The sequence below is a fragment of the Ruegeria sp. AL1 genome, assembly GCF_056540905.1.
Window position 1 is genome coordinate 57,672 of record NZ_JBQFXP010000014.1, and the last position, 57,671, is coordinate 115,342.

Genomic DNA, 57,671 nt, shown 5'->3' on the forward strand with positions numbered 1-57,671 from the left:
TCCATCTTTCCGATCTGCAAATTCCGAAACAGCCTAGTTGGCATACCACTTACATGTCCACCAGCCGGTGATTTCCTTCAGGTGTCATCAATTCGGACATTTCAACCTCTGGGGAATACTCGTTGCCCAATTCGTGCTTATCGGAAACACTACAAATACAGCACGATCGCAAAGGGCCACGAAACTCATGTCCGATCTCGCCGAATGGCTGACACGAAATAGGCTCCTTAAACTGGAACCGGTTTTGGTTGAAAATGAGATCGATCTTGATGTCCTTTTTGACCTGACGGATGAGGATTTGCGTGAGATCGGCCTCTCAATGGGTGCGCGTAAACGGCTCCGTACAGCTATTGAGGCCAATGAACCCGATCAAGCCAAGTCCGACAAACCAAGTGTGCCCGAGATCAAACGCGAAGCCGAGCGTCGCCATCTGACGACGTTGTTCGTCGATCTTGCCGGCTCGACGGCACTCTCGGCACGGCTGGATCCTGAAGACATGGGCGAGATGATCAAGCGCTATCAAAATACCGTGGCGGGCATCGTCACTCGCTATGAAGGAAATGTGGCGAAATACATGGGTGACGGCGTCCTGTGCTATTTTGGCTGGCCTGTGGCGCATGAAGACGACGCCGAACGTGCTGTGCGATCAGCGTTGGAAATTGCGACGTCGATCAGCGAAATGCAATCGCCAGATGGGCAGACCCTGTCTGTGCGGGCCGGAGTGGCGACGGGCATGGTGGTTGTTGGTGACCTCATCGGTGAAGGGGCGTCACGGGAAGAAACCGTTGTTGGAGATACGCCAAACCTTGCCGCGCGTCTTCAGGCATTGGCAGAACCGGGACAGGTTCTGGTTCCGGAAGCGACGAAGCTGCTGATCAAAGACACGTTCGAACTGGAAGAGTTGGGTCGCTTTAACATTAAGGGTTTGGATACGCCGGTGCCAGCGTGGAGGGTCGGAAGCGAGCGCAGTCTAGAGAGCCGGTTCGAGACTGAGGACCTCAATCCTGTCCTACCTATGGTAGGTCGCAGTCACGAACTGGGACTAATCATGGAGCGCTGGCAACGCGCAATTTCCGGAGAAGGTCAAGTCGCAGTGCTGATCGGTGAAGCGGGCATCGGCAAGTCCAGACTGACACGTGCCGTTATTGACGCAACCGCGGCGCAGGATCACTTCCGGATGAATTATCACTGCTCGCCCTACCATACGGATTCGAGTTTCTACCCGGTCATCCAGCAACTGTTACACGCCATGAAAGACCTGGAAACCGACACGACAGACCAAAGGACCGCGAAGCTTCGCCAGCAACTTCGCGCCGCTGATCCAGCGATCATTGCTGAGCTTCTTCAGATTGAACCGAGACCAACTGCCGAAAAACCCGATCTGACACCACAGCAGCTTCGGGTCAGGATCATGGAAGAAACATCGGCAGAATTGCAGGCGCTTTCACGAGAAAAACCGGTTCTTCTTGTCGTGGAAGACGCACATTGGTGCGATGCCTCGACACTCGCGATGCTCGAGGCGTGTCTGGATCGGATTGCGACCGAACGGGTCATGATCCTGATTACAGGAAGGCCGACATTCCAGCACGCGTTTGGAGGTCATCCAATCGTATCCAAGCTTACGTTGAACCGGTTGGGATCAGAGCAGATCCAAGCCATTCTCACCAAGATATCGGGCGGGAAATCGCTTCCCGACGAATTGATCAAGGAAATCGTCCACCGAACCGACGGCGTGCCACTGTTTGTAGAGGAGTTGACAAAAACCATATTGGAATCGGGCGACCTGATTGAAACCGAAGACTGCTTTCAGCTGGCCGGCCCCATTGATCGGGTGACCATCCCGGCGACCTTGCATGACTCCCTCATGGCCCGAATTGACCGCCTTCAACCAGTGAAGGAAATTGCGCAGATGGCCGCTTGCATCGGGAGAAGTTTCGACTGTGTGTCATTGGCAAAGATCGCTCGGGTTGATGATTTGACGCTCAACGATGCACTGGAACAGCTTGAGCGCAGCGAGCTGGTGTTTCGACGGGGGATACCTCCGGACGCAACATATGTCTTTAAGCACGCCTTGGTTCGGGATGTCGCCTACGAAAGCCTGCTGAAACGTCGACGGCTCGAAATCCACCACAGACTGACTGAACTGTTCGAGGCCGACCCGACCGCGCCTCCGGAGTTGGTTGCATATCATGCGACTGAGGCCGGGTTGATGGAAAAGGCCGTTACCTTGTGGGGCGAGGCCGCCAGAAAAGCTCAGGCCCGACCGGCTTATGTTGAAGCAAGCAATCATCTGAGAAATGCCCTTTCGCTGGTTGCGGATTTGCTGGACAAACCGGTATGGCGCGAACGAGAGTTGGCGCTTCTGGTACAACTCGCCCAAGTGCATATCGCCAAGGACGGCTATGCATCAGCGGAAGCCAGCGAGTCATTCTCACGAGCGTTGGAACGGATTGAGGCGACCACGGATCCCGAACTCAAGGTCGCAATCTACTATGGGACCTGGATCGCACCTTACATCGGCAACGATCTGAACAAAGCGTTCAATCTGGTTTCAAGACTTGTCGATGACATGGCGAATGAACCTGACCCGATTCCAAAGCTGATCTCGCGCCGGATGCGGGCCGCGACCCTGATCGCCAAAGGCTTCTCTGCCGAAGCTCTTCAGGATCTTGAAACCGCATACGAGCTTTATCAGTCGGCCGAGATCGTGGATTTTTCGACCAAGTTCGCACAGGATCCGGGTGTTCAAATCTGGTGTTACATGCTCCTTGCGCAATGGATGTGCGGCGACGCAGATACGGCGCAACAGACCTGCGACAAGGCCCTTGCCCGCGCTCGCGAGCTCAAACATGCGAACACCATTTGTTATGCGGGTCTGCACGCAGTCACTCTGTCGATCTGGAATGGCGACATAGAAAGCGCGACCGAGATCAATGAGGAAATGCGTCAGGTATCGGATGAACACGACATGGAATTATGGAAGGACTTTGTTTCTATTCATGACGCTGTCCTGGCTTGTATGACGGATATGCCTGGCGCGGCCCATCAGTTGGACAAGGCCCTGGAAGAGTACCGCGCAAAAGGGTGCTGGCTCTGGGTAACGCTCTATTTGGCCGAACAGGCGAAAGCCCTGCTCAGGGCCGGTGATCCTGACGCAGCCCACCAAGCAGTGGATCGTGCGTTGCGAGAACAGGATATCACAGGAGAACATTGGGCTGAGGCTGAGTTGCTCCGTATCAAAGGAAAAATCAGAGCAGCACGGGGCGATTCCGAGTCAGCGATTGCCGCTTTTGACCAGGCTATCGCAGTTGCGCGGGCACAAAAGGCCCAAATGTTGACCGAGCGCACGTTTCGTTCAAAACACGCTCTCTGCGACGCAAGCACTTGAGCGCGCGGATACCTGGCGTGCATCTTGATGCAGAACTCTCCTTTTAAATGGTTGAACTTCGCAGCAAACCAATAGTTCCGAGAGATACGACGCCCCAATAAATCGGATAATCTCCCACCTACAGACCCGTCGCTTCGAACTCTCGTTGCGATCACTCAATTCGAGCAAAATCGAACTTTCAGTCCCCGGATCAACGAGTTATTGGCAATTTCCACAGGTCTTTGACCACATACTGAATGGCTTCCGGATGCCTTTGCAACGTCTTTGCGGGTTTCAAAGCGCGTACAGGGAGCGAATTGGACCTATCGAGCTTTGAGGCCGCTCCTGTCGCTCTCTTTGGCAGCCATTCTTTCGCAGGCAAGGGTCTTTTCCAACCGAAAGGTGAATGCCCGCGTCGTGGATTTTAGAACCCATTGATGTGTTCGAATATGGCAACCCTCAGAGCCTCGCTCGCGCCACCTCCGACACGACAAGAGGCTGGTCGGGGGCCTGTGTTACCGACGGATCATATGGCTTGCGGGCAAAAACTTCGTGGACCATGGGCGCGAAGAAAGACAAGGGCAACGTGTCATAATCGGGGTCGAAACTGGCCTGGTCCCACCGTTCGCAAAACTCGGCGCAATCGTCGAAGTATTTATGACCACGATGACGCTCGCGTTTGTTCTGGTCGAAACCCTCCAGGTGATGACCGTAATAGAGCATCTGGAAGTCGCCATGTGTTTCCACACACCAGCGGCATTGCTCTCGAACGAACGGCTTCAGGATGGTGGCTGCATATTCATCGTGGTTATAGGGCGCGAAGATGTCGCCAATGTCGTGCAACAGTGCGGACACAACCCAGTCGATATCTGCGCCGTCGCGCCACGCTCGGGTCGCGGATTGCACCGAATGGCCAAGCCGCGTGATCTGGTAGCCCGAAAGGCTTTCATCGAGATGTTCCAACGCATGCAAAAGCCGATCCGCGGTACCTTTCGTATATTCAATTTCATGCGTGTTCAGGAATTCATATTCTTCCTTAGTGCCGTCTTTCATCTGAGTGAAATTCACACGCTCCATCTCGGGCCTTCCCTTTTTCACTGAGTCATCTTCACGTTAGCAACACAGGTGTCCTGACGCCAATAGGGCGATCGGATCAGTGCCGGTCAAGAACCCGGTATTGCAACTTCGTACACATTTGAGTGGCATAGTTTGCCTTTAAAGGAGTTGCGCGAGACCAAAACGGGTCTGCGTATATCATCGCAACTCAGCCTCGGTATTGCCTCCATCGACTGTCACCACATGACCCGTCGTCCGTTCCATGCGTGCCAGATTGACAAAACCGTCAGCGACATGGCGCGCCTCGACCTCGCGACCCAGAAGGTTGCCGCCCATATAGGTATCCGTGCTGACCCCACGCGCAGCGGCACGTTCCTTGATAAAGTCGTCAGTCAACAGGCCGGACCGGATACGGTCGGCGTTCATGCCATTAACTCGGATGCCTGAGCCCGCAAGCTCTAGCGTCAATTGCCGCATCAGGAACATGGTCGCCGCCTTGGGCGTCCCGTAGGCCCCAAAATTCTTGCCCGGGTTCACCGCCTGTTTCGAGATATTGAACAGAATCTGCCCGCCACGCCCCTGCGCTTGCATCAATCGAGCGGCAGCAGAGGCAAAACTCTTGTGAGCGAAAAAATTTAACTCGAACGCCTGCCGAAAGGCAGCGTCGTCCAAATCCAGCAACGCACCGCTGGTGGCCGCGCCCGCGTTCGAGATCAGTATGTCCAGCCCGCCAAACGCAAGGATAGCCGCGTTCATCGCCCGATCAGCCGCACCCTCAGAGGTGATGTCATCGGCATGTGTTGCATGCCACCGGCCCAAACTGTCCTGCGCCTTGTTCAGCGCGTCTTGATTCATGTCTACCAGCAGCACGTTTGCACCCCCGGCTGCAAAGGCTTGTGCCGTGGCCAGGCCGATGGCGCCTGCGCCGCCGGTGACCATGACAACCTTGCCCTGAAACGACGGCGGTGAACCTTTTCCAAGTTTTGCCTGTTCCAGCGACCAGTATTCGCAGTCGAACATGTCCTTTTCGCTGATCGGGTAAAAGCCGCCCGCGTCCTCACCAACCGCGCGCACGCGGATGTTCTGTTCGGCCAGATCGGCGGCGGCGGCGGCCGCTTTGGCGTTGCCGCCCATGCCAACAATTCCAATCCCTTCGATCCAGGCGTGTTTCGGGTCGGGCCTCAGCAACGTTTTAGGCTCTTTGGCATGCGGGGCCTGACGTTGGAAATACGCTCGGTAATCATCAGCGAAAGCTTCAACCTTGGCCTTTATGGACGCGCGGCTGACCATATCCGAGCGACGCAGCACAAGCGGACGGCCCTTGGTGCGGATAACGTGATCGGGCGATGCCATCCCGCGTGTTGCCAACGCATCCAAATCTGACCGCGCCATGAAGGCATGGGTGTGATCACCATTGCGCAGATCGAAAACAGGCATCGCGCCGTCACGATCCGCGTTCACCTCGGCAATCACGCCACGCAGGACAGGCAATACCCCAAGCCCTTCTGCAGCACGGCGACCTCCGATCGGAGTGGGTTGGGTCAGGCCCAGATAAGCGGCAACCTCGTTCGTGTGGCTGACAATCTTGTCGTAGCTTTCCCGGGCTGTGTCACCAAACGCGAAATGACCGTGCTGCAGCAGCAACAGGCCTTCGACATCCGGATTTGCATCGTAGACATCCGCCGCCGCCTTAGCAAGATCGAACCCGGGCATGATGTAAGGCACAATCCCAAGACGTTCACCGAAGATTTCGCGGCAAACCTTGGCGGCGTTGGGCAAATCAGCCAGGATCAGAAAGGGTGTGGCATGGGTATGATCCACGTATTTGTGCGGCAGGAACGCATGTAGCAGCGTTTCAACCGACGGGTTCGGCGATGCCGAACTCAGCAGGTTCGAGCGCTGGTAATCGACCATATCCTCGTCGGACAACGTGTCGAGGACCCGTGCCTTCAACAAGGGATCGAGCCAAACACCCGGCAGCCCCGGTGCCTCAATCGTATCCAGATCCCATCCCGAGCCCTTGACATGCAAGACCCGTTGCATTTGCCCAAAGAGATCAGAGCGTTCCAGTTTGACCGAGGTATTGCCGCCGCCATGCATCAACAGATCGGGGTTTTGGCCAATGAGGCGCGACGTATAAACCCGCTCGGCCAATTCCTGATCAGCCGGGTCGTCACCCGCCGCCGCACGCCATTCTGCGGCCTTTGCTGCGTCATACCGGTTTTCGATCATGCCAAAATATCCTTGTTCTGCCCGACGTCGGTCGGGATACATGCAAAACGACAAAAGAGCGCTCGTTTGCTTGGATTTCAGCACGTTTACACATGCAGCAAAGCCCTCGGGTTTGAAACGATTGTTAGTGCATGTTTTCACATTGATCCATCAACAAGATCATCTGGGGTGCGTCGGGGCAGAGAGAGATTGCATTGATCCATCTCCGCCCCGTGCAAGACGAGCTATTCAGCCGCGATTGCTTGCAGGTCAGCTGTTTCGTCGCCGAACCGCTCCCAATTCAGGTTGCCCCGATAACGCCAGGCCAGTTTGCCCTGATCGTCCATGGCAATCAGATGAAGCCAGCCGTTGTCGAACAGATCACGTACATCCGGATGTCGTCTCAATATATCGGACATGGCCTGCCGCGGGGCTTCGATGATCACCGACAGACGCAAGGGATCGTGCTGGAAGGAGATGCCGTCATGCACGGATTGCCATGGCAAGCCGGGACGCGGCGCACCGTTGTTGCCTTCCAGAACACCGATGCCACCAACAACATTGTGCAACAGTTTGTTGCCCCCGCCGAACAACGACGGCGCAACGGTCGAGCCATAATATTGAAGGCTGATCCAACTCGCGACGACCACGGGGGCAGTCATGATCAGTTCCAGAGTGCCAAACCCATCATCCTGCCGCCAGTCATAGCTGTGCAGAAACGCCCGCCCCGAAAGGTCGGATCCTTCCGTTCGGTTGCGTGGTGCGGCGACGAACGCGCGGCACCCGGCCAAGCCCCATTCGGGACGGGTTTCGGCCCAATCCTTTGCACGCCGGTAGACTTTTGACTCTTGGGACGCGCGCGGCAAGCGCTTTATACGTTCCGATCGGGCGAGCTTTCCGGCAGCGGCCAACCACACTTTCAACTGCGCAAGCCCCTCCTCACGGATGTGCCCGGACACATCCCGATCGAAAACCGTCACCTCGTCCGTTGTTGTGTGATGCAAAGCCGGAACGAAAACTGTGTCCGAGGGGATGTCGATTCCTTCAATGCGCAACTCCCGCCGGATTTCATCGTCGTTCAACAGACCAGCCAGAAGCCGGGCGTTTACGTCACCCGCGTAGCCGCCACACGCACCACATTGCAGCGCGCTTTCATGGGGGTTGTTGGTCACATCGGCCCCGTGACCAGCCAGCAATACGATCCGCGCGAAGTTGTCCGTAAGAGACATGGCCCTCAGCACCGACTGAGCCGTTTCAGTGCGCGTTTTCAGATCAACCGAACCCGTCAGGCTTGGTGCGGGGTCAGCCGACGCCTTGCTTTTCACACCCAGTGCATCCCGCACAAGTTTCGCGGCGTACAAAGGACCAGTCGCCTCGACAAAGGCAAAGGAAGACACAGCTGCCAACTTGAATCTGCCCCAGGCGCGCTTGGCCCGGGCCCCGTAACGTCGGCTTAGGTCCACCTCCTCGGGCTCATCGGCCCGAGATGTCACACCCGCCTGCAAGAGGACCGGTCCGCGCCGCTCCACAACATCCGAACCTGCCGCATTATGTGCGCTCGCCAAGCCAAAAAACCCGGCAAAGCCAAGGGTCTGTATGCCCGCATCCTGAGCTTCCAATGCGCGCCGAAACACTTCGGACCGCACATCGATGCAAAACACAGCTTGAATATCGGCTTGGCCCTGCGGAACGCGAGACTTCCCCTTATGCAGTTTGCCCCCCAATATCCGCTGTTGCGAGCGTTCCGCCGCACCTTGTAACACCGCATCAATGACATGCCGCATAGACGCTGTAACCGGGGATTGATGTTCGACAATCACCTCAGCCCAGCGATCCACGATTTGATTTTTGTAGGCCTCGAACAGCGCCTCATCAAACACCATGCGAATGGCCAAAAGTTCGGTCACCGTGCTGTCTTGTACGCCGTCTAACTCCGCCTGCCACAGAAGATAGCGCCCATACTGCGCCCAGCCTCCCAACGTCACCAACCAGCGGTGGAAAGCCGTTGTCGCAGCACCCGGATCAATGCCCAGGCGCTCCGAGGCCCGCCCCAATGCGCGCCAATGGGACCGGTTGGTTTCGCTCACAAAGGCACAGAAACCACTCAGGCCATGTATCTCGGGCGTCAGGTCGCGCGATGCAAACTCACGCCACGATCGGAATGCGCCGCCTGTGCCAGCTTGCTGCCACAGCGCCTGCCCCTGATCGAAATGGCTGGCGGCCCACGCGCCAATACGGTCTTCGATCAGACCGGGCCAGTCTATACCTGAAACATCCGCCGCAAGTTCCGCTACTGTAGGCAAAGCATCAGGCCAAGGTGTTTCACCCTCCAATGCAGCCAAAACATCTGACAAGTCAGGTCGGCCAAACGGCCCCTCCACCGCTGACAAAGCACCCATAAGATCGGATTGCGAGATTTTACCCGATTCAATTCTGGGCTTCCAATATGCACGCGGCGGAGTGATCCGAACGCCTCCGGTTCGGGCCAAGCGCGCGGCGGTGACTGCCAGTGGCTCGCCGGTCTGACCCAGAAACGGGTTCACAGCAACATTGGCGGATAGCGGAAAAAGCGGAGGAATGGCCTTTGCGGCAGAGTTGGCCTCGGCAACAAGTTCCAGCAGCGGCGCGGGGTAGGATTCGAGTTTTGCATACATGGGATATGGTCCTTTCAGACAGTCGACCGCCTGGACCAACCGTCCAGAAACCTGTCGAAAATGGCATTGGCATACAGGCCGCTTGTCAGGTGAACCCGAAGGCCGACCGCCGCCGGGTGAGACGCCCACAGCGGGAACGTCGCCTGCGCCAGGGCAACACACCCAAAACTGATAAGCGCCAGAACGATAAGCGCCCATTCAAGCGGACCCTGCGCCGGTGTGGGTGGCAACGCCCCGACCGTGAGCGTCTGGGCCACGACCTGAAGGGCGAAATAGCTGACTGACGTCGCCAGCGCATAAACCACTGTGCGTCGCATCAAAGCGCGTGGAGCGGCGTCGGCAAATCCCTGCGCCAGTAAATAAGCGACACCAAAGATCAGGATCACTCCTAAAGCAATCGCCTGTACCGATTTCCCATCAAAGCCGACAAGGGCTCCGACAAGGCCGTAGATTCCGATCGAAACAGCAAACGCCAGCAAAACGTTGCGAGCGCTTGGCACCGCGATTGGGCCGGGCCGCCGGATTGCCGCAACGTTGCGCACAGCTTCACCCGCACTCAGAAACGCGTGCGCCTTGTAAAGCGAGTGTGCCACGATATGCAGAAGGGCCAGCGGGAACAGGGCCAACCCGCATTGCATGACCATAAAGCCCATCTGCGCAATTGTGGACCACGCCAGAGACGTTTTCACGGCCGGCTGAGTAAGCATCACCAGACCTCCGAAGAGCGCCGTGAACCCTCCAAGCATAACAAGAAACGCCAGAACGCCCGGCGCAAGCAGCATCACATCCGCAAACCGGATCAACAGAAACCCGCCCGCATTGATTACGCCCGCATGCAGCAGGGCAGATACGGGCGTTGGGGCCTCCATCACTTCGGTCAGCCACCCATGCAGCGGGAATTGCGCCGATGCCAGCACAGCCGAAACTGCGATCAGAAACGCCGCAATCATGGTCGGCCAGTTTGCGGTGGCCGAGGCAAAGACAGTTTCGATATCCGTCGTTCCGTAGACTGCAATCAGCAGAACCAGCGCGCCCGCAAGAGCACCCTCGCTCAGCCGCGCGACAACGGCTTTCTTTCGTGCAGCGCGGAGGGCAGTGGCACGTTCGGGATAATACAGAAGCAACCGGTTCAGGGATATGCTGGCAAACGTCCAGGCTACAAAAAGCTGAATGAGGTTGCCCGAGATGGTGAGCAGCAAAACAGCGGCCAAAGTTGCCGACATCCATCCGGTGAACATGCCCTGACCAGCTTCGCCATCCATATAGGTTCGGGAAAAGCGTAGCACGATCCAACCGATAAAGCTGACAAGGGTCAGCATCACCGCGCTCACGGCATCCAGCCGTACCGAAAAGCCAATGCCGAAAAACCCGATCAGGGAAGATGTACCCGGTCCGTGGACGATCAGAACGATGGTCGACACTACGGCAACCACAAGAGCGGAAAGCGCCGCCGCTTCCGTCCACATCAGCACTTTGCCGGGGCGGATCCCGGGATATCGCGCGGCCAGACACGCCGCCAAAACAAGCATCAGTGGACCAAGAAGAGGTAGGAACAAGTAAATCACGGTTGATATCCTTCAGTTTCACGGCATCTGCGTAACCGGGCAGATATGGCGAAAATCGAAGTAATAAAAATTCATTGTTCTTACTCTTTCCTTCTATTAATTAGAACGATATGCCGTTGAACTATCACCACCTCAGATATTTCTGGGCCGTTGCGCATGATGGAAACCTGACGCGCACGGCGCAGCGTCTGAACCTGTCGCAATCCGCGCTGTCGGTTCAGATCAAGCAACTGGAAGAGCGCTTGGGCCATGCTCTGTTTGACCGACGCGGGCGGCAACTTCATCTGACCGAAGCCGGGCGCATTGCACTGGATCATGCCGACGCGATTTTCTCGACCGGTCAGGAGCTTGTTGCAACGCTGTCCGGCACTGTGCAAAACCGAAAGGCACTTCGCGTGGGCGCGCTGGCGACACTGTCCCGCAACTTTCAGATCGGATTTCTGAGGCCGATATTGTCTCGTCGGGACGTCGAAGTGATCCTGCGATCCGGCAGTCCGACCGAACTGCTCGAGGGGCTTGAGGCGCTGAACCTCGACGTGGTTTTAATGAACCGTCCCCCTCCTGACGATAGCCTGACACCCTACGAGACGCATCGCATTGCGGAACAGGACGTCAGCATTGTGGGAACGCCCGCCCGTTTGCAGCAAGACCAGCCCTTGCAAGACCTTCTTGCCGGGCAACCTTTCATTCTGCCGACGACGGACAGCAGCGTGCGCACGGCATTCGATGCGCTGGCCAGCCGGTTTTCAATCAGCCCCCAGGTCGCGGCCGAAGTGGACGATATGGCCATGATGCGGCTTCTGGCACGCGAAGGCATCGGGCTTGCGCTGGTGGCTCCGATCGTTGTCACCGATGAGTTGACTTCCGGCCGCCTCAAGGAAGCCAATGCGCATCCTCGCATCAAGGAAACCTTCTATGCAATCACTCTGCGACGCCGGTTTCCCAACCCGCTTGTCCAAGAGATCATTGAACACAATTCTGGGTCTGCTTTCCTGTCTTGAGCTTAATGTCCCGTTGTTCTGGTCCGAAGCGCCGCCGTCGCGCGCCATTTTGCGCGATTCACTGTTGGTATTCTGCACCAAAGCAACTCATATTCAGGTGAAGAAACCTAAACCGTAGCCACACAGCAGAACCACCTCAATGTCGAGACGCCATTACAACCTGCCGCCGCTGACAACCCTCTCTGCTTTTGAAGCCGCCGCGCGGCATCTGAGCTTCAAGAATGCTGCGTCCGAGTTATCGGTTACACCGGGGGCCGTCAGTCACCAGATAAAAGCGCTTGAGGGCGATCTGGGCACGCCGCTTTTTCAGCGCAAGCACCGGGGCGTTGATCTGACCGACGAAGGGAAAGCACTGTATGACTCACTGTGGTCATCGTTTGATCGCATCTCAAAAACTCTGACCACCATCCGCGAACGCGCGTCGGCAGCGAAGGTCACAGTCGGGTCCACTACAGCAGTAGCCGCTCTGTGGCTTTCTCCGACGATCATCCGGTTCTGGCGTGAAAGACCCGATCTGAGCGTCAATCAGGTTTCTCAGGATCGACCCTTTCACGACAGGCGGGATATTGATTTCTTCATTCGCTATGGGCGGGATCGGGATTCTTCGCTGAATCACACGCCCTTGTATCGGGATCATCTGATCCCGGTAGCCAGCCCTGAACTGGCTAAAAAACTGATCGGCACCGAGCTGCAAGATTTGGCGAGACAAAGACTTATCCATATGGACAGTGAAGATCACACTTGGACAAACTGGGCAAACTGGTTCCACCAACTTGGGTATGCGGGCGACCTGCCCGTCGAAAGCAGGGTCAACAGCTATTCCGTCGCACTGCAGTTGGCACGGCAGGGTGTGGGCATAGTACTTGGCTGGCAAAGGCTTATCCGGCCCATGCTGGCGTCGGGGAAACTGGTGGCGATCGGGTCACATCATTTGATCGCACCTAATCAGTTTTATCTGGTTGGGCGACCAGACAATGAATTGTCCGACAGCGCCCGGGCTTTGAAACAGTGGATTATCGCAGAAGTCACCAACAAGTCGGTTTAGTTCAGATCATCTGTTGATGAAGTTTTCTGATATTGAACCGGCCTGGTCCGGGTCGCTACCCTGCTTATGCATAGAAACCCATCCTTCAAGTCCATTTCAGGAGCACCTGATGAACCAGCAAACCCTGCTTTCGTCCGTCCTGTCTGACGTGAACGTGGCCAACGGCCTGCCGAACGCACATTACATCGATCCAGACATCTTTGCCGAGGAAAAACGTTCGGTAATTTACGCAAACTGGTCGGGGATCGGGTTCGGCAAGGATGTTCCTGAGGTCGGCGATGCCAAGCCCGTCGATTTTCTGGGACAGCCGTTACTGATTGTCCGCGACCACGACGGATCCATCCGGGTTTTTCAAAATACGTGCCGTCATCGCGGGATGATCCTGGTGGACAAACCTCAAAAAATCCGGGGCGCGATCCGGTGCCCGTATCACAGCTGGTGCTACGCCCTGAACGGAGACCTGCGCGCAACACCGCATGTCGGCGGCCCGGGGCAGAACACCCACGCAGATGTCGACATGAGCACACTGGGGCTGCTGCAAATCCGTTCATATGTTTGGCGCGATGTGATCTTTGTGAATGTCGATGGCACCGCACCTGAGTTCGAGGACGCCCACAGCGAATTGCTGGAACGCTGGGCAGAGCATGAAAAGCCCGTTTTTCATGGCGGCGAAGGGTCTTCGCTTCGGCTTGAAGTTAAATGCAACTGGAAACTGGCAGTGGAAAACTATTGCGAAAGCTACCACCTGCCCTGGGTTCATCCGGGCCTGAACAGCTATTCCCGATTGGAAGATCACTACAATATCGAAAACCGCGGCCATTACTCCGGTCAAGGCACATTGGTATATCGCCAGCTGACCGATCAGGGCGGCAACCGACTTCCCGACTTTGATAGTCTCAGCGACAAATGGGACGAAGGGGCCGAGTATATTGCCATCTACCCGAACGTGTTGCTGGGGGTACAACGCGACCACTGCTTTGCCATCGTGCTAGAAGCCGTCGATCACGAAAACACAATTGAACATATCGAGCTGTATTACGCCAAAAGCGAGCGCGAGACCCCCGAGCTTGACGGTTTGCGCGCATTAAATGCGCAACAGTGGAAGATCGTGTTCGAAGAAGACGTCTTTGTTGTCGAAGGCATGCAAAAAGGCCGCCATGGTGAGCTATTTGATGGCGGTCGCTTTTCGCCGGTGATGGATGGGCCGACACATAACTTCCACCATTGGGTTGCCAGCCAGGTTGAAAAGGGTCGGTCTGGCTGAGCGAGCATGATTTGGATGGAACGCCAAGAGTTGGACCGCGCGCTGCTGGATGCGCATGCCAGAAAAGATCACCCGGCTCTGGTGCGTCTCTACACAATCGCCGCCAATGGCCGAGAACAGGCTGAGGACATTGACGCTGCGTGTTTTTACCTGACCCAGGCGTTTGTCTATGCGTTGGAATCCGGTGCACCCGAGGCGGATGAACTGAATCAACGGCTGGCGGATCGCGGGCGCGCACAGAGATTGAGTTTCTGATCCGATGCGCGCCCGGAACAATCCGGGCAGATGATATCCGGCGTGGTCAAAACAACGAGTTTTGTGACGCGTTCTGAACATTTTTGATCCCCGGCGTGCCTAAAGTGAAAGGGGTCGAGGGTCTGATGAAAGACCGAAAATCGGGGACAAAAGATGCGCACAGAAGCACAGGCTGTAGTGATCGGCGGCGGGGTGATCGGGTGTTCGATCCTGTATCACCTGACCAAACTAGGATGGTCAGATGTCGTTCTGCTGGAGCGGGACGAGTTGACAAGCGGTTCGACCTGGCACGCGGCGGCGAATATCCACGGTTTGCACGACAGCACCAATATCAGCCGCATCCAGCACTATACGATGAACCTGTATAACGCGCTGGAGGAGGAAACCGGCCAAAGCTGCGGTGTGTTCCAACCGGGTTCGCTGTATCTGGCGCAGACCGAAGAGCGAGAGCATCAGCTGAAGCTGCAGGCCGCCAAGGCAAAGCTTTATGGCATGAACTTCTATGAGATCAGCATCGAAGAGGCGCAAAAGCTGAACCCGCTGGTCAATTATGAGGGCATCCGCTGCGTGATGTTCGAACCCGATGGCGGCAATGTGGACCCCTCGGGCGTGACCAACGCCTATGCGGTGGGTGCGCGCCAGCGCGGGGCCGAGATCCACCGCTTTACCTCCGTGATCGCGACCGAGCAGCAGGAAGACGGCACCTGGATCGTGCGCACGCCCAAGGGCGACATCAAAACCCCTTGGGTGGTGAATGCCGCCGGGTTGTGGGGTCGTGAGGTCGCGAAACTGGCCGGGATCGAACTGCCTCTGCAACCGACCGAGCACCAGTATTTTGTCACCGAGGCCATGTCGGATGTTCAGGCGCACGGCACGCGTTTGCCCTCGGTCTCGGACCGCGACGGTGAGTACTACCTGCGTCAGGAAGGCAACGGCCTGCTGGTCGGCGCCTATGAGAAGGACATGAAGTTCTGGGCTGAAGAAGGCACGCCGCTGGACTTCGCCCATGACCTGTTCCCAGATGATCTGGAACGGATCGAAGAGAACATGATGAACGCCATCGAACGTCTGCCCGCCGTGGGTAACGCGGGGATCAAGCGCGTCATCAACGGCCCGATGATCTGGTCGCCCGACGCCAACGTGCTGATGGGTCCGGTGCCCGAGGTTGATGGCTATTTCTGCTGCAACGGCATCATCCCCGGCTTCTCACAATCGGGCGGCATGGGCCTGATGGCGGCGCAGTGGATCATCGAAGGCGAAACCGAATATGACATGTTCGCCTGGGACTTGGCGCGCTTCGACACCTGGGCCACGAAAGAGTTCACCAAAGCCAAGGTGCAGGACCAATACGCCCACCGCTTTGCGATCCACTTCCCGAACGAGGAACGCAGCGCAGGCCGCCCGGCCCGTGTGCGCCCGATCTATGAGACACAGAAAGCCATGGGCGCGGTGTTCGGCCTGAACGCCGGCTGGGAACACCCCCTGTGGTTCGCGGATGAGCCGGGCACCGTGGATACCAACGGCTTTACCCGCCAGAACTGGTGGGGGTCTGTGGGCGAGGAATGCAAGATGCTGCGCGACCGGGCGGGCATCATCGATATCTCGAATTTTGCCAAATACATCTGCAAAGGCCCCGGCGCTGCGGATTGGCTGAACGCGGTCTTCGCCAACACCATGCCCAAGGCGGTGGGCCGGTCCTGCCTGACGCCGCTGATCTCGAAACGGGGCGGTATTGCCGGGGACTTCACCGTCACCCGCGTGGCCGAGGATGAGTTCTGGATCATCGGTTCCGGCATGGCCGAGCGCTATCACAAGCGCTTCTTCAAGCAGGTCCCGCTGCCCGACGGCACCACCTTTGAGAGCCATACCGAGGCGATGTGCGGCTTCAACGTCGCCGGTCCCAAATCGCGCGAAATCCTGCAGCGCCTGACCAACACGTCATTGGCGACCGAGGATTTCCCCTTCATGCGGTCGGCCAGGATCGAACTGGCGGGGGTCGAAGTGCTGGCCCTGCGCGTCTCGTTCACCGGCGATCTGGGATGGGAGCTGCACTGCAAGACCGAAGATCAGGCGCGCCTGTATGAGGCGTTGCTGGAAGCGAGCAAAGAATTCGACGCAGGCCCTGTGGGCAGCCGCGCACTGATGTCGCTGCGGGTGGAAAAGGGCTATGGCTCGTGGAGCCGCGAATACAGCCCTGAATATTGGCCACAGGAGGTCGGGCTGGACCGTCTGTGCAAGTTCGAGAAAGATTTCCTCAACAAAGAGGTCGCGCTGAAGGTGCTGGACAAACCGGCCCGCGAACAGCTGGTCCTGCTGCATCTGGACGAGGGTGACGTCACCGCGTCGAACGCCGACGCCACCGGCGGCGAGCCGATCTTCAAAGACGGCGAAGGCATCGGCCGCGTCACCTCGGGCACCTATGGCTACACGGTCGGCATGTCACTGGCGCTGGGATACGCCAAAAACGCCCAGCGCGGCGACAGGGTCGAGGTCATGGTCCTCGGCCAGCCCCACAAGGCCACCATCCTGCACGAACCACCCTTTGACCCAGAAGGCACCAGACTACGGCGATGACGCATACAGCACTCTGACCTACCAAACTTGGTCGGGCCTGCAACTGGCACGTCGATTTCAAACTCGCAGAGCACCGGTCCGGCGTCCACCGCTGTTCACTCGTCGCCTTTGTAATATCCAATCACATCGTTTTCTGTGGTCGCCCCAAGGCCATTCAACAAACGGTTGGAGTAATTGAAATATGCGCAGACCTGGTTGACCTCCAGAATCTCACCGTCGTCGCAGCCTGCCAGTTTTAGCGCTTCGAAATCCGATTTCACCATTTTGCCCACATCCGTCGTCAGTTTGGCAGCGTAGCGCAACAAAGCCAGTTCTTTACCTGCAAATTCATCCTCGGGGCGATGCGCTTTCAGGGCGACAAATATCCTGTCACTGCGGGGTTGGTCTTTAAGCAGATTACGCACGTTCATAAAATGGTGCGTCAGCGAATACGTGCAGTCGTTCAGGATTGATGTATAGCTCGCCACCACCTCCAGAAACCAGAACGGTAACCGGTTGTCGTCCGAATGCAGGACCGAGCGGTACAGAACCACATGCCCGTTCATCGTTTCGGGACGCAGCGAATGCACCCGCATCACTGTATCCACCGTTCCATGCGGTGTTCTGGCGTTATCCAGAAGCTCTTTCAGACGGCCGTCCGCCTGCTCGTCAGAGATCATTTCGATCCAGGCGCTCATGCCCAATCCTCCTGTCAGATGTCGAGCCAGCATATGAACAAAGCCGCCGAAAGTGTCAGCAGAAATTTCTGCATCAGGTCGTTTTTAGACAGTAACGGAAATGTGAAACTGGTGTAGTGTTCGTCTGATTCTGCTATTTAGGGGACCAGTGTTATGCGCAACTCGGATCTGCGTGCCGGCGCGGAGAATCTGCTGATCCGATGTGGCGGGCTGACAGCAGGTGACCGGTTGCTGGTGCTATGCGAAGCGCCAGAAAACACATATTACGACGCCGAAATCGCGCAGGCAGTACTGGACTGCGCACAGGCACTGGGGATTCGAGCCACTTTACAGACCATCCCCTTTGACCCGATGGGGCCACACCTGTCCGGACAGACCATTGCCGCAATGAAAGCTGCCGACCGAACGTTGTTTCTGTCGCGGACGGGGGATCAAATTCGGTTCGATGCGGATCTGGCGGATGTGCATCCGATCATGTCTTATGCGCTGGACAAGGATGCGTTAGCTTCGGGCTTTGGACGGGCGAATTACTTTGGTTTTGTTGCGCTGAAGAACGCGGTAAATGCGTTGCTGACCAAGGCCTCGCATATTCTCGTAACCTGCCCCTTAGGCACTGATTTTAGCGGTCCCGGCGCAGCGTTTCCCCAAAGTGGCGCCTCTGATGTCTTTGTCGCCCGCTTCCCCATGTCAGTCTTCGCCCCTGTTCCAGCGCAAGGATTTTCAGGCACCGTGATGCAAGATGGGTTTCTGGTCGGAACCGGCTCGAAATTCTACGAACCCTATGGCTGCGATCTGCGTGAACCGCTTGCCGTACAGTTTGAAAACAGCCGCCTTCTGGGTTTTTCCGGCCACCCGATGGACGTGCATTGCGCACAGATGCACTACGAGAAAGTCGGTCAAATGTTCGACCTCGACCCGCTGACCATGCATTCCTGGCACGCAGGCATTCATCCAGGCTGTGCCTACTCCGCACCCGCTTTCCAGAATTTCGAGAGATGGAGCGGGTCCGCCTTCGGCAATCCGCGTCTGCTGCATTTCCACACCTGTGGGCACTACGCTCCGGGTGAGATTTCACTGAATGTGCTGGACCCGACCATTCGCGTCGATGGCGTTGCCGTTTGGGAAAACGGCGCCCTGCATCCTGATCGCATTCCCGGTGGCGCGCAGATTCTTGAGGATTATCCTTGCGTCAAAGCCCTGTTCGATGCCCCGGAACAGGCCGTAGGTCAGGGCATCAACGGCAGGCTCAGCGCGTCCTGATCATCCCGTTTCTTCAGCGATTCTGCGCGAAACCCGCGAGCGGAAACGCATCGCGCCTGCGTCCAGCGCAAGGTTGATATAGCCACTCTTGCGCCTCGCCATCCCGGTCTGGACGTGCTCCAAGACCTCTTTATCCTCGTTGAACGCCATCACTGCACCTTCGAACATGCGCTGGGACATCGCCGTATCGTCCGCGTGCATGTTTCGATGCTGGAACCAGAAATAGCGCGAGGTTTCGGCATCGACCGGCGTGATGAAGTTGTATGAGATATTGATGAAGGCGTTGGGCGAGACGGGCCGATCCGCGCCGCCTTCCCCCGCCGGGGTATAGACCGACATATTGATTGCGGTCGACGGCAGTCGGCACTCGTAATGCTGCTTGCGATCGCAACCGGGGCCAAAGGGCAAGATTGGCGCATAATAAGGCGGTGCGGGCTCATTCGCGATCCAGCGGGAAACGATGACACCATCCCCGGTTTCCTCAAGATCCAGCGGGCGATTGTCCGTTCCGGCCCCGGCGAACGAAGTCAGATGCACCCAGGCCACATGGCTGGGGTCCAGCAGATTATCGATGATGTAGAGGTAGTGACACGCCATCTCCATCGCGCCCTTCTGGGTCTTGCCCCAGTCCGGGTTGTCGAAATTGGGAATGTCGATGATGTCTTCTATGCTGGCCTGTTCCGGATCGCCCATCCACAGCCACAAAAACCCCCAACGGTCCTCGGCGGGATAGGCATGGACAGCGGCGCGGCGCGGCGGATTGTCCAACTGTGTCGGCGCGCTGACGCATTCGCCCCCGCAACCAAAGGTCAGCCCATGATAGCCGCAGACCACATGATCACCCTCAATGGTTCCGCGTGACAGAGGCAGTTTTCGGTGCGGGCAGGCATCCTCCAGCGCGATGGCAGCGCCCTTGGTGTCGCGATAGATCACGATCTCTTCGTCCAGCATCCGCACAGCGCTCAGTTCGCGGCCAAAATCCTCGGACCGGCCCGCGACGTACCAGCTATTTCGGATGAACCCTTCGGCTCCGGCCAGATCAGGACGCATGGGGTTTACTCCGAAAACACATCATAGGCCTTCAACGCCTTGGCGCTATAGGCATAAGACGGCCCGCCGCCCATATAGGTCGCCATAGCCAAAGCTTCGCACATCTCGTTGCGTGTGGCCCCCAACCGGACCAGAGACTTGACGTGAAACCCGATGCAACTGTCGCAGCGGGTCGCAATAGCGATCCCGAGCGCCATGAATTCCTTGGTCTTTTCGCTCAGCGCGCCATCGGTCTTGGCGGCCTTGCCCATGATGCCAAAGCCACGCACGGTTTCGGGCACTTCTTTCGAGAAGCTGCCGATATTGGCCTCGGTTTCGGCCATGAAGGTTTTCCAATCCATAATGCCTCCTTATCCGCGCTCGTCCGCGCCCATGCGGCGCTCCAGCCAGCGCACGCCTGCGCTGATGATCAGGACCAGTATCAGGTATTCGAAGATCAAAAGCGTGTAGATTTCCAATGGGCGGTATTCGGTCACCACCAACTCGTTTGCCCGGCGGGTCAGTTCCTGCATCCCGATGACGCTGGCAAAGGCACTCATCTTGACGATGTAGATGAACTGGTTGGCCAAGGGGGGCAAAATGCGCCGGATCGCCTGCGGCAGGATTACATAGCGCATGGTCTGGAAATAGTTCAGCCCGATGGTCTGAGCCGCCTCGCGCTGACCACGGGCGATGGATTGAATGCCTGCGCGGTAGATCTCGGCAGTAAACGCGCTGTCCGAGATGGCCAGCGTGATGATCGCGCCCCAGAACGGATCAATGGGCACGTTCATCCCCATCGACTGGAACACGATGGGCAGGCCGTAAAACACCCAGAATAGCATCGGCAGCAGGGGAATGGCGCGGATGAATTCGACATAGACCCGATTGACCAGCCGCCAGCCGCGTTTTTCGGACAACCCCGGCAGCGCCACCAGCAGGCCGATGACAATCGACATCACCGCCGCGATCAGGGAAATCTGGATGGTCGCGCCCATGCCTGAGATCAGGAACTTGACGTTCGTCCAGCCCGAGGCAGTGGTCGGATTGATCACATACCAGCCCCAGGTCGACGAAGACGAACACCCGGCCAGCAAAAGAAGTGGCGATATCAGAAGAAGTTTTTTCATCGGCCCCACCTAGTGCTGCAGAATTTGAGACAGGAATTTGCGGCACCGCTCAGATTGCGGATCGGTGAAGAAATGCTCGGGGTGGCCTTCTTCGACGATCTCGCCTGCATCCATAAAGATCATCTTATCGGCCACCTTGCGGGCAAATCCCATCTCGTGGGTGACGACAACCATGGTCATGCCGTCTTGCGCCAGCTCGACCATCACATCCAGAACCTCGGAAATCATCTCGGGATCCAACGCAGAGGTGGGTTCGTCAAAAAGCAAAACCCGGGGTTCCATGCACAACGACCGGGCGATGGCGACGCGCTGCTGCTGACCGCCCGACAGCTGGATGGGCCGCTTGTCCGCCTGATCAGGGATATGTACGCGTTCCAGATAGTGCCGCGCCTTCTCCTCGGCCTCTTTCCGGCTGAGGCCACGCGCCTTGATCGGGCCCAACGTCAGGTTTTCAAGAACCGTCAGGTGCGGGAACAGATTGAACTGCTGGAACACCATCCCGACCTCGGAGCTGATCGCCGCCACGGATTTGGGATCACTCGTCAGCTCGACCCCATCCACCCGGATCGTGCCCTTCTGATGTTTCTCAAGCTGGTTGATACAGCGCACCACGGTCGACTTCCCGGACCCCGAAGGCCCGCAGATCACGACCTTTTCGCCGCTGTTCACTGTCAGGTTGATGTCTTTGAGAACGTGAAACGTGTCGAACCACTTGTTCACACCGACAAGCTCGATCGCGGCGTCTTGCATCTGCTGGCCTGCCTTTGTTTTCTGGTCAATTATTTGCTTGAGGTTATCTTTGTCTTTACGCTTAGATCAAGAAACAATGTAGCGGCAATCGCTTAACGCCACCAACGGGAGAAATACATGAAACGGTTTTTCAAAACTGCCGCCGCCGCGGCACTTGGATTAGTGCTCGGGACCGCCGCGCAGGCGCAGTCAGCCCTGAACGAGGTTCTGGATTCTGGGGTGCTGAAAGTGGGCACAACCGGTGACTGGAACCCGATGTCGCTGCGCGATCCGGCGACCAACAGCTATAAGGGCTATGATATCGACATCATGAACGCGCTGGCCGCTGATCTGGGGGTCGAGGTCGAATATGTGCCCACCGACTGGAAAACGCTGGTCAATGGTGTGGTGGCGGGCAAATACCATTTGACTGGGTCAGCCTCGATCTCGCCGCCGCGCATGAAAGTTGCGGGTTTCTCGGACAGCTACATCGCGGTCGAGCTGTTTCCCTATACAACCAAGGACAAGGCCGACAAGTTCGACGGCTACGAGTCGATCAACCAGCCGGGCGTGACGGTTGCAACCACGCTGGGCACCACGTTTGAAAAACGCGTGCGCGAATGGTTCCCGAATGCCGAAATCAAAGTGGTCGAGGCCCCGGCCCGCGGGTTTCAGGAAGTTATCGCCGGCCGCGCGGACGTGTTTATCACCTCGAACATCGAGGGATCGACACTGGAAGAGAAATTCCCCATTGAGCGCGTGAAAAATGCGGGCCCCCGCTCGCCCTCGCCCATCGCAATGCTGTTGCCCCAAAACGATCAGGTCTGGATCAACTACGTGAACAATTGGATCGAGGTGAAAAAGGCGCAAGGGTTCTTCGAAGAGAACCGCGCAAAATGGGGCCTCTGATCTGACCTGACGCCCGGTGCACTGCCGGGCGTCACCTGATCCGCAACATGAGCCTGGATCATAGACAGGGTATGCGGCTGGCGCCCGTATCAGCGAAGGGGCCGCCGATATGCTACCGGTTGGTTCAACGGAACAGCACGCCCTGTGGTTCGGATCGGTGCCCATACGATCTGCGCCCCCATGCGGGCGACCGCCACGGATCACCGGGCAAACATCGCGGCGTTTCCAGATAGGCATGCGGAATCTCATCCCGCATCGTCATCGATCGGGGCGTGGCCCGTCCGCTAACGGTGGAGGCGGAAGGGATTGCTGCCGAGTTCCTGTCTTTTTAGCGAGCGTGGCCTTCTACACAGAATTGTGTCATTGACCCGCCCGCTGCTAACACACACTTAACACTTGCGTGAATTTTCAGTGCATTAACAAAGAAGTCTTTGCCCTTCGGGTTCTCTCATATCAATACTGCGTCATCTGTTATTTTTTCGGAGCATTCATGCGATTTAGCGTAGGCGTCGCTGTCTCGATTCTGGTTGCCCTTTCCATCGGTGTATCGACGTTCCTTGTCCATTCGCTGTGGTGGACGACAGCGCGCGACAACAGCCGTATGCTTGCGGCCGAGATCAACACACAGATCGCCAATACCGTCCGCATCGAGGTCGGAGCCACGCTCAGGTCAGCCGAGGCCGCGTGGGCAGCGGTGCGAACTATCTTTGTCCAGAACGTGATCGCGACTCGTCAGGCCGACAAGCGCGAGTTTGTCTTTCTGTCGCAATTGCAGGCGCAACCCAATATCTCGTGGATTTTCTTTGGCTGGCCCGACGGCAATTTCTTCGGGTCGCACCGTCTGGGCGATGGTGGTCTTGAGATGATCGAGATCGACAAGAACATTCGCGACGGCATGTTGCGCACTGATCGCTATATTTTCATTCCCGGCGACATTCAGTTCGAAGAACGGAATTTCACGGAAACAACCTACGACCCGCGCGATCATGCTTGGTTTGGGAATTTCATGGGTCTGAACTCTCAGGGATGGATCGAAGCCCGGGATTTGCCGGACAGCGACAAGACCGTCTATGCTTTCGCTGGTCCGGTAGATGTCAATCGGACGCGTCAGGGCGTTTTGGCCGTTGCAATCGAAACGGATCGCTTGTCCCGATTCCTGGCCACCCTGCATCCCGGGGAATTTGGTGCCGCCTATATTCTGGACGCGGATGGCAAAGTAATTGCCGTGCCAGACGCCGAGGCGGACGAGATCACCCCGGCACGCATGGGCGAAGGTGAGCTGTATGAAGTTGCCATGATCTCGGGCGAACAATTGTTGGGCGACCCGGACAACAACGCGCCCGGAAGCCAGACAACCCGGGTCGTGATCGATGGTGTCCCCTATGCGGTGGCTCTGACGCCCTTGGGGTTCTATGGCTGGCGCGTTGCCACGGTCATTCCCGAAGCCGCATTTTTGTCAGGGATCGACAGAACCCTGATCAACCTGCTTTACATTCTGATCGGCGTGGTTGTTTTTGCCACCGGACTGGCAATCTGGCTGGTCCGCAAAGTGGTTGCCAACCCGTTGGCGCGCATCGCCGAGGACCTCAGTAAGATCGAGCGCTTTGATGTCGAGCGCATCTCGCGCAGGCCCTCTCGGTTATCCGAACTTGCAAACCTGTCCGCCGCCACCGCCAGCATGGCCGCCGGCCTGTCGGCTTTCCGAAAATACGTACCCACCGATCTGGTTCGGATGCTGGTTGCAGAAGGTATCAAGACGCAGCCGGGTGGCGATATGAAACAGATTTCGGTGCTGTTTTGCGATGTCACCGGGTTTACCGGACTGTCTGAAAAGCTGGGCCCCAGCATCGTCAAGCTTATGGAACCGTTCTTCAGCGCGGCCTCGGCAGCGATTGCACAGCATAACGGTACCATCGACAAATTCATGGGGGATGCTGTGATGGCATTCTGGGGCGCCCCACGGCAAGATACCGACCACGCCATCAATGCCTGCCGCGCGGCGCTTGATCTGGTCGAAGCCGTCGAACAGGCCGGGATCAAGGACGATGCCGGAAACCCGTTACATGTCAGGATCGGTTTGAACAGCGGCGAGGCTCTCGTCGGCAACATCGGATCCGAACAACGTCTGAACTATACCGCCATCGGGGATGTCGTGAATGTGGCCAGCCGTCTTGAGGGGGCAAACAAGGATTATGGCACGCTTATCCTGATCGGCCCAGAGACCCGCCGGGAAGCCGGCGATGCCATTGTCGCCCGCGAGCTGGATACCCTGACGGTCTTTGGTCGCACCAAAGAGCTTGTGGTATATGAGCTGATCGCCATGGCGGATCAGTTTGATGGCTCGCACGCTTGGATAAAAATGTATGAGGACGGGCTTGCCGCTTACCGGGCAGGCCGGTTTGAACAAGCCCTTTCGGCATTTGACGCCGCAGATCAGGCCCGTGGCGGAGATCCGGCCTCGACGGCGATGAAAGCCCGCGCTGCGGGGTTGCTGGCTAGCCCACCACCACAGGACTGGCGCGCGGTAACCAGCACCGAGAAAAAGTGACAGACAAGCTGCAGTCCCCGCACCTATCCTGACCCGCAGTCTCCTCTCGACCGCTGTGAACGCTGTTTACACGAGCTCAGTGTCGAGCATACGATCTGATAGGAATTCCCTTTTCTTATTAACCAAAGGCTTGAAGCCATGTCAGACACATTGGACCTGCACAAGTTTGAGAACCTAAGCCCGTTCCAGATCAAGGATGAACTCATCAAGCTGGCTCAGGTCGAAGCGCGCCAGATGGCGTGGCCTTACCTCAATGCGGGGCGCGGAAACCCCAACTGGATCGCCGCCAAGGCGCGCGAGGCATTTTTCCTTCTGGGCCAGTTTGCGATGACCGAAGCACAACGGCACCGCAATGAACCTCATGTCGGTTTGGCCGGTATGCCGATGGGTCCCGGTTGCTACGACCGGCTCAAGGCGTATTGCGCCAGATCTGACGACAAAGAAGGCCCGCCGGGTGCGGATACGCTGGCCGCAGCTGTGGATTTTGCAATCGACAAGTTTGGCTTTACCCCCGACGCGTTTGTATTGGAGCTGACCGACGGCATCGTCGGGGATCACTATCCGATGCCCGACCGGTGCATGAAACACAATGAAGCCATTGTTCATGAATACGTCATGTGGGCAATGTGCGCCGGGCATCGGCCGGACGCCAAGTTTGACATTTACGCGGTCGAGGGCGGCACTGCCGCGATGTGCTATATCTTCAAGGCTCTCAAGAACCAGCGGCTGCTGAACGCAGGCGATACCATCGCCCTGGGCACACCTATATTCACCCCCTATCTGGAAATGCCCGTGCTTGAGGATTACGGGCTGAACGTTGTGGATGTATCCTCGGCAGAAGAGGACCATTTTCAGCTAACCGATGACGACCTTGAACAGTTGGCCGATCCAAAGGTCAAAGCCCTGTTTCTGGTCAATCCAGGCAACCCCTCTTCGGTTGCAATCAGCCCAGAGGTCATGGCCAAGCTGGTCGACTTCGTAAAAACACGCCGGCCCGACCTGATCATTCTTACCGACGACGTCTACGGCACGTTTATTCCCAATTTTCAGTCCGTTATGGGGCATCTGCCCGAGAACACGATCGGAGTGTATTCGTATTCCAAATATTTTGGCTGCACAGGCTGGCGTTTGGGCGCAATTCTAGTGGCCGAGAACAACATCTTTGACAAAATGATCAGCGAGGCCCCGGACAACATCAAAGCCACCGTGAATGCGCGCTATGAAACGCTGACCCCAGACCCCTCGACCTTCAAATTCATCGACCGGATTGTTGCCGACAGCCGCGATGTTGCCCTGAACCACACAGCTGGTTTGTCCCTGCCCCAACAGGTGATGATGACGCTTTTCTCACTGGTGGAGCTGATGGACGAAGACAAAGGGTATCAGGCGTTTTGCTGGGGCATCCTTAAACACCGCTTTGACGAGCTGGTTGAAGGGCTGGGCGTCGATGTGCCCGACAATCCGCTGTTCGACCGCTACTATGGTATCATCGATTTCGAGTTCTGGATGCGCAAATACGTGGGCGAAGAAGTAGTCGCCTGGATCAAGGAAAATGTGCACCCGCTGGATATCTCGTTCAAGCTGGCGCAGGACCACGGCATTGTTTTGTTAAACGGGTCAGGCTTTGATGCGCCCAACTGGTCGGCACGGGTGTCCTTTGCCAATCTGGACGACAGCGCATACCGGCAGATCGGGAAGGCCGTGCGGGCCGTGGCGGTCGGGTATGTGCAGGCATATCGCGCGTCCAAAGGATTGCCACTGCACGGGTAAATGGGCGATCGCGCAAAAGCCGGGATGCTTGCGTTTACCGTACATCCCGGGTGGTTACATCAGTTGGCGACCCGGCAGGTTATTCGATCTGGCCGGCATCAGGGCACAAAGGCCACCACCAGTGGCCCCCAAAGCGTCAGGAAGATATTCGCGACCGCATATGTCATGGTGAATGCAGGCGTCGGGGTGGCGTTGCCCGCCTTTTCAAGCAGTGTCGCAAATCCCGGGTTACCGGACCGGGACCCTGTGACAACCGCACAGGCTTCCACCGGGTTCTTGATACGCAGGACAAAATAATTGATGGGAAACTGCACGATCATCGGCATCAGCGTGACGAGAATTCCCAAAAGCAACAGGGTAATTCCATATTCCTGAATAGCCTGCAGCGCAGGTTGGCCAGCATTCAGACCGACAACTCCCACAAACACGGCCAGACCAAAGCTTTGCAAAAAGTTGGCTGCGCCCCGGTTGATCCCGCCAATCTTGGGGCGACGGATTCTCAGGTATCCGATGATCAAACCTGTCACCAGACACCCCAACCCCGAGCCAAGCGACACTTTGGTGCCCGCAATGACAAAGCTGATCTCGCCAATCAGATAGCCGACCGCAACCCCGATCCCCAGCGCGATGAAATTGGTAACCGATGCGGAAGGTGGCACATATCCTGCCAGTTTCGCGACACGGTTCAGATCGTCCTTGTGGCCAACAATGCTGATTTCGTCGCCTGCATGTATCTCGGTATTGTGCAGCACCGGCACATCGTGCCCCATGCGTGTGATTTTGGTGATGTGTACGCCACGCCTTTGATCCGCAGTCAGGCTCTTGTGCAGTTCGGCCAGTGTTTTTCCGGCGAGTTTGCGGTTGGTGATCACCACATTGCGCCGTTCTTCAACAATTGTCAGTTCGGGCGGGTATTCGCCAATTTCACCGCTTGCAGTGCGGGCGAACTGGGTCAGAGTGGCGACCAGGCCAGATACAACCACCACATCACTGGTACTTACAACCGTATCCGGCAAAGGCTCAACCGGCGCACCGTCATGTAGCAGCCGCTCGACAATCAAATCGCCATCATACCGGCCTTCGATGTCTTTCACCGACAATCCGGCAATCTCTGAACCGTCACCCACCTGATACGCCCGCGCCTCGAACCGGTTCATGGGAAGGAATTCGCCTTCCTCAAGTTTCGGCCCACCACCGCTTAGTTTCTGGGCCAGCTTGATCGCCTCCTGACGCAGATCACAGCGCAGGATAATGGGGATAATGCTAACCGCCAGAATGGGCCCGATCGAGCCAAAGATATAGGTCACCGAATAACCCACAGCGATATTGGTCTTGAGCTTTTCGGCCTCTTCTTGGGCAAGCCCCAAAAGATCGATTGCGTTCCCGGCGGTGCCGATAATTGCCGATTGCGTCAAGCCCCCGGCAGCCAGACCAGCCGCCAGTCCTTTGTCCAGACCCGCCAGCCGGGCCACGACTATGACGAAGAACAAACCCCATAACGTCATCAGAAACGCGGCCAGAAGCTTGGTCAGGGCCGTCCGGTTCAGCGCCGCAAAGAATTGCGGACCGCCATTGTAACCAACCATAAAAATAAACAACGAAAAGAAAACGTTCTGGACATCCGTACTTAAATTGATCCCACCGATCTGTCCCACGCACACTGCGACCAGAAGGGTTCCGGCGATGCCTCCAAGCTCGAACTTTCCGACCCTGAATTTGCCCACGCCGTATCCCAGGCCAAGACATAGAAACAGCGCCATGATTGGAAAGGTGCGGAGCTGTTCAGTTATCACTTCCATCGCAAATTCCCCTGAATGCGAAACGGCAGGTACAGGACCAACCCTTGCATCTCAACTGTCTGAAATACCCTGAATTTCAAAATCGCCATTGTCGTGCACGATCAGGTAAGCACCGAGTTTGAGCTCTGTCAAACTGTGATGCATTGCTATGTTTGAATGATATCGGCCGCGCCGTTCGGATACCCATCGCATCGACCAGACCGCAATGCTAATCTCATGATCAAGCCTCGAGCAAGCGATGCACCTTTATCGTTGACACCAGCGCGTTCAGGGACGTGTCCAACGATTGGTCGGATGTATCCAGCATCAGACCTGCCCGCGCGTACAAGACCTCGCGACTGGCCAGAATGGACGTCAATTGCTCCATTGCATCCGCATTTCCCGCCATCGGGCGTTCATCGCCTTGCGCACGGACCCGGTCCATGTGTTCCTGCGGCGAGGCCTTGAGCCAGATGGTGTGGAAATTCGACAGCAGCTTGTTGAAAGTCTCAGGCTCGGACACAATGCCACCCGCCACCGCAAGGATCATCCGATCATAGTTTTCGATGACGCGGTCCAAAGAACCGGCCTCAAGCTTGCGGTATCCTTCCTGTCCGTAAAGCGCCAATATCTCGTCTATTGGCATTCCTCCATGCAGCGCGATTTCCTTGTTCAACTCGAGGAACGGAACATCCAGTTGTTCTGCCGCCAGTTTCCCCAATGTCGATTTTCCAGCGCCGCGCAGCCCGATCAGGCAGATCCGTTCGGCCCGGCCGGGCTGATCTGTATCGGCGGACAGCGTTCGCAGAACTTGCTCACGCGTTTCATTATCCGCCACCGAAAACAATTCGGCTACGCGCAGACTGGTGGAGTTCCAGGGATCTTCCGCCCCGACAAACCACTCGATTTTGTGGTCCAGCGCATGAGCGACACGCTGCAGCAAACCGATCGAGATATTTCCGGTTCCTGCTTCAAGCTGCGCCAGGTATCTGAGCGATACACCCGAATTCTCGGAAAGCACCCGCCTGGAAATCCCCTTGCGCTCTCGCGCGCTGCGAACACGTTCTCCAACCTGCGCCATAAGAGCCGCAATGCTGCGTTCGATCTCTGAGTCCGAGTCTATCCGGGTCGAGACGCCGCTGAAGGTTGTGATTTCCGCCATATTCTGCAGTTCCGAATGTGTATAATAATGCACATTACGTTCGCCACCGCGAAAAGGAAATCAGTTATCTCCCGATCTGCTCAACCTGTTGAAGAAACGGGGCAAGCAGGTCGCGAATGTCCTGCGGTGGATTGCGTTTGCTGAAACTGTCTGCGGTGGTGAAAACGCTGACAGTGCGGGCTGAAAAACAAAGCTGATTGTCCTGCACGCCATCGACGCGAAATTCGATGGACGTTTCGCCCAGCCGGCTGGGCCAGACATGGCAAATCAGCCTGTGCCTTGGCGTAACGGGTGCTTTGAAGTCCATCTCGAGCCGGACGAAGGGCGTTCCAACATTCCGGTCCAGTTCCAATTGGTACCATCCCTGTCCCAGATGTTTCTCCCACCAGGCGTTTATGGCGTCCAATGTGAACCATGGCAGACGACCTGTATAGGCGATGCGCGCCGGATCACAGTCGCCCCAGGTTACCCGGATATCATGGCGGAATACAGCCGCGGGCCGATCCGACATATCAGTAGGTTTCAACGTGGTAACGCCCGTCTTCGCGCATTTTGTCCCGCAAACCGGGCCAGTTATGGCCCATGTCTTCAGCAATTTCGGTCAATGCGTTTTCCACTCCGGTTTCCATGTCGCGCAGCCCGCAGATGTAGACGTGGCATTTATCATCGCGCAACATATCCGCAACGGCCCCCCGTTCTTTCAGCATCCGATCCTGAACATATTCCTTGTCCTGACCGTCTTGCCTGCTGAACACAAGATGTTGCTCAAGCAAACTGGACGGAACTTTCTGAAGCGGTCCGAAATATGGCAAGCTGTCGGGCGTTCTGGCTCCAAAGAACATTGTCATACCGCCATGAACGATACCCACCTTGCGTTGGCGTCGCATGGTGAAGGCGCGCATCGGCGCAGATCCGGTACCTGTGCAAATCATCAGAATCCGTGCATCCGGATCATCGGGCAACAGGAAGGTCGCGCCAAAGGGACCGGTCACATTCACAATGTCACCCTTTTTCAGGTCGCAAATATAGTTGGAACACACGCCCTTATCTTCGCGTTTCACCGTCAATGACACATTGTTAAACCCGGGGCGTTCCCCATCGCGGGGGCTGGAGACAGAATAAAGACGCGGCAAATGCGGCGCACCTTCGGCATTCTGTCCGGGCGGCAGAATACCGATGGATTGACCTTCCAGAACAGGCATCGGGTGCCCCTGAAAATCCAGAATAATGTGGCGAACGTCGCTGTCCGAGCCCTCAGCCGTCAAGCGATAATTGCCCTGAACAACAGCTTGCACGGGCTTACCCAGATTATACAGGTTTACCGTTGGTTTTGACGCCGTGGCCGGAGCCCTGGACTTGCCACCTGCCCCTTTGTGCGCCTCGGCCAGAAGGGCGGCCATGGCCTCATCCAGCGCTTCCATCCCTGTTTCGGCCTCGCCACCGTCCAGTTCGACTTGTTCGGGCAGCTCCTCCCACGAATACTGGTCTTCTAGGCTGTAGGGCTCGCTCACTACGCGCCATTCATCGATGGAACCGGTCGGGCATACCGGAATGCAATCCATACAAAAATTGCATAGATCAGCATTGACCACCACGTTGTTGTCATCATGTTCAATAGCCTGAAGAGGGCAGGTCATCTCGCACGTGTAGCACCGGATGCAAATCTCGGGATCGATCAGGTGCTGTTTGACAGGTTTATTCATCGCGTGCGTTGCCGGATGACGATGGAGGGGACGGTCACGCATTCGAAGATCGCGCTGCACATCCCGTCACAATCCGAACACCCAAGGCAGCAAGACAGATCAATCGAGTTCCCCCGCAGGGTCCCTGGCCCCAATCTGAACAGTGTGGATTTTTCCTCTGACATCCATATCTCCTTCGCGTTGACACAGCCAGAATGGAACATTGCCCTTCTGGCCCGATATCAGGCCATGTGAAGTTTCACATACTCAAAATGGCCCGGCTTGTTGTCGATGCCGACTTTCGGAGGCGCAATCCAACCCGCGTATTTGCCCGGTTCATAACAGGGCACCATAAGGGATTGGATATAAGCGCCATCTTCCTTGGATGGCAGCCAGTTATCGACATTGGCCGCCCAATCCGCTTCCGAGATGATATCGCCATCCGGGTTTGCCTTGATTGCCGCAAAAACACCGATCTGGCGATGGAACGCCTCGTGCGGCAGCTTCAGCCGGAAATCAATGCCCGCTTTTTCAATGATCTTATTCCAGCGTCCAACCCCGCCCGAGGCATCCTGAACGTAATCGTCCCGAAGACGCATGTTGATTGCGGTCAGCGCCGGAACGTCCTGACTGACGATCGCGCCATCCACGATGCTTTTCACCACATACGTGTCTTGCTGCAACTGATGGTCATCATCGATCCGGCTTTCCATGTACCGCCCCTTGATGCCCGCGTTGAACGCGTTGGCAGCGTTGGTCGATACCTCCTGCCCGAACAAATCCAGCGACAAAGTGTAGTGCAGATTCAGCTTTTTCTGAATTGTAGGCAGATCAATGACGCCTAGGTCGCGCACTTTGCCGACATCATAAGGATCGGTCAGACCGGCGTCATTCATGGCTTCGCAGGTGCGCTGAACGATCCGGCTGACACCGGTTTCACCGACGAACATGTGATGCGCTTCTTCGGTCAGCATGAACCGGCACGTCCGGCTGAGCGGATCAAAGCCCGACTGCGCGAGGCTTTCCAATTGCATCTTCCCGTCGCGGTCGGTGAAATAGGTGAACATGAAGAAAGACAGCCAATCCGGGGTCTCTTCGTTGAACGCCCCCAGCATACGCGGCGCTTCTTCCGATCCTGAGGAACGGATCAGCAGGTCATCCGCTTCTTCGCGCCCATCTTTACCGAAGTATTTCTGAAGCAGATAGACCATAGCCCAAAGATGGCGGCCCTCTTCGACATTTACCTGAAACAGGTTGCGCATGTCGTATAGAGATGGTGCCGTCAGGCCCAGAAAACGTTGTTGCTCTACCGAGCCCGGCTCGGTATCGCCCTGAATGACGATCAGACGTTTGAGCATATTGCGATATTCGCCCGGCACCTCTTGCCACGCTTTTTCGCCTTTGTGTTCCCCCATCGGAATGGTGCGGTCTTCAACCTGCGGGGCCAGCAGAACGCCCCAGCGGTATTCCGGCATTTTTACATAGTCGAATTTTGCCCACCCTTTTGGGTCCACACTCACTGCGGTGCGCAGATAGATCATGGATTCCTGAAAATCCCGCGGGATCAGCTTGTTCCACCAGTCGATATAGCCGGGATGCCATTTCTCCAACGCCTTCAAAACCTTACGGTCCTGGCTAAGGCCAACATTGTTGGGGATCTGGGTGTCGTAACTCACGTTCATCACGTCGACCATGTCGTACTCCTGCTGAAAGATCGGGGGGACGCGTTACACGCGCTCCATGTTGTATTCGCCGCGCATACCAGTGCCATAGCGTTGCAGCGCACCATCGGCGCCAACTGCGTTCGGGCGGTTGAAAATCCAGTTCTGCCACGCCGTCAGGCGGCCGAATATCCGGGTTTCCATCGTCTCGGGCCCAGCAAACCGCAGATTTGCCTCCATCCCGGTCATTGCATCCGGGCTGAACGAGGCGCGTTCTTCTTCAAAGATTCGAATTTCATCTTCCCAATCGATGTCGTCGAGGATCATCGTGACAAGACCCAGTTCTTCGGCCTGTTCTGCTTCAAGAGCATTGCCCTTTTGCTCTTGCGCCCGGGTGGTTGCTGCGGGGTTCCCTAAAAAGCGCGTTTGCAATCGCGTCAGATCGTTGGCCATGGGAAAGGTCCCGAAATTGGCATCGGTCAATGTGATCGTGGCAATCGGACGATTGTCGCCCTCGAACTCGTCTTCCATCATGTAGGTCCGATCCACGGCCCACAGCAACTCGGCCAGGACACCGGTAAAGCACGACCCATGTTCGACAAGCGCGGACATCGATCGAGAGGTCACATCGATCCGCTTCAGAATCCGCTTCCAATACTGCAACACTTCGTTGGCGAGCCAATGGCTGCCCCTGTTGGTCAACAACAGGGTTTCATGCGCCTGAAACGCCTCTGGGTCCCCTTGGGTGCGGAAAACAACAAGCCCCAGCTCCATCTCATTCAGCCGCAAATGCAAAATGGCATCGTCCAGTTCACGCGCCAGACGCAGCATATAGGCCTGATCGCCCTGCCCCGTAAATTCGTCCATATCAACCGGCGCAGGCATGTCTGGACCGTTGAGTGTCACAATAGCCTTGCGGGCGCTTCGGTCTACGGCCATCTCGACCAGACTGTACGTGACCGAGCCGTCTTCGGCGATCGATTTGTCCAAGGGTCCCAGCTGGATTCCTTTGACATTTTCGGCCTTGGATATTTCGGACGCGAACTCCTGCGCCCGTTCCTGAACCGTCGCATCAAATTTCGAATTCGGCACCACCTCATCCACCAGACGCCAGTCCAGCGCGCGCTTGCCCTTGACCCCTTCTTCGGTCGAACAGAACACATCCGCCAGATCGCGGCGCACCATGCGTTTGTCGGTGACTCGGGTCAGACCACCTGTGCCCGGCAAAACTGCAAGCAAGGGCACCTCGGGAAGCGCAACGGATGACGTGCTGTCATCCGTCAGCATGATGTGATTGCACGCCAGTGCCAATTCATAGCCGCCGCCCGCACAAGCCCCTTTGACAGCGGCGATATATTTCTGACCGCTGTCCTTCTCGGCGGCCTCATAGGTGTTGCGCGTCTCATTCGTAAACTTGCAGAAGTTCACCTTATGGCTGTGAGCCGCACCGCCCAGCATTCGGATATTGGCCCCTGCGCAGAACACCCGTTCTTTACCGGACTGCATGACCACGACCTTGACCTCGGGGTGTTCGAAACGCATCCGCTGGACAACATCCGCAAGCTCAATATCAACACCCAGATCGTAGGAGTTCAGCTTCAGTTGATAGCCATCGAACAAACCGGCGTTTTCATCGACATCCATAATGAGGTTCGCAATCGGGCCATCATATTCAACCCGCCAGTGGCGATATTTCGATGGGTCAGTCTGAAAGTCGATGACCTTGGTCATAAGACGCTCCTATTGTCTGATTTGCAAAATAGTGCGGGGTTGGTGTCGAGTAAAGGAATTTGTGCATGATAATTCATCTATTTCCCTGCTTCAGTGGCAAATAAGATCAGTATCCCCCTCTTTAATGCACTTTATTGCATCTTTCGAGCAAATTCCCAGCACAGCTGACCCCCCTCTCTCATAAGCCTCCCGAAACAGCTTTTCTGATTGATCCCGCAACCGCTCTGCCGCCCTGTCCCGGCCCATTTTGCGCTTCAATTCTGCATTGGCCAGTTGAATGACCGCTTGAACCATCAACCGCTCCGGCGCGTTCGGCGGGCAGGCCATCCACACGGCTTCCAGGACCTCGTGCGCCTCCCAAAAATACCCGTCTTTCAGAAGCGCCAAACCAAAGATCCAGGCGCGCGTCTCGTGCAGGCAATCCGGGGAAACGTCGTCGAGACCCGTTTTGAAACGCTCAAACAATCCCTCGGCATGACGAGGCGTCTGGCCCGGGACGTAGGCATAGGACGGCCGCCAATCCAGCGTCATGCCTCAATCGGCACAGCATGTTCAAGCCGCTCAAGTCGCATGGTAAACTCGGCAATTGCGGCCAGGGTTGCGTCTGGCTGATCAACCTGAGGCGCGTGACCACAATCGTCCAGAACGGTGACCTCAACAGGCGCGTAGCTTCGGGATTCCAACTCGTCTATCTGGGCCAAAGTGCCATACTGGTCCTGACCACCCTGTATCGCAAGTGAGGGGATACGCAGGTAGTCAATGACATCGGCAACGTTCCACTTGCGGAAATCCGGGTTCAACCAGGCATCGCACCAGCCCGAAAACGCAGACTCGGGGTCATTGTGGTATTTAGACAGCCGATTCCTCAAATCACCACTCACAAAAGCATTTTGAGCGGCAGCGATGGACTTCAAACCGCTGTCTTCAGCAAAGAAATGCGGCGCCATAAGGATCAGCCCGCGCACACGGGGGTCCGACACCGAACCAGCATAGATCGCGGCGATTGTCGCGCCATCGGAATGCCCCAACAGGACACATCTGTGAATTCCTGCTTTGTCCAGAACCTGCGGTAGCACATCCCGGGCCTCAACCGTCATATAATCCAGCGGGCGGGGTAAGTCGGCCGGGTCGGATTTTCCATAGCCTGCCCGCGAATAGGCCATAACGCCGAAACCCGTCGCCGCAACCAATTTGGCGGGAAAGTCGCGCCACAAGGCCATGCATCCCAAGCCTTCATGCAAAAGCACAATTGTCGGCGCGTCCTCGGGCGCAGGTCCCCAAGTGCCGTATTCCAAACCAGTGCCGTCAACCTCGATCCACGCGGATCCGCCATCTACCCAGGTCATGTGGTTTCCCTCAGTTTGAAACGCTGAATTTTTCCGGTTGCGGTCTTGGGAAGATCTTCCACGACATCAACCCAGCGTGGGTATTTCCACTTGCCGATCTTCTGCTTGACGAATTCCTTGAGGTCCGAGATCGCCTCTTCGTTCTGACCTTCTTTCAGAACAACAAATGCCTTTGGCTTATCAAGACCCTGATCATCTGCATGAGCAACAATCGCGGCTTCGAGAATGGCAGGATGCTCGATCAACGCCTGTTCGACTTCAAACGGGCTGACCCAGATACCGGATACTTTGAACATGTCATCGGTGCGCCCACAGTAGATATACCGACCTTCAGCGGTGCGTTCATACTTGTCTCCGGTGCGCGTCCAGTGTCCTTCAAATGTATCGCGGGATTTGTCACGGCGGTTCCAGTAGCTTTCGGCTGCCGAGGGTCCCCTCACCAGCAGCTCTCCAACCTCTCCGTCGGCGACATCCGCGCCCGAGTCATCTACCAGCCGGACTTCGTAACCCGGTACAGCCATTCCCGACGTCCCGTACAGAATGTCATCAGGGCGGTTTGAAAGGAAGATGTGCAGCATCTCGGTCGAGCCCACGCCATCCACGATCATGGACCCCATGTGGCTTTCCCATGTCTCTCCAACTTCGCGCGGCAGGGCCTCTCCGGCCGAGGTGCAAAGACGCAGGTTAGAACGTGGCTTTACGCCTGCCGAACCCAAACTCGCATTCATGGCGGCAAAGAACGTGGGCACCGCACAGAAAATTGTTGGCTTGAGGGTATCGAGAATATCAAAAGCCACATCCGGCAGCGGGCGACCGCCCAGCAAGACCGTTGTCGCCCCGACCGACTGAGGGAAGGTCAGCCCGTTTCCAAGACCATAGGCAAAGAATAACTTTGCCACTGAAAAAACAGTATCGGATTCGCGTATGCCCATGACCTGCGCGCCAAATGTGTCAGCCGTCGCCCGAAGGCTGGAATGCACATGGCGGACGCCCTTCGGCAAACCTGTCGATCCCGATGAATAAAGCCAAAAGGCCGTCTCATCGCTTTTTGCGTCAACCGCCTGCAGCGGGTCCGCACCGTCCATATAATCGGCATAGCTGACGGCTCCGTCTGGCGCGTCTCCAATCACGATCACAGACTGCAGATACGTGTTGCCTTCGACTGCGGGAGCGACCGTTTCCCAAAGAACCTCGGAAACAACCAGTGTCGTGGCGCGGCTGTCCTGCAGGGTTGCCGCATAAACCGAGCTGGACAGCAACGTGTTCAGCGGCACCGGGATGGCTCCGGCCTTTATCGCGCCCCAGAAGATCACCGGGAATTCAACCTGATCCAGAACGATCATCGCGACGCGTTCTTCACGACGAACTCCGTGTTTGACCAGGGCGCCGGCAAAGCGGGCGCTTTGGTCCGACAGCGCTCCATAGGTCAGATCACGGCGCAAACCGTCGGCCTCCTTATAGGCCACCTTGTCGCCGCGCCCCTCATCAAGATGTCGTTCAACGAACCACAGGGCAGCATTTTGATTATCTGGCACGTGTCTTCCCCTCCGCTGGCAGGTCAATTGCTTGCCGGTGTGCACAAATGATTGCAGGATTGCCGTGGTAACGGCCCCCATATTGAAATCCGCTTATGCGTTATAATGCATTATACATGCTAAATTTTGCAACATTGTTTTTCTGATTGTGCAATTTTTTGCACAAATCAACAAGATCAGCCGAACGGGATCAGGAACAACGTGATCGCCGGAAACAGCACCAGAATGATGACGCGAACGATGTCCGAGCCAACGAAGAACATCACGGCCTTGTAGGTCTCAAGCATCCGGGTGCTCTTGTCCATTGCATTGATCACAAACAGATTCATACCGACCGGAGGCGTGATCAGACCGACCTCGACCACGATCAGCACCAGAATCCCGAACCAGATTGCCGTCCGTTCAAGGGCGATGCGATCTGCCATACCCTGGGTGACACGTATGTCGATTTCTTTTTGCAAATCCCTGCTGATTTCCGATCCCGAAGCGATTAGAGCCTCAACCTGCGTCCGGATTTCCGGCGCGATATCAGCGGTTCCAGCCAATGCGGACCGGGCGGCATCATGTTGCATCGCGATCAGATCGACCAGACCGAAGTCCAGGACAGAGATGACCGGGAAGAAGATCGGGATCGTCAGCAGGATCATGCTGAGGCTGTCCATCACACAGCCCAGGATCAGGTAGAACACCAGAACCAGAGCCAAAATCATCCAAGGGCTGAACCCCTGACTCAAGACAAAATTTGCCAGTTCCTGCGGTACGTTGGTCAGGGCCAGGAAACCGTTATAAAATCCGGCCCCCAATATGATGAAGAAAATCATCGCCGTGGATTTGGCCGTGGTGGTGAAGCTGTCTTTCAGCGTCGCCAGGGTCAATCCGCCATTGGCCAGTGCGATCAGGCCCGTTCCGGCAGCTCCGACGGCCGCGCCTTCGGTCGGTGTGAACCAACCCGCATAAATGCCGCCGACGACGCCGCCAAACACCAGCAAAACCGGCCAGACGTCAAACAACAGCCGAAACCGCTCGCGATAGGGAATGGCTTCGCGTGTTCCGGCGCTTTCGGGATAGAGGCGCACATAGATGGACACGGCGATGACGTATCCCAAGGCGGCCAGGATGCCGGGAATGAACGCCGCAAGAAAAAGCTTGGCAATGTTCTGTTCCGTCAGGATCGCATAGATCACCAGCACAACAGATGGCGGTATCAGAATGCCCAGCGTCCCTCCCGCAGCAAGCGTGGCTGTCGAAAACCCGCCCGCATAGCCATAGCGCCGCAATTCGGGCAAGACGACACGGCCCATCGTTGCTGCTGTCGCCAGTGACGATCCGCAGATCGCACCGAAGCCGGCACATGCTCCGATCGCCGCCATGGCCACCCCGCCGCGACGGTGCCCCAGAAACCCTTCGGCCGCCTTGAACAGGGCCGTCGACATACCCCCAAGCGTCGCAAAATGCCCCATCAGCAGAAACATAGGTACAATCGACAAGGAATAGCTTGAAAAGGTCGTATAAGTTTCGGATTTCAGCCTGCCCAGAGGGATGTTCAGATTGCCAGTCACCAGAACAATGCCGGTCAACCCGGTCACAAACATGGCCAGACCGATCGGAACCCGTACAAATATCAGAAGCAGAAGTGCAGGAAAGGACAGCAACCCGATGGCGAGATCGCTCACAGTAGTATTTCCTTTCCTGAAAGGCATTCGCGCGTGCGGACACCCGCCATGTAAACGCCGACTATGGCCGCGACGACCGCCGCACAGAAACTGGCTGCATAGCCCCACCAAACGGGGAACTGCAGGATAAAGGTGTTCTCACCAAAACGCAGCTTGGCCATCATACCGCCCCACAGTTGCACGGCAATCAGCACCAGAACGGCGGCAAAGACGATCTCGATCAACATGCGCAACACCCGGTGAATCCGCGGAGACAGTTTTGAGGTGAAGATGTCCACGACAGCGTGACCAGAATTCAGCTGGCACAATGGCAAAAAAGCAAAGATCGAAAAGGCGACGCCTGCCTCGACAATTTCGAAATCACCATTGATGGGACCCACACCCAACCCGAGCATCCACTCGGAGATGCCAGGCATCAGCTGGCCCAGCCAACCGTGCAGAAGCGTGTTCAGCGACCGGCCCAGAACAGACACGCAAATCATGAGGATCAGCAACGTCAGCACAAAGCCACCCAGCAGGGCCATGCCCCGTGCCAATTGCTCGATAATCCGGTGCATACCGCCCCCTTCGCCGCTGTCGATGCGAGAAGAATACACCTGCCGCGCAATGGCAAGACACCTTGCGCGGCAGGCCGGTTCGAAGTTTAGCTGCCGTATTCAGCCATCAACGCCTTGGCGCGGTCGATCAAGGCCTGACCGTCGATGCCTTTTTCGCTCATCTCGGACAACCAGGCGTCATAGACGGGCTGCGCCGCTTCGGCCCAGACAGCGGATTGTTCGGCATCCAGAGTGACGACGTTGTTGCCCCGGTCCAGCGCGATTTCACGTGCAGGGTCATCATTGGCTTGCTGAACCTCGCCCGCGAAGGCCGAGAACTCGAGGCCAGAATGCTTGTCGACCACGGCTTTCAGATCGTCAGGCAACGCATCATACTTGTCTTTGTTCATCGCCAGAACAAAAGTCACCGTATACATCATGGGTCCGGTGAACTCGGTGTGGTTTTCGACCAGTTCCGGCACTTTAAGCGCTTTTGTCACTTCCCAAGGTATCGTCGTGCCGTCGATAACACCTTTCGACAGCGCTTCGGGGACAGCGGGAACAGGCATGCCCACCGGGGTCGCGCCCAACGTGCTGAGCAGAGAATTCACCTGCCGGGACGCGCCGCGGATTTTCATGCCGTTGAAATCCTCGGGCGTCAGCACTTCTTTGTTGGCGTGGATCATACCCGGCCCGTGCACCCAGCCGCCCAGAACCTTGACGTCCGAAAACTCGCGATCCGCAATATCTTCTTCGAGCAGTGTCCAGAACGCGGCTGACGCAGGTTTGGCATCGTTTACCAGAAACGGCAGCTCAAAAACTTCGGTCGAAGGGAAACGGCCCGGCGTATATCCGATCACGTTCCAGGTAATGTCGATCACACCGTCGATCACCTGATCCAGAAGTTCAGGCGGCTTTCCCCCCAACTGCATCGAAGGATATCGCGTGATTTCGATGCGCCCATCGGAATCCGCTTCGATCTTGTCAGCCCAGACATCGATGATCTGGGCGGGAATGGTGGCTTGGGCAGGTAGGAAGCTCTGCAGGTTGAACTCGTATTCGGCCGCCACCGCGCCGGTTCCAAAACCAAGTGCGACCGCGCTCAGCGCCCCCGCAAGTATCTTTGAAATTTTCATGTTTTCCTCCTCTGTATCTTTTGTCTTGATGCGATTTAATGCATTATGTGCAAAATATCGCAATATTTTTGTCGCTGTCATCGGTGATCGCGGAACCGCGCCACACGTTGCTAAACAGCATCGGCAATGCAATCTTGCTGTCAACAGGTTGGAGGGGATCAGATGCGGACACAAGTCGTTGTGATCGGTGGGGGGCCGTCCGGCCTGCTGCTGTCGCAACTTCTCCATGTCCATGGAATCGACAGTATCGTTCTTGAGCGTAGGACCAAAGACTATGTCTTGGGTCGCATTCGTGCGGGTGTTCTGGAACAGGGATTTGTCGACCTGATGACTCAGGCCGGCGTTGCTGACCGTCTGCATGCAGAAGGCTTTGAACATGATGGCACGCTGATCGCGTTCGAGAATGAAAGCTTCCGCATAGACTTTCGCGAACTGACCGGCACGCCGGTTGTCGTATATGGCCAGACCGAAGTGACCCGGGATCTCTACACGGCGCGCGAAACTGCAGGCGGCACCATCCTTTTCAACACTGAAGACGTGGAAATTCACGACGCAGACACGAGTGCGCCATACGTGACGGCCAGTGTAAATGGTCAGGAAAAGCGAATAGACGCTGATTTCATTGCTGGGTGCGACGGGTTTCACGGCATCAGCCGCCAGACGATTCCGTTGTCAGTTCGGCGCGAGTATGAAAAAATTTATCCCTTTGGCTGGCTGGGCATCCTGTCCGAGACCCCTCCGGTGCATGAAGAATTGATCTACGCGTCTTCCAAGCGGGGCTTCGCGCTATGTTCCATGCGCAATGACAGCCTGAGCCGATACTATATTCAATGCTCATTGTCGGACTCTCCGGACGACTGGACCGATGCAGCCTTTTGGGCTGAACTCCGGCGCCGTATTCCGGCCGAGTTTTCCGACCAGCTGGTCACAGGCCCCTCAATTGAAAAGTCAATTGCTCCGCTCCGGTCCTTTGTGACCGAGCCGATGCGGTGGGGTCGGCTGTTTCTGTGTGGGGACGCAGCGCATATTGTGCCTCCGACCGGGGCCAAGGGTCTCAATACCGCCGCGTCGGACGTGCACTATCTACTGAGCGCGCTGCGTGACTATTACCAGAACAATTCTCACCAGGGGATCGACAACTATTCCCAAAAGGCGCTGGCCCGTATTTGGAAAGCCGAACGTTTCAGCTGGTGGTTTTCATCACTGCTGCACCGCTTCCCGGATCAGTCGGAATTCGATCTGAAAATGCAACGCGCCGAAATCGACTTTTTGCGCACAAACGCGTCGGCGCAAAGGGCAATGGCAGAGAACTATGTGGGGCTACCCTATTGACCGGCGCAGCCAAAGGAGAAGCAATGGATCGTCACACAAAAGGCATGATCGTTCGACGCCGTGTGCTGGGGGACGCGCATGTGGATCGGGCCGAGGCCGCAAAATCCGAATTCGACGCTCCGTTTCAGGACATGATCACCGAGACCGCGTGGGGGACGTTGTGGGAAGACGACACCCTGACCTTGCGAGAGCGGTCTCTGATCACTCTGGCCTTACTGGCCGCAATGCGAAACTTTGAAGAAATCCCGATGCACGTGCGGGCCTGCGCCAATACCGGTGCATCCAAAGAAGATGTCATGCAGGCATTCATGCACGCTGCCGTCTATGCCGGAGTTCCCTGCGCAAACCGCGCGATCAAGCTGGCAAAGGACACATTTGCAGAGATGAAGGGGCAAATCGAATGAACCGGCCACAGGATTTGTATCAGCGCGATCGCGAATGGCACCCTCCGGCTTTTTCGCAGAATTACAAGACCAGCGTGTCGCGCGCGCCGCAAAACCCACTGCTCTCGCTGGAAACAACCGCCAGCGAGGTGTCGGGGCCGACCTTCGGGCACGCCGATATTGCGCCCTTGGACAACGATTTGCTCAGGAACTATGCCAGCACCGGAGACCCGATTGGCGAGCGTATTTTGCTACATGGCAGAGTGATGGACGAAAACGGCAAACCAGTCCCAAACACATTGGTCGAGATTTGGCAGGCCAATGCAGGTGGGCGGTATCGGCACAAGAAAGATACCTATCTGGCCGCGATCGATCCAAACTTTGGTGGTTGTGGCCGTACTTTGACCGACGAGAATGGCAATTACCGGTTCAGGACTGTAAAACCCGGTGCCTACCCTTGGCGGAACTGGGTCAACAGTTGGCGCCCCGCGCATATCCATCTGTCAGTGTTTGGCACCAGCTTTGCCCAGCGGCTTATTACGCAACTGTATTTCGAAGGCGACCCGTTGATCGCCAAATGCCCGATCGTAAATACGATCCCCGATCCGCGCGCGATTGACCAACTGATCGCGGCGCTGGATTTGAACGCAACCGTGCCGTTGGACAGTATCGCATATAAGTTCGACATCGTTCTGCGCGGTCACCGTTCGACCTATTTCGAAAACCGACCCGAGGGGAACTGATCATGGTTCAAAAGCTCGAATATTTGAAAGAGACGCCCTCGCAAACTGCGGGACCCTACGTTCACATCGGATTGGCACCGGGGGATGCGGGGTTTGACATCTATGACCATGAACTTGGCAGGGACATAACCGGTCCGAATGCCAATGGAGAACGGATCACGATCCGGGGCATGGTCCGGGACAGCATCGGCGCGCCGGTCAAGGACGTTTTGATAGAAGCATGGCAAGCCAATGCGGCGGGTTTCTATCCCGGCCAGGGAGAAGTCGAAACAGGCTTTCGCGGCTGGGGACGTGTCATACCGGACTTTGACACAGGCGAATGGTGCTTTGACACGATCAAGCCCGGCGCGGTCGCAGGGCAGGCAGGCGTGATGATGGCGCCGCATATCAATCTCTGGCTGGTTGCTCGTGGCATCAATGTCGGGTTGAACACCCGGCTTTACTTTCCGGATGAAGCCGCAGCAAACGCAACCGACCCGGTGCTGAACCTGATCGAACAGGAGGACCGCCGCAAAACCCTTGTCGCTGTGTCGACGCCTAACGGCTACAGGTTCGATATCCGCCTGCGCGGCGACGGGGAAACGGTGTTTTTCGATGTCTGAACAAACGCCCTGCATCATCTGTGTCGCAATCACGGGATCGGTTCCCACAAAGGCAGACAATCCAGCCGTCCCCATCACAATTTCCGAACAGATCGAAAGCACGCACGGAGCCTTTGAGGCCGGTGCTTCTATCGCCCATTGCCATGTCCGCGACGACGAGGGCAAACCGACTTCTGATCCTGCGCGTTTTGCCGCCCTCAAGGCCGGGATCGAGGCTCATTGCCCAGGTATGATTGTCCAGTTGTCCACAGGCGGCCGATCGGGCGCCGGCCGCGCTCGCGGCGGTATGTTGCCGCTGGCACCGGATATGGCGTCTTTGTCAGTGGGGTCGAACAATTTCCCAACCCGCGTTTACGAGAACCCTCCGGATCTTGTCGACTGGCTGGCCAGCGAAATGCTGACCCATGACGTCAAACCCGAGATCGAAGCATTTGACCTGTCGCACATCCTGCAAGCCGCCCGTATGCATCAGGCCGGAAAGATCAGGGATACTCCCTATGTTCAGTTCGTGATGGGCGTGAAAAACGCCATGCCGGTCGACCGGGACGTTTTCGATTTCTATGTCAAAACCGTACACAAGCTGTTTGGCGACGTGCCCTGGTGCGCCGCAGGGATCGGGCGCGGCCAAATCTTGCTGAACGAATGGTCAATCACCGCCGGTGGTCATGTGCGGACTGGACTGGAAGACAATGTCCGATTGGATCGCGACACCCTCGCCCCATCGAACGCGGCATTGGTCCGGCGTGCGGTCGATCTGTGTCAAAAGCACAGCCGACCGGTTGCCACAGCCGCACAGGCCCGAGGCATTCTGGGTCTGCACAAGGCGGCTGCGTGATGCGGCCTCATCCGCACGCCCTGCCTTTTTAAGAGGACTGTTCAACATGACCGATCTGTTCACGCATCCCTGGTTCTCTGGCCTGTTTGGGGACGACGAGGCCGAACAGATTTGGTCCGCCGAACGCACCCTGTCTCATATGTTGTCATTCGAGGCTGCCTATACGCGTGCGTTGGGAGTGACCGGAACCATCGCTGAGGCTGATGCAAAGGCCGCAGCCAAACTGATCGAACAGGCACATCCAACTTCTGATGCTTTGCGTGCCGGTACGCAATTGGACGGGCTGCCGATCCCGGCGTTGGTTCAGGCGCTCAGATCGAACGCCGGACCGTTGGCCAGTGCCATTCATACGGGGACCACCTCGCAAGATGTCATGGACACCGCACTGGTTCTGACCCTGCGGGACAACAGCAATCTTTTGCAGGCCCGCTTGGCAGATTTGGACAATACACTGGACGGCCTGCGCAAGGCTTTCGGCACACGCATGATCATGGGGCGCACGCGGATGCAGGCTGCTTTGCCAATCTCGGTCGACCACCGCCTTGCAGGATGGCATACGCCACTGGCGGCTCATCTGGAGCGCCTCGGGAACCTGCGTCAGAGGATTGAACGGTTGCAACTCAGCGGTCCGGTTGGGGACGGGCAGACCTTAGGATCCGCCCGTGTGGAATTGATCGCATGTTTGGCGAAAGAACTGCAGCTGGCCCCCTCGCTAGACACCTGGCAGGTGACCCGGACCGTTCTGGTTGAATACGCGGATCTTTTGTCAATGATTACAGGGTCACTGGGCAAAATGGGGCAGGATATCTGCCTGATGGCACAGCAAGGCATCGACGAGATCACACTTGTCGGTGGTGGGTCATCTTCCGCGATGCCCCATAAGCAAAACCCGATTTTGGCAGAACTTCTGGTCACACTTGCCCGGTTCAACGCAACGCAAGTGTCCGGCATGCATCAGGCCCTTGTTCATGAACAGGAACGGTCGGGTAGCGCATGGGCGCTGGAATGGATGATCTTGCCCAATATGGCAAAAGCCACAGCACGCGCGCTTGCAGCGGCTGAAACGTTGTGCACGCAAATCACCTCCATCGGTGACCCTTTAATCATGACTGACAAAAAGGACTGACCATGATCTTGAATGCAGGACCCGATACCTGCCACTGGGGGTTTTTTGATGCGGCCTTGTCGCCAGCTGCAACGATCAAAAGCGGGGAAGAAATAACCGTCAATACCGTGTCCGGCACACCGCAGGTTCTGCCCGGTGACGGCTACCACGTGCCGCCCGAGCTTCAGGCGCTTCACGCAGAGGGTGAGCCAGCAATGCCCGGCCACATCCTCACCGGACCCGTCGCCGTTGATGGTGCCGCGCCCGGAGATGTTCTGCAAATTGACATACTGGATGTGCGATTGCGTCAGGACTGGGGGTACAATGTGATCCGCCCCTTGGCGGGGACATTGCCTTTGGATTTCGACCGCGCGCAAACCACTATCCTGTCCCTCGATGCGGACAGAAACGAAGCCGCTCTGCCCTGGGGTGCAACGTTGCCCCTGGCGCCTTTTTTTGGCGTAATGGGAGTCGCGCCGCCGCCAGGCTGGGGACTTATCTCAACCATCGAGCCGCGCGCGCACGGAGGAAATATTGACAATAAGGAACTGGTTGCAGGCACAACGCTTTACCTGCCGGTCTTTGCCGAAGGCGCACTGTTTTCGTGCGGCGACGGTCACGGGGCTCAGGGTGACGGTGAGGTTTGCGTGACCGCAATCGAAACGGCCCTGCAAGGTCGTTTCCGTCTGACCGTGCGCAAGGATATGGCCCTGAACTACCCCGAGGCGGAAACGCCCACACATTGGATCACCATGGGAATGCACGCAGACCTGGACCAGTGTGTCGAGATCGCCTTGCGGCGCATGATCGATCTTGTGGCCGACACGGCGAACCTGTCGCGTCATGACGCTTACATGCTGTGCTCGCTGGCCGGAGACTTGCGTATCACCCAGACCGTCAACCGCGAAAAGGGCGTACATATGATGATGGCCAAACAGCATTTGGCTTCGCCCTCGGGTTAACCCTCACAAACAGTTTACTTTGCCCGAAACACCGCACCGCAGCCTTGAGGCGCAAGGAATGACCGGGCACAAACCCTGTGCAGACACTGTTGCGACCAAAGGCAGTTCCGATGATCAAATTCTATTTCCATCCAACCCCAAATCCGATGAAAGTGGCGCTATTTCTGGAAGAGGCTGGCCTGCCTTACGAAGTGGAGCCTGTGGACACGTTGAAGGGCGAACAGCACGCGCCGGACTTTACCCGCATCAATCCCAACAGCAAGTTGCCCGCGATTGACGATAACGGAACCATTGTGTTCGATTCCAACGCGATCCTTCTGTATCTGGGCGAAAAATACGGCAAGTTTACAGGTCGGGTCGAGGACCGGGCGGACCTGTTGTCATGGCTGATGTTCATCGCCAGCGGTCTCGGGCCATATTCGGGTCAGGCGGTGCATTTCCAGCATGCTGCCCCAGAGAAGCTCGACTACGCGGTGAACCGCTATCGCCGCGAGGCGCAGCGCCATTATGGCATTCTGGATGCGCGGCTGGCGGACCGCACCTATCTTGTTGGAGATGAATACTCGATCGTGGATATTGCAGCCTGGGGCTGGATTGATCGCGTGACACCGGTTCTGGGTGAAGGCGAACTGGACGCCTATCCAAACCTCAAAAAATGGTTCGATATGGTCAACACACGACCCGCCGTCGCCAGGGCGCGTGACGTGGGCAAGGATATCACATTCAAGTCCGAACGGGACGAAGTTGCGATGCGCGCGCTCTTTCCACAGAATTATCAGGACTGAGGTTAAGGGGGAAACAATGACAAAGTTTGACGGTGACGAAGCAGCCGAGGTGCATCGCCACCTCCATTCTCATCTGCCCCCGGACCCGGCCCTGCGCGTCAAAGCACTGGAAAGCCTGCTGATTGAACGCGGCATGGTCGCGACCGAGACGCTGGACGCCTGGGTCGAAGCCTATTCCGAGCATATCGGACCCAAGCGCGGCGCGCAGGTCGTGGCGCGCGCCTGGGTTGATCCAGAGTTTCGGGACCGCCTTCTGGACAACGCAGCCGAGGCAATCAAGGAGTTCGGCTTCGAAGGTCATGCAACCGGCAATTTGAAGGCCGTCGCAAATACGCCGACGGACCATAACCTTATCGTGTGCACGCTGTGCTCGTGTTACCCGTTCGCCATTCTGGGCATGTCTCCAGCCTGGTACAAATCGTCCGAATACCGCGCCCGCGCCGTCCGCGAACCTCGCCTTGTTCTGGCTGAGTTCGGCGTCACCCTTGGCGCAGAGATTGCCGTCCACGTGTGGGACAGCACAGCCGAGCTGCGGTATATCGTGATCCCGGAGCGCCCGGCTGGCACCGAGGGGTGGAGCGAAACCCAGCTGGCCGACATCGTCACCCGTAACGCGATGATCGGAACAGATCGCGACTTGCAGATCGGAGATGCCTGATGGACGGAGTTCATGACCTTGGCGGAATGCAGGGATTTGGCCCGGTCGAAACTGACCACGATGGTCATGTTCAGATGGAAGATTGGGAAAACCGCATGTGGGCCATTTCCCGAACAACCTGGTCGCCGGACTGGACGGTCGATTGGTGGCGTCACATTACCGAACGTCTTCCCCCGCATGTCTATCTGAACATCCCCTATTTTGAGAAATGGATGCTGACATACACAACAGGCCTGATCACCTCATCCGTGTTTTCGACCGAGGATATTCTGTCCAATCGCGAGGTGTCCGACGCGGAATCCAATGCCCCCGTACACGGTCTTGCGGATGTTTTGGAACAAATTCGCAGCGGCACAAAAAGCTCGCGGGCAGAGATTACTGACGCCCCGCGGTTCCAACCCGGTCAGTCGGTTACGACGCACCGCACAATAACTGCAGACCATACCCGCCTGCCGCGCTATGCCCGTGGTCGCACGGGCACCATCGTCGCCCATCATGGCGCCTATATTCTGCCCGATCTGAATGCCCGGGGGATCGCGAAGCACGAGCATCACTATACCGTCAGCTTCACCGCTCAGGAGCTTTGGGGCGAAAGCGCCAACTCTAAAGACAGTGTGAAGCTCGATTTGTGGGAGAGCTATTTTGTTTGAACCAGAAGACCCTCTGGCCCCAATCCAGCCGCACTTCTCAGAAGGTTGGCACGCGCAGGCATTGGCTATGGCGGATACTCTGGTGACAAGCGGGCAGTTCACCGCCGGCGACTGGGCAGATGCACTGGGTCACGCCTTAAAAACCGCCAATACGCAGGGTGCCCCGGACACGGAAGAGACGTATTACCGCGCCGTCATCAACGCCCTGGAAACTCTGATCGCAACTGGTACAGATATTGACGCCGGTCAGATTGCAGCCCGAAAGGAAGACTGGATCAAGGCGTACATCTCGACCCCACATGGCCAACCGGTGAAACTCTGAACCCGGCGTTTGCGTCTTGACCCATGTTCGGCACGGCTTCTGTTTCCAGACCCTGTCGTTTGCTCTCGCCCAACCAGTTTCGCATAACAATTGATGCCCGATGGGCAACACCTTTGCCACCAGGCATTCTGAAATTTGGGGCGCCGGCCATACGACCAGCTCGTTCGATTAACCGCGCAATAATCACTCAACCGCCATCTACCGGTTGCGAAACCTGTGTTCGAAAAAAACCATTTTGCCATCCGTCCGGAAACCATTAATTTCGTTAATCCCGAAGACTTTTGTAGCACGCGCTCAGATCGTCGGGATAACGGCGTTCCCAATACTGACCGACACGCTCAGGTCGTTTAACGTTTCCAAGTGACCGAAAGTGCACTGGAAACAGCTTCATTTTCGAAAGGAAAGGTCCTGATGTATTCATCAGGACCTCTACATAAACTAACGCTCACCGAAACGTACCGACTATTCAACAACCTTATGCGAATACCCAATGGTCTTTGACGCGCCGAAGTCTTTGACCCAGTCAAAGGTAAAGGCGTAATCGTCCTCGGTCAGTGGTTTGTGGCAGGCCATACAGGGCGCTTCGTTGACGCCATCCTTGTTGCTGCCGTCCACTTCAAACACCGAATAGCGCCAGTTGTCATTCTTATAGATGTCGGGAACATCATCGCCCCAGCCGCCGCGCTTTTCCATCGCTGTATAGAACTTGCGCTCGCCCGCAATCAGCCGACCATCCGCGTCTTTGAGCAAATTGCCATCGGCATCCTTTTGGGCATCAAAGACCTCGACCAGAAAATACGCACCGGGTTCAAACGGACCGCCATCGGCGACACCTGCAAGTGCGATGTCATTGCCACTGAAATACCGCACTTGCTTGCGATCATCATAATCTTTGCGGTGATAGCGGGTAAACGTGGTCTCGTGATCTTTCGGAAACGACAAAAGCGAGCCGTCCAGACCGGTGTCATTGCTGGCCGAAGCGCCCGCCTGGCCCCCGGGGAGACTGGCGAAATAAGCAGCCAGGTTTTCGATATCCGTATCAGACAGGTTCGCGGCGATGGCATTCATCAACGCATTCTTCCGGGTCTCAGACTTGAATGCCTTCAACTGAGCCTTGATGTAACCCTCTTTCTGTCCGGCGAGATTTGGGAAGTTGTCCGCCGTGCTGATGCCTGCACTGCCATGGCAAGCGGCGCATTGCCCGGCCGTCTCGCCGCCAGCCTGAAGATCACCGGCGTGCACGGCGAAACTCATTGATACACCGAACACAGAGGCCCCTAAAATTGTGCGAACCGAAGATCTCATTGAAACGTCCTTTCCCAGGCTGACCAGCACCCGCCCCTGAACCGGGACAATGCGCGCGTTGGAGCAGACAGTAGACCTGCAACAGGCCTGCGCAATTGGCACGACAATCACAAGTCAGCACGTAAACTTGAATCGCTGCTATCGCCGGGCTTAAATCCGGACACGTTTTGCATTGACGATCAAAGATAAAGCCGGGCCGTTGCTGATGGCCCAACTGAAAAACCGTCACGGTCACGCGTGCGAAAATCAGGCCGCAACCTTTGAATTGGTTCTGGCCTGTAATGTTGAAACTGCTTCAGATCTCGGCGGGGATAAACACGTGGCTGTCGCCGTCTTTCTTGATCTTGCCCGCGTTTGGAAAGCCGAAATGGTAACCGCCGATCATCATGTCCTCGGCAATCGCCTTTTCAACCAGCGCCTTCCGGGTTTTTGTTGCCTGCTCTTTGTCGGAATCAAAGCCCAGCTGCCAATCTAAATTGGCCAGGAAAAGCGCCGGGACAATAATGGCGTCGCCGATCAGAAGAACCTGTTGATCCCCTGAAGAAATGTGGAAGTTCAGATGGCCGGGAGAATGACCAAAACTCTCTTCCGCGCGCAACCCGGGCGCAAGCTCTTTCTCTCCAGAAAACCGAGTGACGTTGTCCCAATTTGGGAACGTCGCCTGAATGCGTTTGGCCAGACCCTTGCGGCGCTCCGGAAGTTTTTCAATGATTGCAGGATCGGTCCAGAAATCATACTCGGTCTCGCCCACCATAATTTCAGCATTGGGAAAAACCTGGGCGTTGGTGTCCTTTTCCATCAAGCCAAAAATGTGATCTGGATGCATGTGGCTGATAATGACCTTATCAACCTTGTCCGGAGTAATCCCGGCAGCTGCCAGCCCACCCTTGGCTCCCAGACCCGCGGTCGGAGCCAACTGACCACCGGTGCCTGCGTCCAATAGAATGGTTTTGCCGCCCGTTTTGACCGCTGTATAGGCAAATTCAATTGGCACGTAGTCTGTCGTCAGATTGGCCTTTTTAAGTGCGGCCTTGATGTCATCTCCGGCCACACCGGGAGAGATGGTATCAAAGCCATCGTTCTGCCAGATGCCGTCATAGACCGAAATCACTTCGATATCGCCGATTTTATACGAGTAATGTCCCTTTTTCCGCAAATCCGCTGCATTTGCAGGTGTCATGAATGCAAGCTGACCAGTTAGGCCAAGTGCTGCGACACCTGCGCTTGATGCCAGAAATTGCCGTCGATTAGGTGATGTCATCGTAGGTCCTCCCGAAAAAATAGGCGTATTTGTGACGTTACGCGACATGTCAGGTAGTTTTGTTCTGGCAGAATTCTAAACGCCTCAAACAACCGTGATGAGAGACAACAATACGACTGTTCGAAACTTAACCGACCACGCGGTGGTCTCACTTCTTTCCGGTGCCATATACGTCACTCTGCTGTATATTGCGCGACCGTTTTGTCATTCCACTCAAGCCCCACCCCGGGGCGATTTGGTGGGGTCACAGTGCCGTTGGCGACCTCGTAAGGGTCTTTCAGGATCGGATTCGCCCAATCGACCCATTCCAGCCAATGCGCGCCGGGATCTGAACATAGCAGGTGCGCGCTTGCCTCAGGAAACAGGTGGGAAGACACGGGCCAACCCACAGACTGCGCAAGGCTCGAGGCCTCAATCCAACCGGTGATGCCTCCGATTTTCATGACATCTATCATGACCAGATCAAGCGCCCCGGCACGCGTGGCCTTTGCCATATCGCCCGGCCCCCAATGGTTCTCGCCGCCCTGGATCGGAATAACCGAGGCCGCGCGCAACTCGGCCAGGCCCTTAAAATTGTCAAACGCGACGGGCTCTTCAATCCAGCCCAAATCACAATGGGCCAATGCAGCAAGGCGGTGTTTTGCTTCTGCCATGGAAAGACCCTGATTATAGTCTGTCACGATGGTCGCTGCATCACCAATAGCTGCGCGTACTTCATCAATGACAGCAAGATCTGTGGCCACGTCGGAGTAGCCCAACCTGACTTTCAGCGCCGAAAACCCACCATCTGACAAGAGTATTCCGGCTTCATCCGCAACCTTGCCGGGGCCAATCAGGCCCATGCCATTTGAATTGTATGCAGGAAGGGCCCGGGACGCACCGCCCAGAATGTCATACAGCGGTCGCCCAACGCTGTGCCCAACGGCGTCCCAGGCGGCCATGTCGAGCCCGGCAATAGCCATCAGCGTCAACCCTTCCGCACCCAGAAGCTTGAACTGACTTAACAGCCGCGCGCGCAACCCTCGGGGATCAGCATCGACACCATCGACGACCGGCGCTAGATCGCGCAGCAAGGCCGTCGTTGCCTTGAGTGCAAGCGGGGAATACGTGAACAGGTAGCTACGACCGACAACACCATCGCTGCGTTCAAGGTCTATAAGTACCAAAGGCGCCAGAGTGACCTGGCCGGTCATAACAACTACCGGGCGGCGCAAGGGCACCAGAACCGGGCGAGCGGTCACTTTTTTGATGGTGGGATAAGACACAGTCGGCAGGCCTTTCTTGCAGAGCTTTCGATCGTCAACGCGGACATGGGTCAGTGCACGAGAACCCAAACCCGTGAGTGATTGCAAGATAATTGCCAAACTATGCAATCGTACAGCCGCAGAATCCGCTTACACCTGCCTCTCACACCGGCAGCCTGCTAACTTTGGTTCCTTCATGCCGTCTTTTGAACATCCCCCGATCCTCAAAACGTGACCGCACCCCTGCGACGAGAGTGCTAGAGTTATTCTGAACTTTCAGGAGATACCAATGACCAGACTGCTTGTTGCGCTTGCGGCCCTTCTTCTCAGCGTCTCTGCCGCCCTTGCGGAAACCGTACGTTTCAAGGCCGCCGACGGCGTGGTCGTTACTGCCGAACTCCAGAAACCAGACAAATCCTACAACACTGTTCTCGTGCTCTATCACATGGCCGGAGCGAGCCGTGGCGAATACTCGGAAATTGCCAAGCGCCTGAACGCGCTGGGATATGCGACACTCGCCGTTGACCAGCGGTCAGGCGGCAAGTTCAACGGCGTGAAGAACGAAACTGCGGCCAAGGCGGGTGGTAATGTCGCCTATACCAATGCCATTCCTGACATGCAGGCGGCCGCTGCTTGGGCGCGACAGAACACTGGCGCGCGGAATGTAGGCGTGCTCGGGTCCTCTTATTCCGCTGGTCTGGTCCTTGTGCTCGCTGCTGAAGACAGCGGCTTCGCTGACGCCATCATGGCCTTTTCACCGGGTGAGTATTTCGGCGGCGGTTACGTTTCGAAACGATTGGGAAAATTGAAGGCCCCCGTCTTTTTGACCTCAGCCCGAAACGAAACCGGTCAGTGGAAACTTTTTGAGGCAAAAATCGCCGGACCTGTCACCGGGTTTAACCCCAAAGGACGCGGTCGCCATGGGGCTTCGGCACTTGTAAGTGGCGATGGAGCAGAATACTGGGCCGCGCTCACTGCATTTCTGGACACGCACCTGCCGCCCAGATGACAAAGAGCTGCAATCTGCAGGCGCGGCTGGTTCCATTCGTTCGCTGAGCGGCAGCCACGACCAGCTTTAAAAAGCGGCACCGTTCACATTCAGATGGACGGCATAATGAGAGCTGGTACCGGCAGCGAATAATCCGTTCAGTTTGGCGCGTCCGAAACACACATTCCCAACCATTTCAGATATATGGAGCTTGCCTATCAACACGTCTTGCGAATTCAGGCCGTGAATTCCATCCGCGGCTGAACTCCATATACGCCCTTCTCTGTCCGGGCGGACTCCATCAAACAGCCCATTGGTGCATTCGGCAAACACCGCGCCGCCGGAGAGGCTTTTACCATCACTGTTCACCATGAATTTGCGGATATGCGCAGGTCCGTTTGGTTTCATGAAGTCGGTGGCCACGGCCGCTACCTCATGTGAAGCCGGGTCGATACGATAAACATGACAGGCCCCGATCTCGCTGTCGGCGCGCACCGGTCCACAATCGTTCGACACGGGCATGCCTGATAAAGCAGGCTCCAAACTCTTTTTCGATCACTTGGATTCCGGTGCCGTCCAGAACATCAATCGGTTCCTTTTTTTGTCCTGTCACCCGGTCTGACGGTCGCCCAACCAGACTTAGCCAATTGATTTCCCGGAAACCCCGGGTCGGGCCCCCAAATGGCCTGATAAGTGTCAAACGCCCGGCCCATACGCTGCCAGCGCCCGGCCAGACAGCCAAGCAATATCCAATAGGAAACAAGAACCAACCACATCCATCGTGGAGCGTTCGCGGCCCACAGACCAGTCACAATTGCCAACACCATCAGGGGTAGCACCGCATACCCGAAACCACGATGCAGTTTTTCAAACATCTGTCGCCGAGCCGTCATGTCAAAATGATCACCAGACATGCCCGAAGGATCTGTTGGCCCACCTTTGCAGCCCCGGGACAGGCCTCCGACCAACTGCACCACACCAAGCCCCAAGACCGTAAATCCAAGCAACCGGTGAAGATTGGCGTCCGTTTGTGGGGCGAACCATGCCAATAGCAGCGCAGGCACCGACAGCAGACACACAAGACCTTGTCCAATACGGTGACAGTGCCACCAAGTCGCATTGTCCAGTTCACGAGGCCAGTCCTGACCCGGCATGATCTTGAAATACCGAGCCGCCAGGATCGCAGCAGGACAAAGAATCCCCCAGCTCAGGACCATCAAACGCGCGTGCCAGGACAGGCCAAGGCCAATGTCATGGCCTCGGCCGGGATCAATGGATGACAACAGCCAGTCTGTCATTCGCGCCTCCTGCTAACCCCTGAGATCGTCAGGCAACAACGCTTGGGGCATGTTCTTATAACTGACCGGTCGCAGCCAGCGCGCGATTCCAAGCGTTCCAACGGATGTCGCACGCACATCCGTGCTGGCCGGATATGGTCCGCCATGCATCATCGAGGAACAGACCTCAACGCCTGTCGGATAACCATTTGCCAATAGACGCCCGGCTTTTTCCTCTAGGATGGGTATCAGGTCCTGCGCCAATGCAGTATCACCATCGTTCATATGCAACGTCAACGTCAGTTGCCCCTCAAGGCATTCTGCCACCTCAAGCATCTGTTCGGTGTCATCACACAACACAATGATACCCGCCGCTCCAAACACCTCGCGCTGAAGAGAAGGGTTCGCCATCCATTCCGCCGCGCTGACCTTGAACAGCGCGGGCAAGGCGGCACGCTTGCCAGTTGCGGCGCTGCAGGATGTGACCTCGGTCATCAGACCGCGGAAGTCGCGCACGCCCTGTTCAAAGGCTTGGTGGATACCGTCGGTCAGCATCTTCCGTTCCGCCGAGTCATTCAGCGCGGTAGAGCAGGCGGTTTCCGACGCATCGGCCTCGGGGCCTTTGAGCATGACCGCAACGCCGGGATTGGTGCAGAACTGCCCGGCACCCATGGTCAGCGATGCTGCCCACCCAGCCCCTAGCTCTGCCGCACGTGCTCCCATAGCCCTGGGCAGAAAGAACATCGGGTTGACTGAACCCAACTCGCCATAAAACGGGATGAGTTGCAGACGCGCTTGGCACAGATCATACAGCGCCCTTCGCCCGGCCAGCGATCCGGTAAAGCCCACTGCCGTTATATCGGGATGCTGCACAAGGACCGAGCCGATCTCGCGCCCCGAACCCTGCACCATCTGGAACGTTGCAGGGGGCATACCACAAATCTCAATGGCCTTGGCGATGGCTTGGGCGACCGGTTCGGCAGTACCGGCATGGGCACTGTGACCTTTGACAATCACTGGACAACCCGCGGCCAAAGCTGAGGCAGTATCCCCACCCGCCGTAGAGAAGGCGAGCGGGAAGTTTGACGCACCAAAACGGCCACGGGACCGATGGCCTTGTGCATCAGGCGCAGATCAGGACGGGGGAGAGGCGTCCTTTCACGGAGCGCGCCATCTTTGCGGATATCAAGATATTCGGTCTTTTCAATCAGATCGGCAAACATGCGCAACTGACCGGTCGTGCGGCCACGTTCACCAACCAGGCGGGCCTCAGGCAGGCCGGTCTCGGCCATGCCGGTTTGCGTGATCTCATCACCCAGCACATCCATCTGGTCCGCAATCGTGCGCAGAAACGTGGCGCGCTCGGTCCCGGATTGGCCCGAATAGGAGCGGAAATCGCGCCGCGCCGCGCGACAGGCCTGATCGACTTGTTCCGCCGTTGCCTGAGCAAAGCTTTGTCCGTCAAGGTCATCTGATGCGCGCAGGGTGTCTGATCCGACCCATGTGCCGTCGATCAGGTTTTGTCCAAGGATCACGTTATTTTCCCCATCTCAGCACCATCGGGTCCAGCGGTTTCAGCAGATCTATCAATCGGTCGCGAATGGCCGGTTGCAGCGGATCAATCGGATGGCGGCAGAACTCGGATCGGATGACCCCCCCTTCGACCATCGCGGCCTTGCAGGATTGCCAGCCGCATTGGCGGTTTTCATGGTTGATCACCATCGCCACGCGGCCATAGGCGGCGGTTGCCTCATCGATACGACCCTCATGGTGATGCGTGATGACCGGCTTGATCTGGTCCACGATCATACCCGAAGTCATCGACCCGGTCGCCCCCGCATCCAGATCGGCCAGCAGGGTGATGCCTTCCTCGCCATCAAAGGGGGCTTCAATCGCGGCGCCCCCTTCGGCGATCAGTGCCCGCAGCTTGTTGGC

At 56.8% G+C, this 57,671-nt stretch carries 49 protein-coding genes and 1 pseudogene (1 of these 50 only partly in view); 22 read left to right on the forward strand and 28 right to left on the reverse strand.

Features of this window, described 5'->3' with window-relative positions; genetic code table 11:
* The first annotated feature begins 187 nt into the window (after positions 1–187).
* Complete coding sequence (locus ACRZ9X_RS19975; RefSeq protein WP_480521830.1) at positions 188–3,388, forward strand: ATP-binding protein; 3,201 nt, start codon at positions 188–190, stop codon at positions 3,386–3,388.
* Between the two features lie 438 nt (positions 3,389–3,826).
* Here ACRZ9X_RS19975 and ACRZ9X_RS19980 read toward each other — a convergent pair whose 3' ends face one another.
* The 4 genes from ACRZ9X_RS19980 to ACRZ9X_RS19995 form a co-directional block, all read right to left on the reverse strand.
* Positions 3,827–4,444 (reverse strand): HD domain-containing protein, encoded by a 618-nt coding sequence (locus tag ACRZ9X_RS19980; RefSeq protein ID WP_480521892.1) that lies wholly within the window; start codon positions 4,442–4,444, stop codon positions 3,827–3,829.
* A gap of 177 nt (positions 4,445–4,621) precedes the next feature.
* Positions 4,622–6,655, reverse strand: coding sequence for a bifunctional aldolase/short-chain dehydrogenase (locus ACRZ9X_RS19985; protein WP_480521831.1), 2,034 nt, complete (start codon positions 6,653–6,655; stop codon positions 4,622–4,624).
* Positions 6,656–6,879: 224 nt separating this feature from the next.
* Positions 6,880–9,288 carry a YbcC family protein gene (locus ACRZ9X_RS19990; protein ID WP_480521832.1) on the reverse strand — a complete coding sequence of 803 codons (2,409 nt, stop codon included), beginning with the start codon at positions 9,286–9,288 and terminating at the stop codon, positions 6,880–6,882.
* Positions 9,289–9,302: 14 nt separating this feature from the next.
* Positions 9,303–10,853, reverse strand: a complete 1,551-nt coding sequence (locus ACRZ9X_RS19995) for a proton-conducting transporter transmembrane domain-containing protein (RefSeq protein ID WP_480521833.1) — start codon at positions 10,851–10,853, stop codon at positions 9,303–9,305.
* Positions 10,854–10,963: 110 nt separating this feature from the next.
* On the opposite strand from ACRZ9X_RS19995, the gene ACRZ9X_RS20000 reads away from it, so the two are divergent.
* From ACRZ9X_RS20000 to ACRZ9X_RS20020, 5 genes are all read left to right on the forward strand, one after another.
* Positions 10,964–11,854 carry a LysR family transcriptional regulator gene (locus tag ACRZ9X_RS20000; RefSeq protein ID WP_480521834.1) on the forward strand — a complete coding sequence of 297 codons (891 nt, stop codon included), beginning with the start codon at positions 10,964–10,966 and terminating at the stop codon, positions 11,852–11,854.
* A 139-nt stretch (positions 11,855–11,993) separates the two neighbouring features.
* Positions 11,994–12,899, forward strand: a complete 906-nt coding sequence (locus ACRZ9X_RS20005) for a LysR substrate-binding domain-containing protein (protein ID WP_480521835.1) — start codon at positions 11,994–11,996, stop codon at positions 12,897–12,899.
* Between the two features lie 109 nt (positions 12,900–13,008).
* Positions 13,009–14,163, forward strand: a complete 1,155-nt coding sequence (locus tag ACRZ9X_RS20010) for an aromatic ring-hydroxylating oxygenase subunit alpha (RefSeq protein ID WP_480521836.1) — start codon at positions 13,009–13,011, stop codon at positions 14,161–14,163.
* A 15-nt stretch (positions 14,164–14,178) separates the two neighbouring features.
* The gene (locus tag ACRZ9X_RS20015; protein WP_480521837.1) at positions 14,179–14,418 is read left to right on the forward strand and encodes a hypothetical protein; all 240 of its coding nucleotides are present in this window, start codon (positions 14,179–14,181) and stop codon (positions 14,416–14,418) included.
* Positions 14,419–14,571: 153 nt separating this feature from the next.
* A complete protein-coding gene (locus ACRZ9X_RS20020) occupies positions 14,572–16,992 on the forward strand; it encodes a GcvT family protein (RefSeq protein ID WP_480521838.1) in 2,421 nt (806 codons plus the stop codon).
* Between the two features lie 95 nt (positions 16,993–17,087).
* Here the strand turns inward: ACRZ9X_RS20020 and ACRZ9X_RS20025 are convergent, their stop codons facing one another.
* The gene (locus ACRZ9X_RS20025) at positions 17,088–17,669 is read right to left on the reverse strand and encodes a carboxymuconolactone decarboxylase family protein (protein ID WP_480521839.1); all 582 of its coding nucleotides are present in this window, start codon (positions 17,667–17,669) and stop codon (positions 17,088–17,090) included.
* 153 nt (positions 17,670–17,822) lie between these two features.
* Between ACRZ9X_RS20025 and ACRZ9X_RS20030 the strand changes: the two genes are divergently transcribed.
* The gene (locus tag ACRZ9X_RS20030) at positions 17,823–18,929 is read left to right on the forward strand and encodes a hypothetical protein (protein ID WP_480521840.1); all 1,107 of its coding nucleotides are present in this window, start codon (positions 17,823–17,825) and stop codon (positions 18,927–18,929) included.
* Here the strand turns inward: ACRZ9X_RS20030 and ACRZ9X_RS20035 are convergent, their stop codons facing one another.
* The 4 genes from ACRZ9X_RS20035 to ACRZ9X_RS20050 are packed head-to-tail and all read right to left on the reverse strand — an operon-like array spanning position 18,930 to position 21,838.
* Positions 18,930–19,979, reverse strand: coding sequence for an aromatic ring-hydroxylating dioxygenase subunit alpha (locus ACRZ9X_RS20035; RefSeq protein WP_480521841.1), 1,050 nt, complete (start codon positions 19,977–19,979; stop codon positions 18,930–18,932).
* A gap of 5 nt (positions 19,980–19,984) precedes the next feature.
* On the reverse strand, positions 19,985–20,320 hold the full coding sequence (locus tag ACRZ9X_RS20040; RefSeq protein ID WP_480521842.1) for a carboxymuconolactone decarboxylase family protein: 336 nt from the start codon (positions 20,318–20,320) through the stop codon (positions 19,985–19,987).
* Positions 20,321–20,329: 9 nt separating this feature from the next.
* Complete coding sequence (locus ACRZ9X_RS20045) at positions 20,330–21,088, reverse strand: amino acid ABC transporter permease (RefSeq protein ID WP_480521843.1); 759 nt, start codon at positions 21,086–21,088, stop codon at positions 20,330–20,332.
* 9 nt (positions 21,089–21,097) lie between these two features.
* The gene (locus tag ACRZ9X_RS20050; protein WP_480521844.1) at positions 21,098–21,838 is read right to left on the reverse strand and encodes an amino acid ABC transporter ATP-binding protein; all 741 of its coding nucleotides are present in this window, start codon (positions 21,836–21,838) and stop codon (positions 21,098–21,100) included.
* Positions 21,839–21,955: 117 nt separating this feature from the next.
* Between ACRZ9X_RS20050 and ACRZ9X_RS20055 the strand changes: the two genes are divergently transcribed.
* From ACRZ9X_RS20055 to ACRZ9X_RS20065, 3 genes are all read left to right on the forward strand, one after another.
* On the forward strand, positions 21,956–22,726 hold the full coding sequence (locus ACRZ9X_RS20055; RefSeq protein WP_480521845.1) for a transporter substrate-binding domain-containing protein: 771 nt from the start codon (positions 21,956–21,958) through the stop codon (positions 22,724–22,726).
* 490 nt (positions 22,727–23,216) lie between these two features.
* Positions 23,217–25,274 (forward strand): adenylate/guanylate cyclase domain-containing protein, encoded by a 2,058-nt coding sequence (locus ACRZ9X_RS20060; RefSeq protein ID WP_480521846.1) that lies wholly within the window; start codon positions 23,217–23,219, stop codon positions 25,272–25,274.
* 138 nt (positions 25,275–25,412) lie between these two features.
* Entirely contained in the window at positions 25,413–27,044 is a 1,632-nt protein-coding gene (locus ACRZ9X_RS20065; RefSeq protein WP_480521847.1) for a bifunctional aspartate transaminase/aspartate 4-decarboxylase, read from the forward strand.
* A 98-nt stretch (positions 27,045–27,142) separates the two neighbouring features.
* Here ACRZ9X_RS20065 and aspT read toward each other — a convergent pair whose 3' ends face one another.
* From aspT to ACRZ9X_RS20125, 12 genes are all read right to left on the reverse strand, one after another.
* Complete coding sequence (aspT, locus tag ACRZ9X_RS20070) at positions 27,143–28,843, reverse strand: aspartate-alanine antiporter (RefSeq protein WP_480521848.1); 1,701 nt, start codon at positions 28,841–28,843, stop codon at positions 27,143–27,145.
* Between the two features lie 220 nt (positions 28,844–29,063).
* Complete coding sequence (locus ACRZ9X_RS20075; RefSeq protein ID WP_480521849.1) at positions 29,064–29,984, reverse strand: helix-turn-helix transcriptional regulator; 921 nt, start codon at positions 29,982–29,984, stop codon at positions 29,064–29,066.
* Between the two features lie 64 nt (positions 29,985–30,048).
* Positions 30,049–30,495 (reverse strand): acyl-CoA thioesterase, encoded by a 447-nt coding sequence (locus ACRZ9X_RS20080; protein WP_480521850.1) that lies wholly within the window; start codon positions 30,493–30,495, stop codon positions 30,049–30,051.
* A 1-nt stretch (position 30,496) separates the two neighbouring features.
* A complete protein-coding gene (boxA, locus tag ACRZ9X_RS20085) occupies positions 30,497–31,687 on the reverse strand; it encodes a benzoyl-CoA 2,3-epoxidase subunit BoxA (protein ID WP_480521851.1) in 1,191 nt (396 codons plus the stop codon).
* Positions 31,688–31,908: 221 nt separating this feature from the next.
* A complete protein-coding gene (gene boxB, locus ACRZ9X_RS20090) occupies positions 31,909–33,360 on the reverse strand; it encodes a benzoyl-CoA 2,3-epoxidase subunit BoxB (protein ID WP_480521852.1) in 1,452 nt (483 codons plus the stop codon).
* A 33-nt stretch (positions 33,361–33,393) separates the two neighbouring features.
* A complete protein-coding gene (gene boxC / locus ACRZ9X_RS20095) occupies positions 33,394–35,058 on the reverse strand; it encodes a 2,3-epoxybenzoyl-CoA dihydrolase (RefSeq protein ID WP_480521853.1) in 1,665 nt (554 codons plus the stop codon).
* A gap of 90 nt (positions 35,059–35,148) precedes the next feature.
* A complete protein-coding gene (locus ACRZ9X_RS20100; RefSeq protein ID WP_480521854.1) occupies positions 35,149–35,589 on the reverse strand; it encodes a DUF309 domain-containing protein in 441 nt (146 codons plus the stop codon).
* Positions 35,586–36,404 (reverse strand): alpha/beta fold hydrolase, encoded by an 819-nt coding sequence (locus tag ACRZ9X_RS20105; protein ID WP_480521855.1) that lies wholly within the window; start codon positions 36,402–36,404, stop codon positions 35,586–35,588. Before ACRZ9X_RS20105 ends, ACRZ9X_RS20100 begins: the two co-directional genes overlap by 4 nt.
* Positions 36,401–37,939, reverse strand: a complete 1,539-nt coding sequence (locus ACRZ9X_RS20110) for a benzoate-CoA ligase family protein (protein ID WP_480521856.1) — start codon at positions 37,937–37,939, stop codon at positions 36,401–36,403. The genes ACRZ9X_RS20105 and ACRZ9X_RS20110 overlap by 4 nt, the downstream gene beginning before the upstream one ends.
* A 176-nt stretch (positions 37,940–38,115) precedes the next feature.
* Positions 38,116–39,612, reverse strand: a complete 1,497-nt coding sequence (locus ACRZ9X_RS20115) for a TRAP transporter large permease (protein WP_480521857.1) — start codon at positions 39,610–39,612, stop codon at positions 38,116–38,118.
* Positions 39,609–40,169 (reverse strand): TRAP transporter small permease, encoded by a 561-nt coding sequence (locus ACRZ9X_RS20120; RefSeq protein ID WP_480521858.1) that lies wholly within the window; start codon positions 40,167–40,169, stop codon positions 39,609–39,611. Before ACRZ9X_RS20120 ends, ACRZ9X_RS20115 begins: the two co-directional genes overlap by 4 nt.
* 86 nt (positions 40,170–40,255) lie before the next feature.
* Positions 40,256–41,284 (reverse strand): TRAP transporter substrate-binding protein, encoded by a 1,029-nt coding sequence (locus tag ACRZ9X_RS20125; protein WP_480521859.1) that lies wholly within the window; start codon positions 41,282–41,284, stop codon positions 40,256–40,258.
* 162 nt (positions 41,285–41,446) lie between these two features.
* Between ACRZ9X_RS20125 and pobA the strand changes: the two genes are divergently transcribed.
* From pobA to ACRZ9X_RS20180, 11 genes are all read left to right on the forward strand, one after another.
* Positions 41,447–42,616, forward strand: coding sequence for a 4-hydroxybenzoate 3-monooxygenase (gene pobA, locus ACRZ9X_RS20130; RefSeq protein WP_480521860.1), 1,170 nt, complete (start codon positions 41,447–41,449; stop codon positions 42,614–42,616).
* Between the two features lie 23 nt (positions 42,617–42,639).
* Positions 42,640–43,020 (forward strand): 4-carboxymuconolactone decarboxylase, encoded by a 381-nt coding sequence (gene pcaC / locus ACRZ9X_RS20135; protein WP_480521861.1) that lies wholly within the window; start codon positions 42,640–42,642, stop codon positions 43,018–43,020.
* Complete coding sequence (pcaH, locus tag ACRZ9X_RS20140; protein ID WP_480521862.1) at positions 43,017–43,742, forward strand: protocatechuate 3,4-dioxygenase subunit beta; 726 nt, start codon at positions 43,017–43,019, stop codon at positions 43,740–43,742. Before pcaC ends, pcaH begins: the two co-directional genes overlap by 4 nt.
* A 2-nt stretch (positions 43,743–43,744) precedes the next feature.
* On the forward strand, positions 43,745–44,344 hold the full coding sequence (gene pcaG, locus ACRZ9X_RS20145; protein ID WP_480521863.1) for a protocatechuate 3,4-dioxygenase subunit alpha: 600 nt from the start codon (positions 43,745–43,747) through the stop codon (positions 44,342–44,344).
* Complete coding sequence (locus ACRZ9X_RS20150) at positions 44,337–45,179, forward strand: 3-oxoadipate:acetyl-CoA acetyltransferase (protein ID WP_480521864.1); 843 nt, start codon at positions 44,337–44,339, stop codon at positions 45,177–45,179. The genes pcaG and ACRZ9X_RS20150 overlap by 8 nt, the downstream gene beginning before the upstream one ends.
* Positions 45,180–45,225: 46 nt before the next feature.
* Positions 45,226–46,305 (forward strand): 3-carboxy-cis,cis-muconate cycloisomerase, encoded by a 1,080-nt coding sequence (locus ACRZ9X_RS20155; protein ID WP_480521865.1) that lies wholly within the window; start codon positions 45,226–45,228, stop codon positions 46,303–46,305.
* A gap of 2 nt (positions 46,306–46,307) precedes the next feature.
* The gene (locus ACRZ9X_RS20160) at positions 46,308–47,246 is read left to right on the forward strand and encodes an acetamidase/formamidase family protein (RefSeq protein ID WP_480521866.1); all 939 of its coding nucleotides are present in this window, start codon (positions 46,308–46,310) and stop codon (positions 47,244–47,246) included.
* Positions 47,247–47,356: 110 nt separating this feature from the next.
* A complete protein-coding gene (locus tag ACRZ9X_RS20165) occupies positions 47,357–48,031 on the forward strand; it encodes a glutathione S-transferase family protein (RefSeq protein ID WP_480521867.1) in 675 nt (224 codons plus the stop codon).
* A gap of 16 nt (positions 48,032–48,047) precedes the next feature.
* Positions 48,048–48,689 carry a nitrile hydratase subunit alpha gene (gene nthA / locus ACRZ9X_RS20170; RefSeq protein WP_480521868.1) on the forward strand — a complete coding sequence of 214 codons (642 nt, stop codon included), beginning with the start codon at positions 48,048–48,050 and terminating at the stop codon, positions 48,687–48,689.
* The gene (gene nthB, locus ACRZ9X_RS20175; protein WP_480521869.1) at positions 48,689–49,339 is read left to right on the forward strand and encodes a nitrile hydratase subunit beta; all 651 of its coding nucleotides are present in this window, start codon (positions 48,689–48,691) and stop codon (positions 49,337–49,339) included. Before nthA ends, nthB begins: the two co-directional genes overlap by 1 nt.
* On the forward strand, positions 49,332–49,661 hold the full coding sequence (locus ACRZ9X_RS20180; protein ID WP_480521870.1) for a nitrile hydratase accessory protein: 330 nt from the start codon (positions 49,332–49,334) through the stop codon (positions 49,659–49,661). Before nthB ends, ACRZ9X_RS20180 begins: the two co-directional genes overlap by 8 nt.
* 462 nt (positions 49,662–50,123) lie before the next feature.
* Here the strand turns inward: ACRZ9X_RS20180 and ACRZ9X_RS20185 are convergent, their stop codons facing one another.
* The 3 genes from ACRZ9X_RS20185 to ACRZ9X_RS20195 form a co-directional block, all read right to left on the reverse strand.
* Positions 50,124–50,915 carry a cytochrome P460 family protein gene (locus tag ACRZ9X_RS20185; RefSeq protein WP_480521871.1) on the reverse strand — a complete coding sequence of 264 codons (792 nt, stop codon included), beginning with the start codon at positions 50,913–50,915 and terminating at the stop codon, positions 50,124–50,126.
* A 346-nt stretch (positions 50,916–51,261) separates the two neighbouring features.
* Positions 51,262–52,227, reverse strand: a complete 966-nt coding sequence (locus ACRZ9X_RS20190) for an MBL fold metallo-hydrolase (RefSeq protein ID WP_480521872.1) — start codon at positions 52,225–52,227, stop codon at positions 51,262–51,264.
* Between the two features lie 173 nt (positions 52,228–52,400).
* The gene (locus ACRZ9X_RS20195) at positions 52,401–53,492 is read right to left on the reverse strand and encodes an enolase C-terminal domain-like protein (protein ID WP_480521873.1); all 1,092 of its coding nucleotides are present in this window, start codon (positions 53,490–53,492) and stop codon (positions 52,401–52,403) included.
* Between the two features lie 268 nt (positions 53,493–53,760).
* Between ACRZ9X_RS20195 and ACRZ9X_RS20200 the strand changes: the two genes are divergently transcribed.
* Positions 53,761–54,480: an alpha/beta hydrolase gene (locus ACRZ9X_RS20200; protein ID WP_480521874.1), complete on the forward strand. Its 720-nt coding sequence runs from the start codon at positions 53,761–53,763 to the stop codon at positions 54,478–54,480.
* A 66-nt stretch (positions 54,481–54,546) separates the two neighbouring features.
* Here the strand turns inward: ACRZ9X_RS20200 and ACRZ9X_RS20205 are convergent, their stop codons facing one another.
* The 4 genes and pseudogenes from ACRZ9X_RS20205 to ACRZ9X_RS20220 form a co-directional block, all read right to left on the reverse strand.
* Positions 54,547–54,882, reverse strand: coding sequence for an SMP-30/gluconolactonase/LRE family protein (locus ACRZ9X_RS20205; protein WP_480521875.1), 336 nt, complete (start codon positions 54,880–54,882; stop codon positions 54,547–54,549).
* A 161-nt stretch (positions 54,883–55,043) separates the two neighbouring features.
* Positions 55,044–55,757 carry a cytochrome b561 domain-containing protein gene (locus tag ACRZ9X_RS20210; protein ID WP_480521876.1) on the reverse strand — a complete coding sequence of 238 codons (714 nt, stop codon included), beginning with the start codon at positions 55,755–55,757 and terminating at the stop codon, positions 55,044–55,046.
* Positions 55,758–55,769: 12 nt separating this feature from the next.
* Positions 55,770–57,271 (reverse strand): annotated as a pseudogene (locus ACRZ9X_RS20215) (aldehyde dehydrogenase (NADP(+))).
* A 1-nt stretch (position 57,272) separates the two neighbouring features.
* On the reverse strand, positions 57,273–57,671 hold the end of the coding sequence (locus ACRZ9X_RS20220) for a dihydrodipicolinate synthase family protein (RefSeq protein ID WP_480521877.1). The gene runs 510 nt beyond the window's last position; only the last 399 of its 909 coding nucleotides appear in the window; its start codon lies beyond the right edge, outside the window; it ends in the stop codon at positions 57,273–57,275.

What these genes read in the sequence shown, in the direction of transcription:
- ACRZ9X_RS20025 (WP_480521839.1), bottom strand. Translation starts at nt 17,669, where the DNA reads ATGAGCGCCTGGATCGAAATGATCTCTGACGAGCAGGCGGACGGCCGT.
- ACRZ9X_RS20155 (WP_480521865.1), top strand. Translation starts at nt 45,226, where the DNA reads ATGACCGATCTGTTCACGCATCCCTGGTTCTCTGGCCTGTTTGGGGAC.
- ACRZ9X_RS20075 (WP_480521849.1), bottom strand. Translation starts at nt 29,984, where the DNA reads ATGGCGGAAATCACAACCTTCAGCGGCGTCTCGACCCGGATAGACTCG.
- ACRZ9X_RS20035 (WP_480521841.1), bottom strand. Translation starts at nt 19,979, where the DNA reads ATGCGTCCTGATCTGGCCGGAGCCGAAGGGTTCATCCGAAATAGCTGG.
- ACRZ9X_RS20005 (WP_480521835.1), top strand. Translation starts at nt 11,994, where the DNA reads ATGTCGAGACGCCATTACAACCTGCCGCCGCTGACAACCCTCTCTGCT.
- ACRZ9X_RS20150 (WP_480521864.1), top strand. Translation starts at nt 44,337, where the DNA reads ATGTCTGAACAAACGCCCTGCATCATCTGTGTCGCAATCACGGGATCG.
- ACRZ9X_RS20100 (WP_480521854.1), bottom strand. Translation starts at nt 35,589, where the DNA reads ATGACGCTGGATTGGCGGCCGTCCTATGCCTACGTCCCGGGCCAGACG.
- ACRZ9X_RS20120 (WP_480521858.1), bottom strand. Translation starts at nt 40,169, where the DNA reads ATGCACCGGATTATCGAGCAATTGGCACGGGGCATGGCCCTGCTGGGT.
- ACRZ9X_RS20015 (WP_480521837.1), top strand. Translation starts at nt 14,179, where the DNA reads ATGGAACGCCAAGAGTTGGACCGCGCGCTGCTGGATGCGCATGCCAGA.
- ACRZ9X_RS20045 (WP_480521843.1), bottom strand. Translation starts at nt 21,088, where the DNA reads ATGAAAAAACTTCTTCTGATATCGCCACTTCTTTTGCTGGCCGGGTGT.
- ACRZ9X_RS20165 (WP_480521867.1), top strand. Translation starts at nt 47,357, where the DNA reads ATGATCAAATTCTATTTCCATCCAACCCCAAATCCGATGAAAGTGGCG.
- ACRZ9X_RS20050 (WP_480521844.1), bottom strand. Translation starts at nt 21,838, where the DNA reads ATGCAAGACGCCGCGATCGAGCTTGTCGGTGTGAACAAGTGGTTCGAC.
- nthA (WP_480521868.1), top strand. Translation starts at nt 48,048, where the DNA reads ATGACAAAGTTTGACGGTGACGAAGCAGCCGAGGTGCATCGCCACCTC.
- ACRZ9X_RS20105 (WP_480521855.1), bottom strand. Translation starts at nt 36,404, where the DNA reads ATGACCTGGGTAGATGGCGGATCCGCGTGGATCGAGGTTGACGGCACT.
- ACRZ9X_RS20040 (WP_480521842.1), bottom strand. Translation starts at nt 20,320, where the DNA reads ATGGATTGGAAAACCTTCATGGCCGAAACCGAGGCCAATATCGGCAGC.
- pcaG (WP_480521863.1), top strand. Translation starts at nt 43,745, where the DNA reads ATGGTTCAAAAGCTCGAATATTTGAAAGAGACGCCCTCGCAAACTGCG.
- nthB (WP_480521869.1), top strand. Translation starts at nt 48,689, where the DNA reads ATGGACGGAGTTCATGACCTTGGCGGAATGCAGGGATTTGGCCCGGTC.
- ACRZ9X_RS19985 (WP_480521831.1), bottom strand. Translation starts at nt 6,655, where the DNA reads ATGATCGAAAACCGGTATGACGCAGCAAAGGCCGCAGAATGGCGTGCG.
- ACRZ9X_RS20010 (WP_480521836.1), top strand. Translation starts at nt 13,009, where the DNA reads ATGAACCAGCAAACCCTGCTTTCGTCCGTCCTGTCTGACGTGAACGTG.
- pcaH (WP_480521862.1), top strand. Translation starts at nt 43,017, where the DNA reads ATGAACCGGCCACAGGATTTGTATCAGCGCGATCGCGAATGGCACCCT.
- boxB (WP_480521852.1), bottom strand. Translation starts at nt 33,360, where the DNA reads ATGGTCGACGTGATGAACGTGAGTTACGACACCCAGATCCCCAACAAT.
- pcaC (WP_480521861.1), top strand. Translation starts at nt 42,640, where the DNA reads ATGGATCGTCACACAAAAGGCATGATCGTTCGACGCCGTGTGCTGGGG.
- ACRZ9X_RS20210 (WP_480521876.1), bottom strand. Translation starts at nt 55,757, where the DNA reads ATGACAGACTGGCTGTTGTCATCCATTGATCCCGGCCGAGGCCATGAC.
- boxA (WP_480521851.1), bottom strand. Translation starts at nt 31,687, where the DNA reads ATGAATAAACCTGTCAAACAGCACCTGATCGATCCCGAGATTTGCATC.
- ACRZ9X_RS20080 (WP_480521850.1), bottom strand. Translation starts at nt 30,495, where the DNA reads ATGTCGGATCGGCCCGCGGCTGTATTCCGCCATGATATCCGGGTAACC.
- ACRZ9X_RS20185 (WP_480521871.1), bottom strand. Translation starts at nt 50,915, where the DNA reads ATGAGTTTCGCCGTGCACGCCGGTGATCTTCAGGCTGGCGGCGAGACG.
- ACRZ9X_RS20160 (WP_480521866.1), top strand. Translation starts at nt 46,308, where the DNA reads ATGATCTTGAATGCAGGACCCGATACCTGCCACTGGGGGTTTTTTGAT.
- ACRZ9X_RS19990 (WP_480521832.1), bottom strand. Translation starts at nt 9,288, where the DNA reads ATGTATGCAAAACTCGAATCCTACCCCGCGCCGCTGCTGGAACTTGTT.
- ACRZ9X_RS20200 (WP_480521874.1), top strand. Translation starts at nt 53,761, where the DNA reads ATGACCAGACTGCTTGTTGCGCTTGCGGCCCTTCTTCTCAGCGTCTCT.
- boxC (WP_480521853.1), bottom strand. Translation starts at nt 35,058, where the DNA reads ATGACCAAGGTCATCGACTTTCAGACTGACCCATCGAAATATCGCCAC.
- ACRZ9X_RS20065 (WP_480521847.1), top strand. Translation starts at nt 25,413, where the DNA reads ATGTCAGACACATTGGACCTGCACAAGTTTGAGAACCTAAGCCCGTTC.
- ACRZ9X_RS20125 (WP_480521859.1), bottom strand. Translation starts at nt 41,284, where the DNA reads ATGAAAATTTCAAAGATACTTGCGGGGGCGCTGAGCGCGGTCGCACTT.
- pobA (WP_480521860.1), top strand. Translation starts at nt 41,447, where the DNA reads ATGCGGACACAAGTCGTTGTGATCGGTGGGGGGCCGTCCGGCCTGCTG.
- ACRZ9X_RS20055 (WP_480521845.1), top strand. Translation starts at nt 21,956, where the DNA reads ATGAAACGGTTTTTCAAAACTGCCGCCGCCGCGGCACTTGGATTAGTG.
- ACRZ9X_RS20190 (WP_480521872.1), bottom strand. Translation starts at nt 52,227, where the DNA reads ATGACATCACCTAATCGACGGCAATTTCTGGCATCAAGCGCAGGTGTC.
- ACRZ9X_RS20030 (WP_480521840.1), top strand. Translation starts at nt 17,823, where the DNA reads ATGCGCAACTCGGATCTGCGTGCCGGCGCGGAGAATCTGCTGATCCGA.
- ACRZ9X_RS19975 (WP_480521830.1), top strand. Translation starts at nt 188, where the DNA reads ATGTCCGATCTCGCCGAATGGCTGACACGAAATAGGCTCCTTAAACTG.
- ACRZ9X_RS20000 (WP_480521834.1), top strand. Translation starts at nt 10,964, where the DNA reads ATGCCGTTGAACTATCACCACCTCAGATATTTCTGGGCCGTTGCGCAT.
- ACRZ9X_RS19980 (WP_480521892.1), bottom strand. Translation starts at nt 4,444, where the DNA reads ATGGAGCGTGTGAATTTCACTCAGATGAAAGACGGCACTAAGGAAGAA.
- aspT (WP_480521848.1), bottom strand. Translation starts at nt 28,843, where the DNA reads ATGGAAGTGATAACTGAACAGCTCCGCACCTTTCCAATCATGGCGCTG.
- ACRZ9X_RS20020 (WP_480521838.1), top strand. Translation starts at nt 14,572, where the DNA reads ATGCGCACAGAAGCACAGGCTGTAGTGATCGGCGGCGGGGTGATCGGG.
- ACRZ9X_RS20060 (WP_480521846.1), top strand. Translation starts at nt 23,217, where the DNA reads ATGCGATTTAGCGTAGGCGTCGCTGTCTCGATTCTGGTTGCCCTTTCC.